The 55,444-nt window shown below is 35.6% G+C and carries 64 protein-coding genes, 2 pseudogenes and 1 riboswitch (1 of these 67 only partly in view); of the genes and pseudogenes, 52 read left to right on the top strand and 14 right to left on the bottom strand.

Features of this window, described 5'->3' with window-relative positions; translation table 11 throughout:
* The 7 genes from Q2T46_RS03940 to Q2T46_RS03910 form a co-directional block, all read left to right on the top strand.
* Positions 1–588, top strand: partial view of an ABC transporter permease gene (locus tag Q2T46_RS03940; RefSeq protein ID WP_303264172.1) — the 3' portion only. The gene continues 225 nt to the left of window position 1, outside the view; the window shows 588 of its 813 coding nt (coding positions 226–813); its start codon lies off the left edge, out of view; its stop codon occupies positions 586–588.
* A gap of 190 nt (positions 589–778) precedes the next feature.
* Positions 779–997, top strand: coding sequence for a hypothetical protein (locus Q2T46_RS03935; protein ID WP_303264173.1), 219 nt, complete (start codon positions 779–781; stop codon positions 995–997).
* 56 nt (positions 998–1,053) lie between these two features.
* Positions 1,054–2,739: an SWIM zinc finger domain-containing protein gene (locus Q2T46_RS03930; RefSeq protein ID WP_303264174.1), complete on the top strand. Its 1,686-nt coding sequence runs from the start codon at positions 1,054–1,056 to the stop codon at positions 2,737–2,739.
* Positions 2,740–2,986: 247 nt separating this feature from the next.
* Complete coding sequence (locus tag Q2T46_RS03925; RefSeq protein WP_303264175.1) at positions 2,987–3,241, top strand: type II toxin-antitoxin system prevent-host-death family antitoxin; 255 nt, start codon at positions 2,987–2,989, stop codon at positions 3,239–3,241.
* Complete coding sequence (locus tag Q2T46_RS03920; RefSeq protein WP_303264176.1) at positions 3,234–3,566, top strand: type II toxin-antitoxin system RelE/ParE family toxin; 333 nt, start codon at positions 3,234–3,236, stop codon at positions 3,564–3,566. Before Q2T46_RS03925 ends, Q2T46_RS03920 begins: the two co-directional genes overlap by 8 nt.
* A gap of 17 nt (positions 3,567–3,583) precedes the next feature.
* Complete coding sequence (locus tag Q2T46_RS03915; protein ID WP_303264177.1) at positions 3,584–3,727, top strand: DUF1413 domain-containing protein; 144 nt, start codon at positions 3,584–3,586, stop codon at positions 3,725–3,727.
* 71 nt (positions 3,728–3,798) lie between these two features.
* Positions 3,799–4,635, top strand: a complete 837-nt coding sequence (locus tag Q2T46_RS03910) for a hypothetical protein (RefSeq protein ID WP_303264178.1) — start codon at positions 3,799–3,801, stop codon at positions 4,633–4,635.
* 469 nt (positions 4,636–5,104) lie between these two features.
* Here Q2T46_RS03910 and Q2T46_RS03905 read toward each other — a convergent pair.
* A pseudogene (locus tag Q2T46_RS03905) lies at positions 5,105–5,321 on the bottom strand (IS30 family transposase); the annotation flags it as partial.
* Positions 5,322–5,472: 151 nt separating this feature from the next.
* Between Q2T46_RS03905 and Q2T46_RS03900 the strand changes: the two are divergent.
* On the top strand, positions 5,473–6,513 hold the full coding sequence (locus tag Q2T46_RS03900) for a D-alanine--D-alanine ligase (RefSeq protein WP_303264179.1): 1,041 nt from the start codon (positions 5,473–5,475) through the stop codon (positions 6,511–6,513).
* A gap of 124 nt (positions 6,514–6,637) precedes the next feature.
* Positions 6,638–7,537, top strand: coding sequence for a DUF1848 domain-containing protein (locus tag Q2T46_RS03895; RefSeq protein ID WP_303264180.1), 900 nt, complete (start codon positions 6,638–6,640; stop codon positions 7,535–7,537).
* Between the two features lie 23 nt (positions 7,538–7,560).
* Here Q2T46_RS03895 and Q2T46_RS03890 read toward each other — a convergent pair whose 3' ends face one another.
* On the bottom strand, positions 7,561–8,526 hold the full coding sequence (locus tag Q2T46_RS03890) for a small ribosomal subunit Rsm22 family protein (RefSeq protein WP_303264181.1): 966 nt from the start codon (positions 8,524–8,526) through the stop codon (positions 7,561–7,563).
* A 122-nt stretch (positions 8,527–8,648) separates the two neighbouring features.
* Between Q2T46_RS03890 and Q2T46_RS03885 the strand changes: the two genes are divergently transcribed.
* The 3 genes from Q2T46_RS03885 to Q2T46_RS03875 are packed head-to-tail and all read left to right on the top strand — an operon-like array spanning position 8,649 to position 12,480.
* Positions 8,649–10,988 carry a helicase C-terminal domain-containing protein gene (locus tag Q2T46_RS03885; RefSeq protein WP_303264182.1) on the top strand — a complete coding sequence of 780 codons (2,340 nt, stop codon included), beginning with the start codon at positions 8,649–8,651 and terminating at the stop codon, positions 10,986–10,988.
* Entirely contained in the window at positions 10,988–11,668 is a 681-nt protein-coding gene (locus Q2T46_RS03880; protein WP_303264183.1) for a 4'-phosphopantetheinyl transferase superfamily protein, read from the top strand. Before Q2T46_RS03885 ends, Q2T46_RS03880 begins: the two co-directional genes overlap by 1 nt.
* A gap of 38 nt (positions 11,669–11,706) precedes the next feature.
* Entirely contained in the window at positions 11,707–12,480 is a 774-nt protein-coding gene (locus Q2T46_RS03875) for an alpha/beta hydrolase (RefSeq protein ID WP_303264184.1), read from the top strand.
* 26 nt (positions 12,481–12,506) lie between these two features.
* On the opposite strand, the gene pepT is transcribed toward Q2T46_RS03875, so the two are convergent.
* From pepT to Q2T46_RS03860, 3 genes are all read right to left on the bottom strand, one after another.
* Complete coding sequence (gene pepT, locus Q2T46_RS03870; protein WP_303264185.1) at positions 12,507–13,742, bottom strand: peptidase T; 1,236 nt, start codon at positions 13,740–13,742, stop codon at positions 12,507–12,509.
* A 93-nt stretch (positions 13,743–13,835) separates the two neighbouring features.
* A complete protein-coding gene (rpsD, locus tag Q2T46_RS03865; protein ID WP_303264186.1) occupies positions 13,836–14,432 on the bottom strand; it encodes a 30S ribosomal protein S4 in 597 nt (198 codons plus the stop codon).
* Between the two features lie 152 nt (positions 14,433–14,584).
* Positions 14,585–15,082, bottom strand: a complete 498-nt coding sequence (locus Q2T46_RS03860; protein WP_015311177.1) for a nitroreductase family protein — start codon at positions 15,080–15,082, stop codon at positions 14,585–14,587.
* A 104-nt stretch (positions 15,083–15,186) separates the two neighbouring features.
* On the opposite strand from Q2T46_RS03860, the gene Q2T46_RS03855 reads away from it, so the two are divergent.
* The 10 genes from Q2T46_RS03855 (at position 15,187) to Q2T46_RS03810 (ending at position 23,575) form a co-directional block, all read left to right on the top strand.
* Positions 15,187–15,705 (top strand): HD domain-containing protein, encoded by a 519-nt coding sequence (locus Q2T46_RS03855; protein WP_399388071.1) that lies wholly within the window; start codon positions 15,187–15,189, stop codon positions 15,703–15,705.
* 64 nt (positions 15,706–15,769) lie between these two features.
* Positions 15,770–17,125: a glucose-6-phosphate isomerase gene (locus Q2T46_RS03850; RefSeq protein ID WP_303264187.1), complete on the top strand. Its 1,356-nt coding sequence runs from the start codon at positions 15,770–15,772 to the stop codon at positions 17,123–17,125.
* A gap of 110 nt (positions 17,126–17,235) precedes the next feature.
* Positions 17,236–18,039 (top strand): sugar phosphate isomerase/epimerase, encoded by an 804-nt coding sequence (locus Q2T46_RS03845; protein ID WP_303264188.1) that lies wholly within the window; start codon positions 17,236–17,238, stop codon positions 18,037–18,039.
* A gap of 58 nt (positions 18,040–18,097) precedes the next feature.
* Complete coding sequence (gene rsxC, locus Q2T46_RS03840) at positions 18,098–19,423, top strand: electron transport complex subunit RsxC (protein ID WP_303264189.1); 1,326 nt, start codon at positions 18,098–18,100, stop codon at positions 19,421–19,423.
* 63 nt (positions 19,424–19,486) lie between these two features.
* Positions 19,487–20,431, top strand: coding sequence for an RnfABCDGE type electron transport complex subunit D (locus Q2T46_RS03835; protein ID WP_303264190.1), 945 nt, complete (start codon positions 19,487–19,489; stop codon positions 20,429–20,431).
* The gene (locus Q2T46_RS03830; protein ID WP_303264191.1) at positions 20,424–21,041 is read left to right on the top strand and encodes an RnfABCDGE type electron transport complex subunit G; all 618 of its coding nucleotides are present in this window, start codon (positions 20,424–20,426) and stop codon (positions 21,039–21,041) included. Before Q2T46_RS03835 ends, Q2T46_RS03830 begins: the two co-directional genes overlap by 8 nt.
* 10 nt (positions 21,042–21,051) lie before the next feature.
* Complete coding sequence (rsxE, locus tag Q2T46_RS03825) at positions 21,052–21,726, top strand: electron transport complex subunit RsxE (protein ID WP_303264192.1); 675 nt, start codon at positions 21,052–21,054, stop codon at positions 21,724–21,726.
* Positions 21,695–22,273 (top strand): electron transport complex subunit RsxA, encoded by a 579-nt coding sequence (gene rsxA / locus Q2T46_RS03820; protein ID WP_303264193.1) that lies wholly within the window; start codon positions 21,695–21,697, stop codon positions 22,271–22,273. Before rsxE ends, rsxA begins: the two co-directional genes overlap by 32 nt.
* Before the next feature lie 13 nt (positions 22,274–22,286).
* The gene (locus tag Q2T46_RS03815) at positions 22,287–23,126 is read left to right on the top strand and encodes an RnfABCDGE type electron transport complex subunit B (RefSeq protein ID WP_303264194.1); all 840 of its coding nucleotides are present in this window, start codon (positions 22,287–22,289) and stop codon (positions 23,124–23,126) included.
* Positions 23,127–23,161: 35 nt separating this feature from the next.
* A complete protein-coding gene (locus Q2T46_RS03810; protein ID WP_311062337.1) occupies positions 23,162–23,575 on the top strand; it encodes a SoxR reducing system RseC family protein in 414 nt (137 codons plus the stop codon).
* 186 nt (positions 23,576–23,761) lie between these two features.
* Here Q2T46_RS03810 and Q2T46_RS03805 read toward each other — a convergent pair whose 3' ends face one another.
* Positions 23,762–24,691: a DUF362 domain-containing protein gene (locus tag Q2T46_RS03805; RefSeq protein ID WP_303264196.1), complete on the bottom strand. Its 930-nt coding sequence runs from the start codon at positions 24,689–24,691 to the stop codon at positions 23,762–23,764.
* Between the two features lie 155 nt (positions 24,692–24,846).
* Positions 24,847–24,941: riboswitch (SAM riboswitch) on the top strand.
* A gap of 58 nt (positions 24,942–24,999) precedes the next feature.
* Here Q2T46_RS03805 and Q2T46_RS03800 point away from each other — a divergent pair.
* Together Q2T46_RS03800 and Q2T46_RS03795 are read left to right on the top strand one after the other, a co-directional pair.
* Positions 25,000–25,899 (top strand): methylenetetrahydrofolate reductase, encoded by a 900-nt coding sequence (locus Q2T46_RS03800; RefSeq protein ID WP_303264197.1) that lies wholly within the window; start codon positions 25,000–25,002, stop codon positions 25,897–25,899.
* 22 nt (positions 25,900–25,921) lie between these two features.
* Positions 25,922–28,327, top strand: coding sequence for a homocysteine S-methyltransferase family protein (locus tag Q2T46_RS03795; RefSeq protein ID WP_311062336.1), 2,406 nt, complete (start codon positions 25,922–25,924; stop codon positions 28,325–28,327).
* A gap of 21 nt (positions 28,328–28,348) precedes the next feature.
* Here Q2T46_RS03795 and Q2T46_RS03790 read toward each other — a convergent pair whose 3' ends face one another.
* The 3 genes from Q2T46_RS03790 to Q2T46_RS03780 are packed head-to-tail and all read right to left on the bottom strand — an operon-like array spanning position 28,349 to position 29,378.
* Positions 28,349–28,921, bottom strand: a complete 573-nt coding sequence (locus tag Q2T46_RS03790; RefSeq protein WP_303264199.1) for a manganese catalase family protein — start codon at positions 28,919–28,921, stop codon at positions 28,349–28,351.
* Positions 28,922–28,932: 11 nt separating this feature from the next.
* Positions 28,933–29,193, bottom strand: coding sequence for a spore coat protein CotJB (locus tag Q2T46_RS03785; protein WP_303264200.1), 261 nt, complete (start codon positions 29,191–29,193; stop codon positions 28,933–28,935).
* Between the two features lie 2 nt (positions 29,194–29,195).
* Complete coding sequence (locus Q2T46_RS03780) at positions 29,196–29,378, bottom strand: spore coat associated protein CotJA (protein WP_303264201.1); 183 nt, start codon at positions 29,376–29,378, stop codon at positions 29,196–29,198.
* Positions 29,379–29,700: 322 nt separating this feature from the next.
* On the opposite strand from Q2T46_RS03780, the gene Q2T46_RS03775 reads away from it, so the two are divergent.
* From Q2T46_RS03775 to Q2T46_RS03765, 3 genes are all read left to right on the top strand, one after another.
* On the top strand, positions 29,701–29,883 hold the full coding sequence (locus tag Q2T46_RS03775) for a type II toxin-antitoxin system HicA family toxin (protein ID WP_209452616.1): 183 nt from the start codon (positions 29,701–29,703) through the stop codon (positions 29,881–29,883).
* Positions 29,884–29,941: 58 nt separating this feature from the next.
* Positions 29,942–30,358: a type II toxin-antitoxin system HicB family antitoxin gene (locus Q2T46_RS03770; protein ID WP_209452617.1), complete on the top strand. Its 417-nt coding sequence runs from the start codon at positions 29,942–29,944 to the stop codon at positions 30,356–30,358.
* A 426-nt stretch (positions 30,359–30,784) separates the two neighbouring features.
* Positions 30,785–30,982, top strand: a complete 198-nt coding sequence (locus tag Q2T46_RS03765) for a type II toxin-antitoxin system HicA family toxin (protein ID WP_303264202.1) — start codon at positions 30,785–30,787, stop codon at positions 30,980–30,982.
* 175 nt (positions 30,983–31,157) lie between these two features.
* On the opposite strand, the gene Q2T46_RS03760 is transcribed toward Q2T46_RS03765, so the two are convergent.
* Positions 31,158–32,396, bottom strand: a complete 1,239-nt coding sequence (locus tag Q2T46_RS03760) for an IS110 family transposase (protein WP_174664688.1) — start codon at positions 32,394–32,396, stop codon at positions 31,158–31,160.
* A gap of 505 nt (positions 32,397–32,901) precedes the next feature.
* Between Q2T46_RS03760 and Q2T46_RS03755 the strand changes: the two genes are divergently transcribed.
* The 9 genes from Q2T46_RS03755 to Q2T46_RS03715 all read left to right on the top strand — a co-directional run bounded on the left by Q2T46_RS03755 (position 32,902) and on the right by Q2T46_RS03715 (position 39,961).
* Entirely contained in the window at positions 32,902–33,312 is a 411-nt protein-coding gene (locus Q2T46_RS03755) for a type II toxin-antitoxin system HicB family antitoxin (RefSeq protein WP_303264203.1), read from the top strand.
* A 244-nt stretch (positions 33,313–33,556) separates the two neighbouring features.
* Positions 33,557–34,909, top strand: coding sequence for a 23S rRNA (uracil(1939)-C(5))-methyltransferase RlmD (rlmD, locus tag Q2T46_RS03750; RefSeq protein ID WP_303264204.1), 1,353 nt, complete (start codon positions 33,557–33,559; stop codon positions 34,907–34,909).
* Between the two features lie 384 nt (positions 34,910–35,293).
* Positions 35,294–35,971: a MerR family transcriptional regulator gene (locus tag Q2T46_RS03745; RefSeq protein ID WP_303264205.1), complete on the top strand. Its 678-nt coding sequence runs from the start codon at positions 35,294–35,296 to the stop codon at positions 35,969–35,971.
* Positions 35,972–36,005: 34 nt separating this feature from the next.
* Positions 36,006–36,191, top strand: coding sequence for a 4-oxalocrotonate tautomerase DmpI (gene dmpI / locus Q2T46_RS03740; protein WP_303264206.1), 186 nt, complete (start codon positions 36,006–36,008; stop codon positions 36,189–36,191).
* A gap of 175 nt (positions 36,192–36,366) precedes the next feature.
* The gene (locus Q2T46_RS03735) at positions 36,367–36,903 is read left to right on the top strand and encodes a flavodoxin family protein (RefSeq protein WP_303264207.1); all 537 of its coding nucleotides are present in this window, start codon (positions 36,367–36,369) and stop codon (positions 36,901–36,903) included.
* Between the two features lie 186 nt (positions 36,904–37,089).
* Positions 37,090–38,262 (top strand): iron-containing alcohol dehydrogenase, encoded by a 1,173-nt coding sequence (locus tag Q2T46_RS03730; RefSeq protein ID WP_303264208.1) that lies wholly within the window; start codon positions 37,090–37,092, stop codon positions 38,260–38,262.
* A 13-nt stretch (positions 38,263–38,275) separates the two neighbouring features.
* On the top strand, positions 38,276–39,127 hold the full coding sequence (locus Q2T46_RS03725) for an aldo/keto reductase (protein ID WP_303264209.1): 852 nt from the start codon (positions 38,276–38,278) through the stop codon (positions 39,125–39,127).
* 71 nt (positions 39,128–39,198) lie between these two features.
* Positions 39,199–39,519 (top strand): carboxymuconolactone decarboxylase family protein, encoded by a 321-nt coding sequence (locus Q2T46_RS03720; RefSeq protein ID WP_099252561.1) that lies wholly within the window; start codon positions 39,199–39,201, stop codon positions 39,517–39,519.
* Positions 39,520–39,550: 31 nt separating this feature from the next.
* On the top strand, positions 39,551–39,961 hold the full coding sequence (locus Q2T46_RS03715; RefSeq protein ID WP_041587539.1) for a cupin domain-containing protein: 411 nt from the start codon (positions 39,551–39,553) through the stop codon (positions 39,959–39,961).
* 128 nt (positions 39,962–40,089) lie between these two features.
* Here Q2T46_RS03715 and Q2T46_RS03710 read toward each other — a convergent pair whose 3' ends face one another.
* The 3 genes from Q2T46_RS03710 to Q2T46_RS03700 all read right to left on the bottom strand — a co-directional run bounded on the left by Q2T46_RS03710 (position 40,090) and on the right by Q2T46_RS03700 (position 42,409).
* On the bottom strand, positions 40,090–40,500 hold the full coding sequence (locus Q2T46_RS03710) for a PIN domain-containing protein (RefSeq protein ID WP_303264211.1): 411 nt from the start codon (positions 40,498–40,500) through the stop codon (positions 40,090–40,092).
* Positions 40,484–40,711, bottom strand: coding sequence for a type II toxin-antitoxin system Phd/YefM family antitoxin (locus tag Q2T46_RS03705; RefSeq protein ID WP_013297379.1), 228 nt, complete (start codon positions 40,709–40,711; stop codon positions 40,484–40,486). Before Q2T46_RS03705 ends, Q2T46_RS03710 begins: the two co-directional genes overlap by 17 nt.
* A 213-nt stretch (positions 40,712–40,924) precedes the next feature.
* Entirely contained in the window at positions 40,925–42,409 is a 1,485-nt protein-coding gene (locus tag Q2T46_RS03700) for an ISLre2 family transposase (protein ID WP_303264212.1), read from the bottom strand.
* A gap of 378 nt (positions 42,410–42,787) precedes the next feature.
* Here Q2T46_RS03700 and Q2T46_RS03695 point away from each other — a divergent pair, with 378 nt between their 5' ends.
* The 16 genes and pseudogenes from Q2T46_RS03695 (at position 42,788) to Q2T46_RS15505 (ending at position 55,086) form a co-directional block, all read left to right on the top strand.
* Complete coding sequence (locus tag Q2T46_RS03695; RefSeq protein ID WP_094043168.1) at positions 42,788–43,339, top strand: flavodoxin; 552 nt, start codon at positions 42,788–42,790, stop codon at positions 43,337–43,339.
* A gap of 1 nt (position 43,340) precedes the next feature.
* Entirely contained in the window at positions 43,341–44,303 is a 963-nt protein-coding gene (locus Q2T46_RS03690) for an aldo/keto reductase (RefSeq protein WP_303265816.1), read from the top strand.
* A 40-nt stretch (positions 44,304–44,343) separates the two neighbouring features.
* The gene (locus Q2T46_RS03685; RefSeq protein WP_303264213.1) at positions 44,344–45,189 is read left to right on the top strand and encodes an aldo/keto reductase; all 846 of its coding nucleotides are present in this window, start codon (positions 44,344–44,346) and stop codon (positions 45,187–45,189) included.
* A gap of 23 nt (positions 45,190–45,212) precedes the next feature.
* A complete protein-coding gene (locus Q2T46_RS03680) occupies positions 45,213–46,241 on the top strand; it encodes an aldo/keto reductase (protein ID WP_303264214.1) in 1,029 nt (342 codons plus the stop codon).
* 344 nt (positions 46,242–46,585) lie between these two features.
* Positions 46,586–47,230 (top strand): annotated as a pseudogene (locus tag Q2T46_RS15515) (alpha/beta hydrolase); the annotation flags it as partial.
* A gap of 354 nt (positions 47,231–47,584) precedes the next feature.
* Positions 47,585–48,562, top strand: a complete 978-nt coding sequence (locus Q2T46_RS15510; protein ID WP_399388532.1) for an alpha/beta hydrolase — start codon at positions 47,585–47,587, stop codon at positions 48,560–48,562.
* Positions 48,563–48,753: 191 nt separating this feature from the next.
* Positions 48,754–49,086 (top strand): nuclear transport factor 2 family protein, encoded by a 333-nt coding sequence (locus tag Q2T46_RS03670; protein WP_303264216.1) that lies wholly within the window; start codon positions 48,754–48,756, stop codon positions 49,084–49,086.
* A gap of 293 nt (positions 49,087–49,379) precedes the next feature.
* Entirely contained in the window at positions 49,380–49,997 is a 618-nt protein-coding gene (locus tag Q2T46_RS03665) for a flavodoxin family protein (RefSeq protein ID WP_303264217.1), read from the top strand.
* A 106-nt stretch (positions 49,998–50,103) separates the two neighbouring features.
* The gene (locus Q2T46_RS03660; protein ID WP_303264218.1) at positions 50,104–51,252 is read left to right on the top strand and encodes an iron-containing alcohol dehydrogenase; all 1,149 of its coding nucleotides are present in this window, start codon (positions 50,104–50,106) and stop codon (positions 51,250–51,252) included.
* A 230-nt stretch (positions 51,253–51,482) separates the two neighbouring features.
* Complete coding sequence (locus tag Q2T46_RS03655; protein WP_209452630.1) at positions 51,483–52,601, top strand: aldo/keto reductase; 1,119 nt, start codon at positions 51,483–51,485, stop codon at positions 52,599–52,601.
* Between the two features lie 18 nt (positions 52,602–52,619).
* The gene (locus Q2T46_RS03650; protein WP_209452700.1) at positions 52,620–52,901 is read left to right on the top strand and encodes a dihydrofolate reductase family protein; all 282 of its coding nucleotides are present in this window, start codon (positions 52,620–52,622) and stop codon (positions 52,899–52,901) included.
* 13 nt (positions 52,902–52,914) lie between these two features.
* On the top strand, positions 52,915–53,055 hold the full coding sequence (locus tag Q2T46_RS03645) for a hypothetical protein (protein WP_209452631.1): 141 nt from the start codon (positions 52,915–52,917) through the stop codon (positions 53,053–53,055).
* 29 nt (positions 53,056–53,084) lie between these two features.
* Positions 53,085–53,570 carry a flavodoxin gene (locus Q2T46_RS03640; RefSeq protein ID WP_209452701.1) on the top strand — a complete coding sequence of 162 codons (486 nt, stop codon included), beginning with the start codon at positions 53,085–53,087 and terminating at the stop codon, positions 53,568–53,570.
* A 318-nt stretch (positions 53,571–53,888) separates the two neighbouring features.
* Positions 53,889–54,275, top strand: a complete 387-nt coding sequence (locus Q2T46_RS03635) for a MerR family transcriptional regulator (RefSeq protein ID WP_209452632.1) — start codon at positions 53,889–53,891, stop codon at positions 54,273–54,275.
* Positions 54,276–54,297: 22 nt separating this feature from the next.
* Positions 54,298–54,549, top strand: a complete 252-nt coding sequence (locus tag Q2T46_RS03630) for a DUF6429 family protein (protein ID WP_209452633.1) — start codon at positions 54,298–54,300, stop codon at positions 54,547–54,549.
* Positions 54,550–54,690: 141 nt separating this feature from the next.
* Positions 54,691–55,086: a DUF6930 domain-containing protein gene (locus tag Q2T46_RS15505; protein WP_399388046.1), complete on the top strand. Its 396-nt coding sequence runs from the start codon at positions 54,691–54,693 to the stop codon at positions 55,084–55,086.
* On the opposite strand, the gene Q2T46_RS03625 is transcribed toward Q2T46_RS15505, so the two are convergent.
* Positions 54,977–55,372, bottom strand: a complete 396-nt coding sequence (locus tag Q2T46_RS03625) for a pyridoxamine 5'-phosphate oxidase family protein (RefSeq protein WP_303264219.1) — start codon at positions 55,370–55,372, stop codon at positions 54,977–54,979. The genes Q2T46_RS15505 and Q2T46_RS03625 overlap by 110 nt on opposite strands.
* Between the last annotated feature and the right edge of the window lie 72 nt (positions 55,373–55,444).

The following is a 55,444-nucleotide window of genomic DNA, read 5'->3' as shown; positions in this document are numbered from 1 at the left end:
CCGATTATCATTCCGGGAGTTTTAATTCAGACTTGTATCACATTTTCCGGCAATGCAGGAACGCAACTGCGGGAGGACATTGATAAAAGCATATTCAACCGTTTTAAATCTATGCCAATCGCAAGGATATCGCCGCTTGCGGGTGTACTGACTGCCGATCTCTTGCGCTATGCCATAGCTTGTGCGGTTGTATTTATAGTCGGCGCAATTATCGGATACAGACCGGGGTTTTTGAAAGTTATAGCTTCCATCGAGTTTATGATGTTTGTAGGTTGGTGTTTAAGTTGGCTGTTTGCGTTTGTGGCTTTGACGGCAAAATCCGTATCTTCTGCATCAATGTACGCAATGCTCATTATGTTTCCGCTGACGTTTCTGTCAAATGCCTTTGTTCCAACAGAAACTATGCCCAAAGTAGTTCGCTACTTCGCCGAACATATCAATCCTGTATCCAAAGCAATAACGGCTGTGCGAGAGATATTGGGAAATGGAACAATTGGCACGGACTTTTGGATTGCACTAATAGGTACTCTTGCAATCTTAATAGTGTCTATACCGCTTACACTGTGGGCATATAACAGGAACACGTAAGGCTTTTTGCGAGAGCAAAATAGGAAGTGGAATAATTTCAATAAAAATACAAATAATGTAATGCGCTGAAATAGTTCTGTTGGGAACATCGAATATGATTAAATAGAAATGTTATTTGTATAATATTGCTTATAGATTGCATTATGCAATACGATCTCATATAATATTCTATAAAAGAAGGCATTTAAAAATGAAAAGGACAGCGAATATATTTGTTCGCGTTGAACCTGAAAATCGCGAAATTCCTTTTGATATGAAACTTTCGCAAAACAAACATTTGTCGTACGAAGAACTAGGTGAAGAGTGGTTTAATGCAGAAATCGAGAGAGGCATGACAGATTTAAAAAGCGGAAATGCTATTCCTGCGGAAAAGGTTTCAGACAGGATGAGTAAGGATTATGGACTATGATCGTATGAAAGCTTAAAATCAAAGTTACCATTTTAAAAAGAAAGCGAGGATCTTAGGTGAATATAAATAATTTTGAAAATCATATCGACAAAACTATTTTAAATAGAGGATATGATTACTATATTAATGGCAATATAATTGAAGTCTACAAATGTGGAGATAACGAGTATGTATTTCAAGTACAAGGAAATGATGATTATGAGGTAGTAGTTAAGATAGATAACGATGGAGAAATTATTTATTCAGAATGTAATTGCCCCTATGATTTTGGACCAATATGTAAACATCAAGTGGCGGCATATTTTAAGCTATTTGAGATAATAAATAGCAAAAACAATATAATACATATGAAGGAAGATGTGATAAATCAGTCTTCAATTAGAGAAGTACTAAATAATCTTTCTAAGGAAGAATTGATTAAAATAATAATGGATATAACCGAAAATGATGATGCTTTAAAAAACAGTCTAATTGTGAGGTATTCAAAAGGTAGCTACGAACAAGAACTTGAAAAATGCAAAAAGCTTATTGATTCCATTGTGAAAAAATATACAGGCAGAGAAGGCTTTATATCGTATAGAGAAACTTATGGCTTTGTAAATGATATGGAAGACATATTGCGAAAATCAAGGAATACCGATGATATATTATTAGCTTTGGATATTGCATTTCTTCTGCTTAACGAGTCTATAAAAGCTTTTCAATATGCTGATGATTCCAATGGTGAGATAGGCTTCCTCATATATGAAACTATAGACTTAATAGGAGATATAGTAACAGATGGCAGTTATTTAGATGATGATTTAAAAGAGGAGATATTTAATAAATTGCTTGAGCAAAGTGACAACGAAATTTTCGACGAATGGGATGATTATAAAATTGATCTTCTTAGACTATGTCTTGAATTTGCAGATGTCGAAAAGCTAAGGAATGAGCTTATAACGAAAATAAAGTCTATTGTTACCATGAATTCAGGTGATGAGTATAAAAGATACAGCAATGAGAAGATGTTGCAAATATTATTTGAAATAATTGATACTTATGGTACTGATGAAGAAGCTTTAGAATTTATAGAAAAAAACCTAAATTATACATCATTTAGAGAGCTACTTATAAGTAAGTTCATGAAAGAAAGAAATTTTAATAAAGTTATAGAATTAGCTTTAGAAGGAGAAAAGAAAGATAAGCAATATGCAGGATTGGCATTGAAATGGAAGAAAATAAGATATGAAGCCTATAAAAAACTTTCTCTAAAAGAAGAACAGAAAAAATTAGCCAAAGAACTTCTTTTTGAAGGCAATTTTGAATATTACAATGAACTTAAAGAATTAATCACAGGTGATAAGACAGAATTTTACAACAACTTAAAACAAGAATTAAAAAAGTATGAGGGATGGCATAGCAATAATATTTATTTTAAGCTTATAGTGGAAGAAAAAGATCTTAATGAGATAATGGAGTTTGTCAAAGAGAATCCAAGTATCATAGAAGGATATGCTGAAATGTTGCAAGAAAAGTTTAAGGATGAGGTAATTGAGGTATATAAGAAGCATATAAAGACGGTTGCAAGCTCCTCATCCAATAGGAAAGAGTATAAAAAAGTCTGTGAAGTTGTTAAAAAGTATAAAAAGATAGCAGGCAATAAAAACATGGAGGAAATAGTTGATGAGCTAATTGCTTTGTACAAAAATAAGCCAGCCTTTGTAGATGAACTAAATAAAATCAAAAAAATTAAAAAATAATGGGGGAATCACTTTGATAATTATTTATCTACTCACATATGCATTTATCATTTTCTTTTTTTCCATTGAAAGATATTATAGGGCTTTCCTTTCTCGTGGCAATATTGCTATTAATAATTACACCATTATTCAACTATTATAAAATTGGTATAATGATACCAGAAAACTAAACTTTCCATTATTGCTGTTGTATTTTACGAAGAATATTGCTATAATAATAACAGCAAAAGGAGAAAGGAGATTTATTATGCCTAACATTAAGCCGATTTCCGATTTAAGGAATTACAATGAAGTGTTGCGCAGCATAGAGGAAGGTTCACCGGTTTTTTTAACAAAAAATGGCCGTGGACGCTATGTGGTTATGGATATGCGGGAATATGAAAAAATGCAGGCAAAATTAAAATTGCTTACTGAACTTGCTAAAGGTGAAAAAGCGGGACAGGAAAATGGATGGCTAACCATTGATAAACTAGAAGCATCCCTGGAGGTAACGGATGGTTAATCTTAAAATCTCGCCCAAAGCGCAAAAGGATATGCTGGAGATAAAAGAATACATCTTCGAGGAATTAGGTAATCCTACAGCAGCAACAAATGTGCTGGCCAAAATCACCAAACGATTCAGAGATCTTATGGAATTCCCGTTGATTGGAGCACCATTGTCTTCTGTTATTAAAATTGAGACAAGCTATCGTTACCTTACGTGTGGGCAATATACAGCTTTTTACCGTTATGAAAATGATACTGTATATGTGGACAGAGTGCTATATGGTAGACGAGATTTTATGCGAATCCTCTTTGGGGATGTTGCAAAGGAAGAAGACAACTGATTATCAAATATAAAACTATGATATGGAACAGAACACCTAGACAAAATCGGCTTATGTTTGTAACTTTATTTTTAAACTGTGTAAATAAGGTGGAGGGTAAAATAAAAGCGATTGAAAAAATACTATCTAATCAGCCGAGGTATAAAAAGATCGATCTTTGATGCTAGATGAAATGGTTTTTTATAAATTTTTATAATGAACATCAAATTTATACATGAGAGGCGGTGATTAAATGCTTAGTATAGAGGAGTATATTGCTCGTAGGAAAAAAGAAGATAAGCTCAATGAATTTGACATTGATGCACGTACTCAAAATATTAAAAACTTTGTGGATTATGTATTTGAATATTTTAATAACTACCTGAATATTACTGAAGCTGAAGAAAAAACAGTACTGCATAATGAGAAGTTGGAGAAGTATCGTAAGCAGTTTTGGGATTATGAGCCTGAAGTTAGAGAATGGATTGTCAGAGTATATAGTGAGTATGGTAAGCAAATGCATAGACACATTAAAAATATTTTGAAAGAAAATGAGCTTTTCTACTTGTATGATACAGATAGCGAATTTAGGAGTGTTTCATACGATTGTTATTCAAAGCTTATCAAAAGGCTCCCTTTTCTTAAGGATCAGACAGAAATGCTTTTTCTTTTTATTAAAGACTATCACAGGGTAGAAAGCCAGCAGATGTTTAATTTCGGAATACCAACTATATCTGATGAGATAAATGATTGGATTGATGAAACTTGGGCGAAACATCAGGTAAATCTTCTTGCTTTCGCTTTTGATTGGATAAACAGATTTTATAAGAATGAAGATCTATGGCCTTCAACTCATAGAAAGAAGAGTCAATATAGCTGGAGAAAATATGATTATGATTACAAGCAGAAAAGTAATCTTTTTAATCTTGACTCACTGTATAGAAAAATGCCAAAAAAATCTTTTATAAAAGGAAGGAAGCAGGAATTTGAAATTCTGTTTATGTATTATTGGATTCATGATATGGAAGGCGAAGATGAATATTGGCAGGAATATTTAAAGGCAGTCTTGCCAGCATTAAAAAAGGAATAGAAATAATCATATGCTTCATTGAACTATTGTTTTCGGAGAACATTTATTAAGAATTAATGATGAGATAGCTGAAAAAATTTATTTATTCAATGAGATGAAAAACTTGCAACACTTGATGAATTATTTAGGAATTTGTTTATCGAGATGTCTTTAATGAAAATAAATTTATATATTTCTTTGAAACAAAGAATTTCCAAAATGAGTCTCAAAACCATTGATATGTTCCAGAGAATGCAAGGATATAAAAATCGCTAATGATATAATAGAGTCCTATCGAGGCATGTAGAGTGTTGCTGTCTGTTGCAAAAGGGGCAATAGCTTTCCATGAGATCCAATAAAATGGAGGTTAACATGGGTTATGAAGAAAGAATAATAGCATTTATTGATATTGGGTTTCAAAAATCTTGTGAATAATGAGTTTAAATGTGAGGATATAGGTGCAATCTTAAAACTTCCTTATCTTTTACGACATGAATATAAACTCATAACGTGTCTTACGCTCTGCTTATGTTATTAGACTTTTTATCAATTACTTTATCAATCTCCCAGTAACCAAAAATTTCACGTTCTTCAACTTCTTTAGGTTTATCATCAATACTTTTGCCTGCAATACGTTTATTTTCATGAATATGTTTTTTTGGTTTTAAGCGTAGTTTTAAAGGTAAATCAATATTTTTAACAGCTAACCTTGCTTCTCGCTTCAATTGCAATGTCAGGAAGAATAGAAAGAAAAATGGAATTAGGTGAAAAATTGAGTAATATAATTAAGTTGTGTATAATTAATGTAATAGATAGTTATTAATTAGTACAAAAATGAATTTTATGGGAGTGTTAAGAATGAAAATTGTCGTACTGGCAGGAGGATTAAGCCCGGAAAGAGATGTATCACTATCGTCCGGTTGTTTAATTGCAAATGCTTTACTGGAAAATGGTCATAAAGTATTGCTTTTGGATTTATACAAAGGATTGAATTTTGATAATGACTTTGATGAATTGTTTTTAAACAGCGAAATAAAAAGATATCAATACAGTGTTCCGAAGCATGAACCTGATTTGGATAAATTGATGCTCGAAGCCGATAACGGGAAAGCACTTATAGGGAAAAATGTAATCAAGATTTGTAGGTCTGCCGATGTGGTATTTCTTGCTTTGCATGGCTCCATTGGTGAAAACGGACAATTGCAAGCCGTATTTGATTCCTTTGGAATTTGTTACACAGGAACGGGCTATATTGGAAGTCTACTGGCGATGGACAAGGCTTTATCAAAAGAATTGATGCGTTTTAATAAATTGCCCACGCCCGATTGGAAAATATTTGATCTAAGAAAAGATTATGTCGATTATATTTTGGATGGCATAGGCCTTCCATGCGTAATAAAACCTTGTAGTTGCGGATCCAGTATTGGCGTATCTATTGTAAAAAACGAAAACGAGTTAAGCAAGGCAATTGAATATGCGAAAAAGTATGAAAACCGCTTGTTGATAGAGAAAGTGATTGAAGGACGTGAGTTTTCTGTTGGAATTTTGAATGGAAAGGCTCTGCCTGTTATTGAAATCATCCCTAATATTGGTTTTTATGATTACAAGAATAAATACCAGCCTGGCTTAACAAAAGAAATATGCCCAGCTCAAATTTCACAAAGATTAACTCAAAAACTTCAAGATCAAGCTTTAAAAGTACATGAAATCTTGCGACTTGGAGATTATTCAAGAATCGATTTTATAGTGGATGATAAGGACAATGTATATTGTCTTGAAGCAAACACATTGCCGGGCATGACACCAACAAGTTTATTGCCGCAGGAGGCTAATGCAATAGGACTATCATATAACGAGTTATGTGAAAAGATAGTATCACTTGCTTTACGTAGAAATTAAGCATTTAAAATTGCAAGTGCCAGCATGAAAATGACTTTTAGATGTGATTTGAATAAGACGAAGGCATATATTACCCAAAATATATAATTTGCTATCTTAGCTATACAAAAAGGAAGATTAATATATGATAATAAGTGCAAGCAGAAGAACGGACATACCTGCATTTTATAGTGATTGGTTTTACAATAGAATTAAAGAGGGCTATGTCTTGGTTAGGAATCCTTTTAATTTACATCATGTAAGCAAGGTGCCTTTATCTTTGGAAGTAGTTGATTGCTTTGTGTTTTGGACTAAGAATCCAGAAAGAATGATTAAAAATCTTCACATCATTGATGGTTATCCATTCTACTTTCAATTTACGTTAAATCCATACAATGCTGAAATTGAGGTAAATGTGCCAAGAAAATCAAAAATCATAGATACATTCAAAAGATTGTCTGATAAGATAGGACCGATGCGCGTCATCTGGAGATACGATCCTATTATTATAACAAATAATATCCATGAGGGATATCATTATAAATATTTTGAATTATTAGCATCAAAACTTCATGATTATACATCTAAATGTATCATAAGCTTTGTGGATTTTTATCTTAAAGCACAGAGAAATTTAAAAAAGATAGGTGCTTATGATATAAACGATAAAGATAAAATAAGAATTGCAACGAGGCTTGGAGAAATTGCAAAAGTGTATTCTCTCAAAATAGAGATATGTGCGGAAAACATCGATTTATCTGAGTTTGGCATTGAACATTCGAAATGCATTGATCCAGATTTAATCGAAAGCCTTTCAGGTAGAAAACTTAAAGTAGAAAAAGATAAAAATCAAAGAAAAGCTTGTGGGTGTGCCGCCAGTGTGGATATTGGAGCTTATAATACATGTACTCATGGTTGCCTCTACTGCTATGCAAATTACAGTAGCAATGTTGTCAATGACAATATGGCTAGGTATGATGTCAATTCTCCCTTATTGTGCAGCAGTATAACAGGTGAGGATGTAATAGATGAAAGAAACAGTTAGCTATTTTACATCAAGCCCAAAATTCACTCAAAAACAGAACCCCATCTCATATTTCTGGCTTTCTTATAAATATCTCCATCGCTTTTTTTGATTGTGACTTTCTTGATGCCATCCTTTGTACACAAATCCAATATTATGTGGCCTTTTCTTATCTGGGGGTGCCTTATGATTCTGCTCTTTATCGTTTTGCAAGGATTTTTTGATACATAAATGTATGAGAATTTTTCATCTTCATACGGAAGTTCACCGTTTTTGACTTTTCTGTGCAAGCTTGTTCGCTGTATGCGGGATGAAAAGTGGCACCAATCATTATCTTTTATGGGACATTCTTTGTCATGCGGACACGGTGCGATTACATGCGCACCAAGCGATATCAGAGTTTCCCGGGCTCTTTTTATTCTAGAAAAGCCGATTTTAGTTCCTGGCTCTATAATGATCAGTATATCGTTAGCAATTTCCCACAGTTTTTTTATTATTTTACTCTGTACATCTTCATTTAGCTCACCAATGGAATACGATGCAATGACGATATCGTGTCTGTGAGCGTCAAATGATCTATTTAAATCTATTTTTAGCCACTTTGCGTTTTTGATAGAATCATAATTTGAATTAGATGATAACTTTTTGCCGATATTTATCATGTTTTTGTCTTTTTCCAGAAGCGTTATTTGATCAATATCCTGCCATATAGCAGTTGCCGCCCACATGGCTGTCCCAGGGCCTGCCCCTACATCTAAAAGAGATTTTGGGCGAAAATCATTATATACTTCTTTTATATGATTTAAAACAGTGTATATTGCACCATACGTGGCAGGCATCCTGTATACGACATAAGCGATTGTTTCATCATATCCGCTTAAAAATTTATCAGAATAGTTTTTATCACGGTATCGCTTAGAAATATCCGAAACTAAAGCTGTTAATTTATTTATAGGTATAGCTTCTGTTTCGTTTTCTATGGCAGTGATAAGTTCTAATGGTAGTTCCATTTACATAAACAATCCTTTCTATTAGTGTTCAATTTATATTATACCATCAAACATAATTTTATGTTATAATTCAACTCAAGAACCGTTCTTGGTTGGATGGACTTTATGAAAGGCTGGATGTAATGATTAAAGAGAAGATAAAAGTTTCAGTTAGAGACTTGGTAGAGTTTATATTGCGCAGTGGTGATTTAAACAGTGAGTTTGTCGGAAACGGCAATAGAAGAGCGTTAGAAGGGGCAAGGATTCATAGAAAGATACAGAAATCGAAAAATGAAAATTATACGAAAGAAGTCTCATTAAAGTACGAAGCAGAGTACGATGATTTTATCCTTGCTGTTGAAGGCCGTGCGGATGGCATCATTGTTCAAAACGGCAATGTTACGATAGATGAGATAAAGACTACAAATGCTCAACTAAATGACATTGATGATAATTACAATCCGCTACATTTGGCACAGGCAAAATGCTATGCTTATATATACTCTATTCAGAACGATTTGAATGCTATAAATATTCAACTAACGTATTATCAGATTGATAATGATGAGATTAAATATTTAAGGTACACGTATTCTATAGATGAGCTAAAAGCATTTTTTGAAGATCTTCTAAAAAAGTTTTACAACTGGGCAATGATATCATACCTTTGGATAAAGGAAAGAAATAGCTCCATAGAGAAGATAGATTTTCCTTATAAAAATTACAGGAAAGGGCAAAGGAAGCTAGCCGTAGCTGTCTACAGGACAATTGAAAGAGAGAAAAAACTCTTTGTACAAGCACCTACCGGAATAGGTAAAACTATATCTGTTATTTTTCCAGCGATAAAGGCTATGAGGGAAGGGATGACGTCAAAAATATTTTACCTGACGGCTAAAACAATTGCAGGTACCGTTGCAGATGAGACGTTTAAGATGCTAAGGGATAAAGGGTTAAGAATTAAGACGCTTGTTATCACTGCAAAAGAGAAGATATGTTTAAATGAAAAGACCGAATGCACCCCTGAGTCATGTCCATACGCAAAAGGCCATTATGATAGGATAAATGATGCTATAATGGATATGATTTTAAATGAAGATGATTTTAATAGGGCAAAAATTGAGGAGTATGCAAAAAAACATACAGTATGTCCATTTGAGTTTTCACTAGACTTATCTTTATGGTCGGATGTTGTAATCTGCGATTACAATTATGTTTTTGACCCAAATGTCGCTCTAAAAAGATTTTTTCAAGATAAGAGCGATTTTACGATCCTTGTGGATGAAGCCCACAACCTTGTAGACAGGTCAAGGGAGATGTTTTCTGCGGAGCTTTTTAAAAAAGAGTTTTTATCATTAAAAAAGTCGATGAAAGGGCAAAGCAGCAAAATAGAGAAGGTATTATCAAAGATTAATTCTATTTTTCTTAAAATGAAAAAACAGTGGGGTGAAAATAATTTTTTTGTGGCGAAAGATGAACAAGTTGATTTAGATGGTTATTTAAGGCAGTTCATAGGTGAAGCTGAATCGTACCTTGTAAATAATAAAAAATCATCCGAATGCGATGAGCTTATAGATTTGTATTTTAAATCATTATCTTATTTAAAAATTTCTGATATGTATGATTCGTCATATATGACGTACGTAGAAAAAGATGGTGATGATGTAAAAATTAAGCTATTCTGCTTGGATCCGTCTAAATTATTAAGTCAAACGCTTCAGAAAGTTAGAGGGACAATATTTTTCTCTGCCACACTTCTTCCGATTACATACTATAAGTCTCTATTAGGAGGGAACGATGAAGATTACGCAATTTGCTTAGATTCACCTTTTGACACTAAAAACAGGATGATTCTTATTGCAGATGATGTATCTACAAAGTACAAAGATAGGGAAAATACGCGAGAAAAAGTAGCAGAGTATATTGATGCAGTTGTGGGGAAAATGCCAGGTAATTATATTGTGTATTTTCCATCATATGAGTATATGAACATGATATATGAGATTTATAAAGATCGAGGAATGAACATGATAATCAAGCAGGAGAGCAGTATGAGTGAGGATGACAAAGAGAGCTTTTTAAAGATGTTTGAAGATGAGAAAAAGGGAATCATAGCCTTTTGCGTGCTGGGAGGTATCTTTTCAGAAGGCATTGATCTGAAGAATGATAGATTAATCGGCGCTATAATTGTAGGTGTGGGTCTTCCTCAAATATGTCTTGAAAGAGATATAATAAAAGACTACTTCGAAAAAAAGTATGGACTTGGATATGAGTTTGCTTACCTTTATCCTGGCTTTAATAAAGTGATGCAATCAGCAGGACGTGTTATTAGAACTGAGACTGATAGAGGTGTTATTTTGCTTATAGATGAAAGATTTTTGCATAGGAACTATATAAAATTATTTCCTAAAGAATGGTTTCCGTATACTAAAGTCAATAAAGATAATATAGAAGCATATCTTGATAACTTTTGGGGGAATTTATAATGGTGAAAGTGTATGCTACAAAAATCACGAGAAATGTAGACAATCGAGAATATAACAGATTATTAGAGGTAGTGTCAGAAGAAAAGAGATGCAGGGTTAAAAAGATTAGGAAGCATGATGATGCACTGAGGACTCTTTTGGCAGAGGCAATGTTGCGAGTCATTTTAGTAAAAGAATTTGGGCTTAAAAACAGCAATATCGTATTTTATAAGAATGAGTTTGGGAAACCTTTTTTAGAAGGCAAAAATATATTTTTTAGTATATCACATTCAGGAGAGTGGGCATCTATAGCTGTAGATTGTGATAATTTAGGCGTTGACATAGAGAAGATAAGAGATATCAATTTAAATGTGGCAAAGCGTTTCTTTTCGATGGAAGAGTATAATGATATGATGAAAAAGGATGATAAAATAGACTACTTTTTTACTCTTTGGACACTAAAAGAAAGCTATGTCAAGGCACTAGGCAAGGGACTTTATGTTCCATTAAAATCATTTACTGTAAAATTAGAAAAAGAAATTAAGCTTTTTGGAGAAAATAAAAATAAGTTTTATTTTAAGCAGTTTAATATAGATGCTGGATATAAATTGGCAGTTTGTGCTCAGAATAATATGTTTCAAAATAGTGTTAATGTTATTAAAATAGATGATTTATTGAATGATATTTTTAATTTTTTATGAAATATGGTATAATTTAGAAAAAAGATGAAGGTGATATTATGCAAAAAGCTGTTGAATTAACTTATGGATCTAAGACATTGAGGGGTATGATGCATGTTCCAGATGGCACAAATGGCAAAGTTCCTATGGTAGCTGTATTTCATGGATTTACAGGCAATAAAGTTGAGTCACATTTTATTTTTGTAAAGTTGTCGAGAGAGTTGGAGAAAGCAGGCATAGGCAGTGTCAGATTCGACTTCTATGGATCTGGTGAAAGTGATGGCAATTTTATCGATATGACATTTAGCGGTGAAGTAGAAGATGCAAGACATATCTTAGAATTCGTAAAAGACAATCCTCAAACAGATGTCAATAATATTGGCATATTAGGTCTTAGCATGGGTGGGGCTATAGCTGCCATAATCGCAAATGAATACAAAGACATTGTTAAGTCATTAGTTCTGTGGGCACCTGCTTTCAATATGAGAGACATAGTAGAACTTCAGTCACAAAGTGAAGCGGGAAATTTACTTAATGAACATGGATTTGTTGATATTGGAGGCCTTGCGCTTGGAAAGGAATTTGTATTTGATATAACTGGAATTGATATATTTGAATTAGCAAAAGGATATGACAAAGATGTACTCATAATTCATGGCACAAAAGATGAAGCTGTGCCATACACAGTATCTGAAGAAATTTTAAAGACAGTTTACAAAGAAAATGGCCGTAGAATATCGATAGATGGTTCGGATCATACGTTTAACAGGCTTGATTGGCAAAGAAAGGCCATAGATGAATCTGTCTCTTTCTTGAAAGAAAAGCTTAAATAAAGTAAAGGGCCCAATAGTGGGCCTTTTTAAGATTTACTTTTTTCTGCTACTATCTTTACTATATTCAATATAACTTCAACAGCTTTTTCCATTGCAAAAGTAGGTATATATTCATATTTACCGTGAAAATTATGGCCTCCTGTAAATATGTTAGGCGTTGAAAGTCCCATGTACGATAACCTTGCTCCATCAGTGCCGCCGCGGATAGGAGACACATCTGGTTTTACGCCTGCTTTCTCTATAGCTTTTAGTGCAATTTCAACTATGCTCATGTCTTTTTCAATGATTTCTCTCATATTGTAATATTGGTCTTTTAAATCTATTTCTACTGTGCCTTCGCCGTATTTTTCATTTAATTTGTTTATCAAATTTAACAAGTAATTTTTGCGATTTTCAAAGTTTTCTTTGTCAAAATCCCTTATTATGTAGTACATGTGTGTTTCTTCTACATTACCATTAAAATTATTTATGTGATAAAATCCCTCATATCCTTCTGTATTTTCCGGTGTTTCTTCCAGCGGCAACATTGAAGCAAGCTCTACTCCTATTAAAACAGAGTTTTTCATTTTGCCTTTTGCTGTTCCAGGATGTACATTTCGGCCGTGTATTATTATTTTTGCAGATGCTGCATTGAAGTTTTCATATTCCAATTCACCCAATTTTCCACCATCGATTGTATAAGCAAAATCAGCCCCGAATTTTTTTACGTCAAATTTGTCTGCACCGCGTCCGATTTCTTCGTCTGGCGTAAAACACACTTTTATCGTTCCATGTTTTATCTCTGGATGTGACATAATGTATTCGCAGGCAGTGACAATCTCAGCGATTCCAGCCTTATCATCGGCACCCAGCAGTGTTGTACCATCTGTTGTGATCAGTGTTTTTCCTATGTAGTCTTTTAATTCTGGAAAATCACTTGGTGACAAAACGATATTCTTATCCTTGTTTAATATTATGTCTTTGCCATCGTAGTTTTCGATTATCTGCGGATTTACATTTTTTCCAGACATATCAGGGCTTGTGTCCATGTGTGATATAAAGCCTACTACTGGTATTTTCCTATCAACATTAGATGGTATTGTAGCCATTACATATCCATTTTCATCGACGGATACGTCTGTAAGCCCTATAGCTTTTAATTCGGAGGCCAAGTCTTTGGCAAAAGCCATTTGCCCATTTGTACTAGGGCATTTTGAAGAGTTTTCATTTGATGTTGTTTCATACTTTACGTATTTTAAAAATCTATGAGCGACGTTTTGCAATATACCCCTTCTTTCTTAAAATTTTCTAAAATTATTTTATCACTTATAAGAAAAATTTAAAAGAAATAAAGCCTGGGTTACCGTTACCAGGCTTTAGTAAAATTCTACTAATAAATGGTCGTCAATTTCTACAGGAATTTCGCTTCTTCTTGGCAATTTAATTAATTTGCCTTCCATTTTATCCACATCGACATTGATATATGGTGGAATATCATTTGTGCCGATGCTTTGTTTTATAAGGGGCATATTTCTACTTTTTTCTTTAACGGAGACGACATCTCCGACATTTACCTCATAAGATGGGATATTTACTTTTTTGCCATTTACTAAAATATGGCCATGCGAAACGAGCTGACGTGCAGAGTATATTGTAGGAGCAAAGCCCATCCTGTATACAATATTGTCAAGGCGCCTTTCAAGAAGTGAGAGAAGTTTTTCGCTTGTCGGTTCCTTGCTTTTTAGTGCTTTTTCAAAATACCTTCTATACTGTCTTTCCCTAACGTTGTAGATTGATTTGAGCTTTTGTTTTTCAAGAAGTCTTCTACCGTATTCAGAAAGCTTTTTGCCTCTAGTTAGCCCATGCTGTCCAGGAGCGTACGGCCGCTTTAACGAAGGACACTTTGGGCTACCGCATAGGGGATGTCCTACAATTCTGCACATTCTATGCTTTGGTGCTACTGTTCTTGCCAACTGCTCACCTCCATTTTATAATGATAATCATTATCAATTAACCACATCCAAATTATATAGTATGAAATAAAATTTATCAAGTATTTTTCTTAAGTATATTTTTATCAAAGAACTAAAAAATATACAAAAACCCGGCATTAAGCCGAGTTTTTTTAAAATTTTTCCCAGTGCAGTACGTCGCTTAAAGATTTTTTATTTCTTGGAGACGGATTTTGAGTACTGTAGCCTAAAGCAATAATTGAGATCATTCTAAGGTTTGATGGAACATTTAAATATTCATTTATGTCTTTTTCATATGTCCGATCATACCCTGCTACCCAGCATGAAGAGATGCCGTATGCTTTTGCTGCAAGTATGATATTTTCAGTTGCTGCTGCACCATCTTCCAGATGGTGGATGTTTTCTTTTTCACAGTATACAACTACACATGCTGCAGCATCTTTAATAAATTTGCCGTATGTAGCCTTTTCAGAAATATACTTAAGAGCTTCCTTGTCGGTTACAACAACGAAATGCCAAGGTTGAACATTGTTTGCAGACGGAGCAAGCCTTCCGCAGTCAATAATATCTTCCAGTATATTTTTTGGAATTGGTTTATCTTCAAAAGATCTTACAGCCCTTCTTTGTTTTAATACTTCTAATGCATCCATATAAAACACCTCCATCTATTATTATAACCATTAAAAAAACAATTTCAAAATTTGGTTAAATATTTATTGACGGAAAAATATCCATATGTAAAAATATTATTAAGATGAAAGGGGGAGATGATTTTGTGTCAAGGTTAAAATATATCATGGGACTTAAAGACTATTTCGGTACTGACTTAAAAAGAATTAACCATGCATTAAAAGTGCTTAGCTATGCTGACAGAATAGTGGATGGCGAAAATATTACTGATGAAAAAATCAAAAAGATCGTGTATGTTACCGCAATTTTGCATGACATCGGCATCAAAAAAGCTGAAGAAAAATATGGTAGCTCATCCGGAAGATATCAGGAAATAGAGGGGCCAGCCATTGCAAAAGAGATTATGCAGAAAAACAATGAGGAGGAGGATATAATAGAAAGAGTATGCTATATTATAGGTGGTCATCATACACCATCTAAAAATGATGGACTTGATTTTCAGATAATATGGGAATCTGATCTTCTGGTAAATATAGAAGAGGATGGATTGTATAGAGATAGAGAAAAGGTCAGCAATATTGTAGAAAAGAATTTTAAGACAAAGACAGGCAAAAACATTGCAGTTGACTTGTTTCTAAGTTAAAGCTTGATAATATAATTTATATAGTATAAAATATGAGATGTAAAATAAGATTGGAGGTTTACATATGACAAATGTATTAAATTTTGATTATTCAAATGCGTTGAATTTTGTTAATGAACATGAAATAGCATATCTTGAGAAACAGGCACAATTATCACTTGATATGGTGGTAAATAAGACAGCTCAGGGAAGCGATTTCCTTGGTTGGGTTGATTTGCCGCGGGATTATGACAAGGAAGAATTTGCTCGAATCAAAAAAGCTGCAGAGAAAATAAAATCAGATTCAGATGCGCTTGTGGTTATCGGAATTGGTGGTTCGTACTTAGGTGCAAGGGCAGCTATTGAGATGCTTACACACTCGTTTTACAATATTTTGCCACAATCAGTTAGAAAGGCGCCAGAAATATATTTTGCAGGAAACAGTATAAGCTCTACATACCTTCAAGATTTATTAGAAGTTCTAGACGGCAAAGATGTATCTATAAACGTCATATCAAAGTCTGGCACTACTACAGAACCGGCTATAGCATTTCGAGTCTTCAGAGATTTTCTAGAAAAGAAATATGGAAAAGAAGAAGCAAAATCAAGGATATATGTTACAACAGATAGAAAAAAAGGTGCTCTTAAAAGACTGGCGGATGAAGAAGGCTATGAGACATTTGTGATTCCTGATGATGTAGGTGGCAGATATTCCGTTCTAACGGCAGTAGGACTCCTCCCTATAGCGGCTGCAGGCATCGACATTGATGAAATGATGAAAGGGGCATATGATGCATCATTAGTTTTCAAAAAACCTGATATAAAAGACAATTTAAGCATGCAGTATGCTGTACTTAGAAATGCGCTTTATAGGAAGGGTAAATCTGTTGAAATTTTAGTAAACTATGAGCCGAGGCTTCACTATTTTTCCGAATGGTGGAAACAGCTTTTTGGGGAAAGTGAAGGCAAGGACCATAAAGGAATATATCCTGCATCAGTAGATTTTTCGACGGATCTTCATTCCATGGGACAATTTATACAAGACGGAAGCAGGATAATGTTTGAGACGGTTATAAATGTAGAAAAACCGCTAAAAGAAATAACGATAAACGAAGACAAGGACAATGTAGATGGACTTAATTTCCTGGCTGGAAATACGATAGATTTTGTCAATAAGAAAGCTTTTCAAGGCACGGTACTTGCTCACAATGATGGCGGTGTGCCAAATCTAATAGTGAATGTTCCAGAGATATCTGCATACAACTTTGGATATCTGGTTTACTTCTTTGAGATGGCTTGCGGCATAAGCGGATACTTAAATGGAGTAAATCCGTTTGACCAACCTGGAGTAGAAGCCTACAAGAAAAATATGTTTGCGCTTTTAGGCAAACCTGGTTATGAGAAAGAAAAAGAAGAATTGGAAAAAAGGCTTAAAAGGTGACAAAAAGGATATGTCTATAAGGCATATCCTTTAAATTTTATGTTTTTCTGATAAAAAATTTTTTATATAATATTAAGTAGTTATTGTTAAGATTTTAGGATGGTGATCAAATGGAAGTTGGCATATCGACAGCTTGCTTTTATCCGGATTATCTAACAGAAGAAACTATTCCAATCATTGGCAATATGGGCGTTAAAAAAGTTGAAGTTTTTTTAGAATCCTACAGCGAATATGATGAAGACTTTTGCAAAGAGCTGAAAGATAACCTTAACAAATATGAAATCGAGGTTAATTCTATACATGCCATAGGGATGCAGTTTGAACCGCAGCTTTTCTCAGCAACATCGAGGCAAAGGAAGGATGCATCAAAGATGCTCATTAAAGTCTTAAAAGCTGCTAAGATACTAGGTTCAAAGATCTATGTTTTTCATGGACCGGCACTTAAAAAAGATGCACTTCCTAATATAGATTTTGAGAAAATCGCAAAATATACCGATTATATAGCTGATACATCAGGAGAATATGGAGTTAAATTTTCTTGGGAAAATGTTTATTGGTGCTGGTTTTCGTATCCTGAATTTGCCACATCTATAAGACAAGTCACAAACAGCAAAAACATATATTTTACGTTAGACATAAAACAGGCAATGAAAAGCAAGAAAGATCCCTTTGACTATCTTAAAACTATGGGAAAGCAGCTTACAAATGTCCATTTGTGCGATTACGATTTAAGCGGTGAATTGCACTTGCCTGGTAGAGGGAATTTTGATTTTAGAAGACTGTATAAAGAGTTAAAAAATATCGATTACAGAGGATCGCTTATAATGGAGGTGTACAGAAACAATTATAAAGATATGAGAGAAATAGCTGAAAGCATTGAGTATCTCAAAAGTATCTTTGAAAAATATAAATAATACCAGAGGCAAAAATCTTAATGAAGCAATTTAATTATTTTAAAAAGAGGTGTAAACATTGAAAACAAGGGAATATACATTTTTCGGTGGAATACATCCGAGATCTTATAAAGAATTATCTAATAAATATCCCATCGAAGAATATTTGCCTAAGTCACAAGTTATCATACCTTTGCAACAGCATATAGGTGCTCCATGCACACCATTGGTTAAAGTAAATGACTACGTTAAAGTCGGGCAAAAAATCGGTGAAGCGAATGGATTTGTTTCTGCTCCAGTACATTCTAGTGTATCGGGAAAGGTAGTTGCCATAGAAGATAGACCATCATCAAGCGGTAAGCTGGTAAAATCTATTGTTATTGAGTCAGATGGCGAATTTAATTATGATGACAATATTAAGCCAAATGAAGATATAAATAATTTAAAACCAGAAGAAATAAGATATATTGTAAGGGAAGCAGGTATAGTCGGTATGGGTGGTGCCACATTCCCAACTATGGTAAAGCTAAATCCACCTTCAGATAAAAAAATAGACATTGTAATTTTAAATGGTGCTGAATGTGAACCCTATTTGACGGCCGATCACCGTCTTATGCTGGAGAAACCTGTTGATATTGTACATGGGCTTTTAGCAATAATGAAAGCATTAGGGGCATCAAAAGGATATGTTGGGATAGAAGATAACAAACAAGATGCCATAAAGGAAATAAGAAAGGCCTGCAAAGAATATGCGGGTGTGGAGGTCGCCGTATTAAAGACAAAATACCCGAAAGGTTCAGAAAAACACATTATAAAAGCAATAACGGGAAGAGAAGTTCCTTCAGGTAAAATACCGGCAGATGTAGGTGTTGTTGTTGACAATGTAGGAACAGCTTTTGCTATTGCAGAGGCTATAAAATACGGCAAACCACTTATAGAACGTGTTGTCACTGTAACTGGCGAAGGAATCATGACACCAAAAAATCTTCGTGTCAAGATTGGTACACCATTTAGGGAGCTAATAGAATGTTGTGGTGGATTCAAAGGCATTCCAGGAAAAGTGATATCTGGCGGACCAATGATGGGGATTGCACAGTATTCTATTGATGTGCCAGTTATTAAAGGTACTTCGGGAATCCTAGTATTACCGGAAGACAGGATAGCTTTAAAAAATCCCAAACCGTGTATTAAATGTGCAAGGTGTGTAGATGCATGCCCAATGAACTTATTACCACTCTTTATAAGTGCATACTCGCTAAAAAATGATTTTGACAAATGTGAAGAATATCATGCACTTGACTGTATAGAATGTGGAAGTTGTTCTTATGTATGCCCATCCAAAAGGCCGCTGGTTGAATCGATCAGATTGGCAAAGCGTGAGATTCTAAGAAAGCGAAGGAAGTGATTGTGGTTGGAAGTTGATATCAGAATAAGCTAAACTTTATAGAATTTTGTAGGGGGTTATAGAATGGAAGACAAATTATATGTCACATCATCACCTCATTTCAGGTCAGAAGATAGTGTTGAAAGGATAATGCTTGATGTTGTAATAGCTTTAATGCCGGCACTTATAGCAGGTATCGTAATTTTTGGTATTCGTGCGTTATTTATAACGGTATTATGTGTTGCTTTTTCAGTTGCCACAGAAGCAATCATTCAAATATTGACGCATAAAGAGGTAACGATAAATGATTTTAGTGCTGTTGTTACAGGGATACTATTGGCATTTAATCTTCCTGTATCAATACCTTGGTGGATTGCAGCGATAGGCTCTATATTTGCTATAGCAATAGTTAAGCAAGTGTTTGGCGGATTGGGACATAATTTCATGAATCCAGCGTTAGCTGCAAGAGCGTTTTTACTTGCATCATGGCCAGTACCTATGAGCCACTTTACTATTGATGGAATAGCCAGTGCTACACCGCTTGCCATAATTAAAGGTACTGAAGCATCAGGTGAGCTGCCATCTCTTTTCAATATGTTTATAGGCTTAAAAGGTGGTACAATTGGAGAAGTATCAATTTTTGCTTTATTGATTGGTGCAGTATATCTGCTTATAAGGAAGGTAATAACACTTAGAATACCTTTAAGCTATATTCTGACAGTTGCAGTTTTAACATGGGTGCTTGGTAAAAATGGCTTATTTACTGGTGATCCGTTATACCATATAATGGCAGGTGGACTTATTCTTGGTGCATTTTTTATGGCGACTGACTACGTAACATCACCAGTTACGCCTAAAGGCCAGATAATTTTTGGAATTGGATGTGGTATTTTTACTTCAATCATAAGGCTGTATGGTGGATATCCTGAAGGCGTATCTTACTCTATACTTCTAATGAATATAGCTACACCTATCATAGACAAATATACAGCGCCGAAAGTATTCGGGGAGGTAAAAATTAATGAATAGTAAAAATGATATTTTAAAGACAGGTATTATTCTTTTGGTTATTACGGGTATAGCTGCGATAGTGTTAGGTTTTTTCAACTTCATTACTGAAAGACCTATTGCAAAGCAGCTTGAAAACACAAATATGGAAGCAATGAAAGCTGTACTTCCTGCAGAACAATATACAAAACTTGATTTAAGTAAGTACAAATTTAATTTTGATACATCAGGTGACTCAAAATTAACACCAGATTCAAAACTTATTGAAGAAGTAAACGAGGGGAAATCCAGTGGCAATGTCGTTGGATATGTAATAAAAGTTGCACCACAAGGATTTGGTGGTCCTATTGAAGAAATGATAGGAATAGATAAAGATGGCAAAATAACAGGAATAAAAATAGTAAATCAATCGGAGACACCTGGACTTGGTGCAAAATCGGAAGATCCAAACTGGAATAAACAGTATAAAGACAAAAAAGCAGATAAAAATTTGACAGTTGTAAAGACAACTCCAAGTCAGGACAATCAGATTCAAGCGATAACTGGTGCTACAATCACATCAAGAGCTGTTACAAAAGGTGTAAATACAGCCATAGAAGCATACAAAGTTATTGCTGGGTCAAATAAGTGAGGTGTTTTCTATGAGTATATTTAACACATTTAAAAATGGCATATGGAAAGAAAATCCTATATTTATCCAGGTTATTGGCATGTGTCCTACGCTTGCAGTGACAACTGCAGCCGTAAATGGCATAGCCATGGGAATAGCAGCTACATTTGTCCTTTTCTTTTCAAATATATTAATATCTTCATTGAGAAAAGTTACACCAGATAAGATTAGGATCCCGATTTTTATCGTAGTGATAGCTACTTTTACAACTATAATAGGAATGCTTATTAAAGCATTTTCTCCTGATCTTGACAAAGCCCTTGGAATATATATACCCCTTATCGTTGTAAACTGCATGATAATGGCAAGAGCTGAAGCATTTGCATATAAGAATACTGTTTTGCAGTCTGCTGCAGATGGACTTGGTATGGGTTTGGGATTTACATTAGCACTGTTTATATTGGGGTCCATAAGAGAGATAATAGGGAATGGTTCGATACTTGGAATATCACTGTTTGGACCAAATTATCAACCTGCTTTGATATTCATCATGCCTCCAGGAGCATTTATAACATTAGGTCTTCTTCTTGGATTCTTTAGATTAATGGAAGGCGTTCAAAAAAAGAGAAGAGAGAAGGCAATAAAAAAGAAGGCATTGTTGGGAGGTGCATCACATGCTGACAGAGCTTATACTTATACTGATTAGTTCTATACTTGTAAATAACTTCGTATTAGTAAGATTTTTAGGTGAATGTCCTTTTCTCGGTGTTTCAAAAAATGTTGAGACAGCACTTGGGATGGGTATAGCTGTTACATTTGTCATGACAATAGCATCTGCCTTTGCATATATAGTATATAATATGATACTTGTGCCATTAGGCTTATCTTACCTTGAGACAATAGCATTTATACTTGTAATAGCTTCACTGGTACAATTTGTAGAAATGGTAATAAAAAAATCAAGTCCAGCTTTGCATCAAGCGTTAGGCATATATTTACCGCTTATAACGACAAACTGTGCAGTTTTAGGTGTTGCACTTTTAAATGTTCAAGAAAGTTATAACTTCATTGAGGCAGTTGTGAACGGATTTGGTTCTGCTGTAGGATTTACGCTTGCGATTGTTTTATATGCTGGGATAAGGGAAAGGCTAGAACTTGCACCAATTTCAAAAGTGCTGGAAGGATTTCCGATAGCGCTTATTGGTGCCGGCTTAATGTCAATAGCTTTTCTCGGTTTTCAAGGTTTAATATAAAGGAGTGCTTTGAATGAGTGAAATATTGCCATATTTGATATTGCCATTAGCAAGTCTTGGAGGAATGGGCCTAGTATTTGGTATAGTTTTAGCATATGCATCTAAAAAATTTGAAGTCGAGGTTGATCAAAAAGAAGTCGAAGTTAGAAATGCTCTTCCGGGAGCCAATTGTGGTGCATGTGGATATCCAGGTTGTGACGGATTCGCACATGCAGTATCAACAGGTAATGTACCAATAGACGGATGTAAAGTGGGAGGAACATCTGTTGCTCAAAAAGTTGGGGCTATTCTTGGCGTCAAAACAGATGTTAGTAATAAAAGGATGGTAGCATTTGTTAAATGCAATGGTACAAGGAAAAATGCATCAGAAAAATATAAATATTTTGGCATAGATGATTGTAGGTCAGCAGTGCAGTACCAAGAGGGATCAAAAGATTGCCGTTTTGGATGTCTTGGCCTTGGAACTTGTGAAAAATTATGTCCATTTGACGCTATACATGTAAACGGTGATGGAATTGCTGTTGTTGATGAGGATAAATGCACTGGCTGCGGAATTTGCGTAGATGCATGTCCAAAAAATATAATAGAGCTAGTTGATGCGGAAAGTAAGACTAGAGTCATATGTTCTAATACTTATAAAGGTAAAGATGTAAGGCCAGTGTGTACAGTTGGATGTATAGGATGCAAAGCGTGCGAAAGAGCATGTAATTATGATGCTATACATGTTATAAACGATCTGGCGAAAATAGATTATGAAAAATGTACATCATGCATGGCTTGTGTTGAAAAATGTCCTACCGACTCTATATATCCATTTAAGTCTAGTTTAATTGCAAATAAGACAAATGTATAATATTGAATAAGAATTTCTTTAAATGAGGTGTTATGATGGTTGAAAAAGGATGCGTTGCCAATATAAAAGATGGAAAAGCAAAAGTTGAGCTATTAAGAAATGATATGTGCGGGAAATGCCATGCATGTGATATGGGAAGCAATAACAGAATGATGGTTGAAGTTGATGCAATTGATGAATTAAAAGTTGGTGATAATGTTTTATTAGAAATTAAAGAAACTTCAATGTTAAAGGCTACTATGATAATGTATGGCATACCGCTTTTATTTTTCTTTGTAGGTGTGTTTGTTGGTTATGCCATAGCAAATATATTTGGAATAGATAAATTTTCCCAAATGATAGAAGCTATATCGGGACTATTATTTACGGCTATATCATTTATAGGCATTAAATACTATAGTAAAAAGGTAATAAATAAAGAATACAAACCTGTCATTAAAAAAATATAAAATGCGTATGATTCCACTGCAAAACTAATTATTATCTAGTTTTATGCAATTCCAAAATTTGCCTAAATTATTATATTATGAAATATTAAAAATGTTTTATCTAATAATAGATAAAGAAGACTTTTGCAGTGGAATCTCATAATATATTTAATAATTAAAACCTTTTATTTGTGCAACTTAACATTTTTATGATTTGCCAGGCACCATTTGTTTGATTCCGTTAGAATCCAGTGCAATGCCGTAACCGTATGCTAAAGTTGAAAAATTTAATTCAGCCTGTTGCAATGGTATTCCTTTAATTGTGACATTTTTTAATTCGCCTGTTCCTACACCTCTTTTGGCACATTGAAATAGATAATTTACCCCTTGAGGCATGAATCCAAACATTCTGGCACCTACCGTATCAGTTGCTACAGGATCAGTTCCTGCTATTATCATGTTTGCATTGATAGGCTTTCCTTCAGATGGGCCTGTGCCTATCATCGCTTCTTGTCCACTTAAAATCGTAAGATCTATAGAGATTTTTTCTGCCATTGCTCTTATGAAGTTGTGTAGATCATCATGTATCCCTAGGTTTTTTTTGGGAAATCCGTGTATTTCTGCAGGAGGCCAGCTTAAGGCTATGTTTTTTATTCCAAGGGATACAGTCGCTTCCTCGTGTATTTTCATTTGAGTGAATGAAATCAAAACATCCATCTTTTCATAAAGCTCATTTACTTTTGTAGATTTAACAAGGCAATCGTCCAGCAAAAGCTCTACATAAGGTCCATAATTTAAATCCACGAACTCTACGCCTTCTTCTGATATGACTTTATCAATGCCATTATCTGACATGACTTTTGGCGTAGGATCACCGCCAGAACCGGCAGCGATTACTATTCTTCCGGGATTTTTTGATTTTATATACCTGATTAATGCCCTTAATGTATTTGGACCGACTATTGTACCGCTTTGTGGCGGTTTGCTTTTGACAAAATTAGGTGTAATCACAACTGTATTGCCTGCATCTATTAAATTTTGAAGTGGAAGTAAATTTAATGCGTTGTTTAGGTTTTCTATTTCATCAGGTCCTGATGTGATGGAAACTACAGGTTCGACTATTTTTCTGTATCTCATAAAATCACCTCATATATATCTTTTCACATTTAAAAAAAAATAAAAGCTAATTATTACATAAACGGTTCTAAGGAATTTTAATGATTCAACAAATATTTCATTGACATTTAACCATCTGGATTGTATTATATAATTTAACAAATTAATATAATAAACTCTTATCAAGAGTAGCGGAGGGACTGGCCCTATGAAGCTCGGCAACCGGATATCACGGTGCCAATTCCAGCAGCATATCGCTGAAAGATGGGAGCACATTTATCTCTTCTTTTGGCGAAGAGATTTTTTTATTTTTATCAGGAGGGGTTATATTGTTAAATTCAAAAAATTTATGTCAAAAGCTCAATAACCGTGAATTTGTTGTTACTGTTGAGATGTCAACGCCAAAAGGAGCTGATATTTCAAATTCTATTGAAGAAGCAAGAAAATTATATGGGATAGTGGATGCTTTAAATATAACAGACTGTCCTATGGCAAACATGAGGATGAGTCCGATTGCGCTTGCACATCTTCTACAAAATCATCTAAATATAGAAACTATATTCCATCTTACTTGTAGGGATAGGAATCTTATAGGTCTTCAAGCAGAACTTTTAGGGGCATATGCTCTTGGAGTAAGAAATATTCTTGCATTGACAGGAGATGACCCTAAACGTGGAGACGTACCTGAAGCAACTGGTGTATACGATGTGGATTCTATAGGGTTAATTAAGATTGCAAAGTCGCTAAACAACGGTTTTGACTACAGTGGAAACAAACTGGAGTCATCCACAAGCTTTTGTATAGGTACTACAGCAAATCCAAATGATTTAAGCAAAGAATCAATAGAAAAATTAAAGATAAAAATAGAAAATGGGGCATCGTTTATACAGACGCAACCTGTTTATGATGAAAAAATTTTATATAGATTCCTTGATGCAATAAGCAAGTTTGGCATACCTGTTTTAGTAGGTGTTTTACCGCTTAAAAGTTATAAAATGGCTGTCAATTTAAATGCAAAGGTACCAGGCATTGAAATACCTGACTACATCCTCGAAAGATTAAAAAACAACGGAAAAGGCGAAGGACTTAAAATTACAGTAGAGCTTATAAATAAGATAAAAAATCTGGTAAATGGTGTTCATATTATGCCACTTGGGCGGACTGACATGGTCGTCGATATTGTCAACAGTGTAAAAAATATTAAGACAGATATTAAAGAAGTTTTGTAATCACTGTAAGGAGATGTATCAATTGGATATTTTTAAGAATTTAAAGAATGGTGTGATTGTGTTTGATGGAGCAATGGGCACTATGCTTCAAATGAAAGGGCTTAAAACAGGAGAGTGTCCAGAGTACTATAACATTACACACCCAGATATCGTATATGAAATTCATAAATCGTACATTGATGCCGGTGCTGATGTCATCGAAACAAATACATTTGGCGCCAATAGAATAAAATTAAAATCATACAATCTATCAGATAAATTACTTGAAATAGTCAAAAGTGCGGTACATATAGCAAGAAAAGCAGCTGGCAATAAAACGGTTGCCCTTTCGATGGGACCTATAGGGGAACTGATGGAGCCTTTTGGCAAGCTTACATTTGATGAAGCGTATAATGCCTTTTCTGAAGTGGCTGTAGAAGGGGAAAAGGCAGGGGCAGATGTGGCGCTAATAGAGACAATGTCAGACATTTTAGAAGCAAAGGCAGCTATTCTCGCAGTTAAAGAGAATACAAATTTAAAAGTAATATGCACTATGACGTTTCAAGAAGATGGTAGGACACTGATGGGTACAGATCCTGTTACAACCGTTGTGAGTCTTCAAGGATTGGGACTTGACGCTATTGGTGTCAATTGTTCTACAGGGCCTGATATGATGGCTGATATAGTGAAGAAGATGTCGGAAGTTGCGCGAATACCTATTTTGGCGCAGCCCAATGCCGGTATGCCGCATTTAAAGGATGGTAAGACGTTCTACAATGTATCGCCGGAGCAGTTTGCACATCAGTCAAAAAAACTTTTAGAGTGTGGTGCATCTATTGTAGGTGGCTGCTGCGGGACCACTCCGGAATTTATTAAGCTTTTGAAAGCTGAAGTACATGGTGCAGAGAAAAAGTCTGCAATGAAAGAATACACTGCAGTTTCATCAAATACAAAAACTGTTTTTATAGGTGGTAATAATCCAATATGTGTAATTGGAGAAAGGATAAATCCAACAGGTAAAAAGAAATTAAGCGCTGCTATTAAAGATGGGAATTTAAACATTCTTTTTGATGAAGCAAGCTCACAGGAAAATTTAGGCGCCAATGTACTTGATATAAATATTGGTGTACCAGGGATAGATGAAGAGAAGCTGATGCCTTATGTGGTCTCACAGATTCAAAATATTGTCAATCTGCCACTGCAGATAGACAGTAGCAATGTCAAAGCAATAGAAAAAGCAGTAAGGATAGTAAGAGGAAAACCAATTATAAATTCTGTAAGCGCAAAAGAAAAAAGCTTAAAAGAAGTATTGCCAATCGTTAAAAAGTATGGTACTAGCGTTATAGGACTTACAATAAGCGACGAAGGGCTTCCTAGAAATGCGGAGGAAAGGCTTAAAAATGCTGAAAAGATTGTAAAAACTGCATTAGATTATGGAATACCAAAAGAAGATATCATAATTGATTGTATAGCTCTTACTGTGTCGTCTGAACAGACGGCGGCGATTGAAACTTTAAAGGCAATTAAACTTGTAAAAAGTGAGCTTGGTGTAAGCACGATTATAGGACTTAGCAACATATCCTATGGTTTACCTGAACGTTATCTTATAAATACTGCATTTCTTGCTATGGCAGCATCATACGGCCTTGATGCAGTAATAGTAAATCCAAACGATAAAATTACGATGGATATATTAAATGCATCAATGGTTTTGACATCTAGAGATTTAAGATGTGAAAGATATATACAAACATATAAAAAAGATGACAAAATCGGCAATATACCAAATGTAACAATTGAAGATAAATTAAAAAAAGATGCAAGCCAAATTCTTTATAAAAACATACTGGAAGGCAAAAAAGCAGACATAGATAGATTAGTGCTGGAGATACTTAGTGAAGGAGTAGAGCCATTAAGCATAGTAGATAATACGATAATACCTGCATTGAATGATGTAGGGGATAGGTATGACAAAGGAATATATTTTTTGCCACAGCTTTTAAATTCTGCTGAAGTTGTTGAAAGCGCTTTTAAAGTATTAAAAGAAAAGATGCCTAAAGGCATGGGTTCAAAAGGGAAAATAATACTTGCAACAGTAGAAGGCGACATACACGACATAGGAAAAAATATAGTCAAAGTTCTTCTCGAAAATTATGGGTACGAGGTAATAGATCTTGGGAAAGACGTGAAACCATCTACTATAGTTGACGAGCTGAAGCGGACAAAAGCACCGCTTGTAGGGCTTAGTGCCTTAATGACAACTACCCTTAATAACATGGAAAAGACGATTAAAATATTAAGGAAGGAACATGATGTAAAAATCATGGTTGGTGGTGCTGTGCTTACTGAAGACTATGCGATGAAAATCGGCGCAGACTACTATGGTGCAAATGCGCAAGAAGCTGTAAGGATAGCTGATAAAGTGTTTAATGAATTAAACAAAGAGTAAAAGCCGGTGGTTCCGGCTTTTTTAAAATATTTTTTTGCAATTTAGATGTTCTCTTACCTTATCTAAAGTTTCACCAAATCTTTGGAAGTGCACAATTTCCCTTTCTCTTAAAAATCTCAACGTATCTTTTACACAAGGGTCATCTGTAAGATTTATAAGGTGCTCATACGTTGCTCTTGCTTTTTCCTCGGCTGCCATGTCTTCATGTAGATCTGCGATTACATCACCTTTTGCTTGAATGTATGCCGCAGTCCAAAGCATACCTGTTGTATCGCTGTAGAAAAGTGCCCTGTCGTGCTCTGTGTACTGTTCTCCAAGACCTTCTCTTTTAAGCTCTTCAACCGGGACGCCTTTTAAAAGTTTGAACACCATTGTAGCAATTATTTCCAGATGTGCAAATTCTTCGGTAGATATGTCTGTCAATGTTCCCTTTGCTTGACCAGTCGGCATTGTATATCTTTGCGTTTGATACCTAAGTGCTGCAGCTAATTCGCCATCAGGTCCTCCATACTGTGCTATTAAAAATTTAGCCATTTTGATATCTGGCTTACATACATTTGCAGGATATTCTAATTTTTTTTCATACACCCACATAGTATCACTCCTTAATACTGGATTTCCCAAGGCCATGGGTCGTCTACCCATCTAAATCTATTGCACTGTACAGGTGTTTCGCCGAAAGACATCAGTGGACCGTAAAGCTGCTCATATTGTGCTTTTAATGATTTTGACTGTTGGCTATAATAGTTGTAATCTTTTAATGCTTTTTGATCTTCAGGATGTGTGTCAAGGTAAAGATTTAAGTCTATACACGCAAAGTCTATTTCCATTATTTTTTTAATCAATGCCACTTGATTTGCATCCATTATTAATACCCCCTCATCCTCTCTTCGATATACGGTTTATCCAACTCTGGAAATATTGTACCCCTCATAAGGCCTTGTTCAGGCGGATATGCTGATATATATTTCTGCATTGGTATATATGCTTCGGCTAAGCTTTTTTGTCCTGCGTCAAAGTTTTGTATATAAAATCCGTTATACTCATACATATCTATGACCCCCATTTAAAGTTTTCAATATATAATATTCATAAATATATATTTGTGTGATAACATGCGTATGTAGATTGTTTTGACTTTTCTATGTAATAGCACAATCCTTGCAAAGATACTTACCAATGGTACTTAAAGAAACTAAGGAAAGATATTCATTAGTACTAATACCTATTGAACCGCTGTATACCGAACGGTACGTACGGTGGTGTGAGAGGACGTTAAATAAAATAATTATTCAGCTCCTATTCGAATGATTTTTATCTATTGACACGTGTAATATACACGTGTTATGATATAATTATCAGGAGGAAGGGAAATGAAACCCAAGGAATTAATAAAAATGCTTCAGAAGGAAGGATGGATAGTAAAAAATCAGAGAGGTTCTCATGTACATATGATACATCCTTCAAAGCCAGGCAAAATTCAAATTCCATATCACAACAAAGACTTAAAGCCTAAAACATTGAATTCAATCCTAAAGCAAGCAGGGTTAAAATAAAAGATCCTGCTTGCATAAAAGGTTAATATAAAATAAAAATATAAGAGGAGGTTTTGTTATGGATAGATATATTTTTCCGGCTGTATTTGAGTCTGACGGAAACGGTGGTTATACTGTAACTTTTCCCGATTTGCCAGGATGCATAACCGAAGGTGATACACTTGATGAAGCATTGTATATGGCTAAGGATGCTTTAGAGCTTTATATATATAATTTGGAAGAAGATAATGAAATAATTCCAGATCCAACAGCACCAGAAAAAATAAAAGTTCCTGAAGGTGCTTTTGTAAATCTTATTGAGGTTTACATGCCTCCTGTTCGTGATGAAATGGCCAATAAAAGTGTCAATAAAACAGTAACAATTCCGCGATGGTTAAATGAGGCAGCGGAAAAGGCAAATATAAACTTTTCGCAAGTACTTCAATATGCACTAAAAGAACAATTAAAAATAACAGATAGATATAAAGCACTCTAAAATGGGTGCTTTATTTTTTATTCTGCTCAAAATTAATCACTGATAATATATTATTATCTACTTTTTGTAGATATGTCAGTCAATGTACATTACATCCACATAGTATTACTTCGTTTAATGTTTTTAATATATAATGTTCATAAAAATATATTTGTGTGATAACATGCGTATATGTAGATTGTTTTGACTTTTCTATGTAATAGCCCAATCCTTGCAAAGATACTTATCAATGGCACTTAAAGAAACTAAGGAAAGATATTCATTAGTACTAATACATATTGAACCGCTGTATACCGAACGGTACGTAGGGTGGTGTGAGAGGACGCTGAATAAAATAATTATTCAGCTCCTATTCGAATGCTTTTTATAAAATCTATTGACACGTATTGAATACGTATTATAATATTAATTAAGGGAGGGTAATATATGAAAAGTTATTCGTCCCGGGAGATACTCAAAATACTTCAGCAAGATGGTTGGTACATAGTAAAAATTAATGGAAGTCATCATCAACTTAAACATCCAGTAAAACAAGGAAAAGTAACTGTGCCACATCCTAAAAAGGATATTCCTTTTAAAACTGCAAAAAGTATTTTGGAACAGGCAGGACTTAAGCTCGAGTGAGTTCTGCCTCCCTCCCTGAAACAAGCAAAAAAGTATTTCGGTAATATGTCAAGGGATGATTGAAAAAAATTAAAAAAATTTTTTAAAAAAACAGCTAAAAAAGAGCATAGCAAAGCTAACCATTACTAAAAACAGCAATGGGAATATATGTTAATTATGGAAATAGTATATTATGTTAGTATTTACAATCATCTCCTTTCATTGCTGGTGGTTTATAAAGTTTTTCTTCGCGCAGCAGAGCAAAGACTAACCTTACAGCTTTGCGTGCCGTTAAAACTAAAGCACGTTTGTGTTTATGAGTTTTACTTTCATTAAATTTGCGAGCATAGTATTGTGAAAACTCAGGACAATATTTCCTAAGTTGGTCGGCTGCTTGAATAAAGTAATATCTGAGATATTCATTACCAGTGCGTTTTAAATAAGTGTCCTCCGCTTTAAAATCCGCAGACTGGTATTCTGACCAATATATGCCGGAAAACTTTGCAAGGGCATTATCATTATCAAACCTTGATATTCCGCCTATCTCAGATATTAGGCCAGCTGCTATAGTTGGACCAATGCCATTTACTGAAGTAAGACAAAGAAATTGATTCTTAAATCCTTTGACTTCATTGGCAATGGTCTTTTCAGAAGCTTTCTTCTGCTTTTCAAGATACTGTATATTATCAAGACAAGACTTGATAACAAAATTCAAAGAATCATTTACATTAGCGTTGATTCTATAAGATTTGCGTACAGCATCTTGGAGTAATTTAGCCGTAGCATTAGGGTCATTAAAATGGTCTCTGCCTTTATCAACTAAAAAGGCAATAAGATCTTCAAGCGGTCGAGCCGCAATATCATCAAGAGTTAAAAACTCATTAAATATTTCAGTAGCAGCCGCACCAAAATTATTACTAAAAACTTTAATCTGACATAAGCCACTAAATTTAAGAAACAGATTACTTAGGAAATAATTTTTCTCCCTGACAATACTATCAACAATGTGAAAGCGATGGCGGGTAAGCCTTTGGAGAGCAAGATATCTAAAATCTACAGGACAAGATTTAGGAAGCCTTCCAAACCTTAATTTTTCAGCAATAACAAAAGCATCAACCCAGTCATTCTTAGGCAAATCGCCAAGAGACTTTTTAAAAGCCTTGACAGTATTAGCATTAAAAGTAGTTACAGAAGGATTAAAAGGCTTCAAGGAAGCATGGTCAGCTAAATAATACTGAATATGCCAACCATAGACTGAAGTAGATTCTAGACCAATAAAAACCTTCTGAACGTTGTATTTATTACAACAATCCAAGATATGAGACACTAAAATATTGCAACCAGAAGGATTATTATCTACAGAAAAACGAGAGCAAGCATCATTACCGTCTTGGTCTAGAATATGAACCTTGACATCATCCAAGCTTATATCCATGCCTACGAAAAGTTTATTCAAGGCTATAGCACCTCCTTTCAAAGGTAATGGTGTAGATTGAAAGTTAATTTGAGATAACCTAGCGACCAGATTATGTAGCAACCTCGCAATTAGCTATTAGTATATAAACCTGAATCCTCTGCTGCCAGGGGTTTATATACGACAAAGCAGATTTCGCGTGAGAAAAGGCAAATCTGGTGTAGGGACCATACTTTAAAGAGCGGAAAAACCGCATGGAGGACAAAAGCCTGTCCCATATTAACTTTACAGTATAATAATGCTACAAGTTATCTCAAAAGTAAACATAAAGGCCGTAAAATAAAAGATGTGGCGGCCTGTGCCATGTACTTAATTTGATATTTTAGATACATGGCAATAGATGTGATTTCAAAATAATGTTTTAAAGAAAAAGAGGTAATTTCCAATTATCAATGTGCTTTATTAAATTTTAAGATGTGAGACAAATTTATTGTCTACAAAAATAATTATACGAGGAGGTATTTAGATGAAAGAAACATATATATATCCTGCTATATTTGATTATGCATCTGACGGCATTTCTGTCAGTTTTCCAGATTTACCTGGCTGTTTTACATGTGGAGACAATGATGAAGAAGCTATAAAAAATGCAAAAGAAGCGATGGCACTTCATATTGCAGGCATGGAAGATGATGGAGATGTTATACCAGAACCAACTCCTATTTCGAAGGTAAAATTAGAAGATAATCAAATTGTTGTTCCAATAGAAGTATGGATGCCATACTATAGAAGTGGTATTAAAACTGTTTATGTAAAGAAAACACTGACAATACCATCATGGCTTAACAGTGTGGCCGAAAGAAGTAAAATAAACTTTTCACAGGTACTTCAAGAAGCTCTTAAAGAAAAATTGGGGATTAGAGAATATAAGCAATAAGCACTCTTCGCTGAGTGCTCTATTTTTTTAAAATTAATCACTGATAATATATTATTATCTATTTTTTGTAGATATGTCAGTCAATGTACATTACATCCACATAGTATTACTTCATTTAATGTTTTCAATATATAATGTTCATAAATATATATTTGTGTGATAATATGCCTCATCGAAAATATTTTGACGTATTTACACATGTATGGTATATATATTGTATATCAAAGTTTAGGGGAAATGAGACATGAAGAAAAACGAAGAAATAATAGTTAATATAGATGATATGAATTTAGAAGGTTACGGGTTATCATATTTAGATGACAGTATTATTAAAGTAAGAGGTGCCATTAAGGGGCAGAAGGTAAAGGTGAAAATAAAGAAGATAAAAGGCGAAAAAATTGAAGCAGACGTTGTAAAGGTATTAGAGAGATCGCCTATGGAGTCTGATGATGTATGTAATCATTTTGGAAAATGTGGCGGCTGTGCATATCTAAATATAAATTATGAAGATCAATTGAAAATAAAAGAAGATTATGTAAAAAAACTCCTTGATGAAGCAGGAATAAAAGATTTTGAATTTCTCGGCATTGTCGGAAGTCCTGATGTTTTTTCGTATAGAAACAAAATGGAGTACACGTTTGGAAAAGATGACAATGGCATAATGCAGTTGGGACTTCATGTAAAAGGCAGGTATTATGATATTATAACGACGGAAGACTGCAGGATTGTTGACAGCGATTTTATTGCATGTTTAAAAAATGTTTTGGAGTATGCGAAACAGCACAGCTTGCCACACCATAATATAAAGACACACGAAGGCTATCTGAGACACTTAGTCATTAGAAAAGCGGCAAATACAGGTGAAATTCTCATAAATATCGTTACAACTTCCCAGATAAAACACGATTTTAGTAAACTGGTAAATGAGCTTAGAAACATAAAATTAAATGGCAAACTTGTCGGCATATTGCATACTGTAAATGATAGCTATTCTGATGCGGTTAAGTGCGAAAAACTTACAGTTTTGTACGGTAGAGACTATATAATGGAAGAAATACTCGGACTTAAATTTAAGATAAGCGCATTTTCATTTTTCCAAACTAATTCAAAAGGCGCTGAGAAACTCTATAGCATAGCAAGGGAATTTGCAGGTGAAATATCTAATAAAGTTTTATTTGACTTGTATTGCGGTACTGGGACTATAGGAATAATAATGGCACCATTGGCTAAAAAAGTCATAGGCATAGAACTTGTCGAAGAAGCCGTTGATGCTGCACGAGAAAATGCGCGATTAAATGGGCTTGGCAATATACATTTTATAGCTGGTGATGTTGCACAAAGAATAAGGGAGATAGACGAAAAGCCAGATGTGGTTGTATTAGATCCTCCGAGACCGGGAGTAAATCCAAAAGCTGTAATGGACATCATAAAGTTAAACCCAGAAAAGATAATTTACGTATCCTGCAATCCTGTATCACTTGTAAGGGATTTAAAGATGCTTACTGAAAGGCAGTACAAAGTGGAAAAGGTAAAATGCGTTGACATGTTCCCTCACACATACCATGTGGAGACGGTGGTGTTGATAGAGAGGAAATAGCAGTATTTCAAGGGGTTAGAGCAATCTAGCCTCTTTTTTATGTGTGTTTTATGTTTCCGTAGATTAAGGATTTATCCTAGGGGTTCACAATTACGCAAATATATACTGAAACGCAAAATTAGAATGTGATTTTGTGTTTTTGTTAATAGATAAAATTTGGTTCCTTAAGATATAAATACATTGTCTAATTGTATGACTCAATCAAAGAGAATTAGAAACTGTATTTAGGATTAAAACTATTGCCTTAAATTTTTTTAAAATAAAGTATTGACCTGAAGTAAACTTAAAGGTTTATAATTATTTAACATCAGAGAAAAAGTAATAAAAGTCCTTGAAATAAATAAAGACTTTCCTAGTAGTATTATTATTTAGGATGTACTACAGATGACAATTAAAGAAGTATCAGAAAAAACAGGAATATCAATAGATAATCTACGCTATTATGAAAGAAGAGGTCTTATTCCACCAGTTCCCAGAACGGAGTCTGGCATACGAAATTATGATGAAATGTCAATTCAATGGATTGAGTTTGTCATGAGGTTTAAAAAAGCAGGAGTTTCATTGGGGACTATACGTGAATATATCCAGCTTGCAATAAAAGGTGAATCAACCAAGGATGCTAGACGAGATTTGTTGATTAAAACAAAAGCTGGTATAGAAGAAAAAATGCGCGAAATGCAGGAAACATTGGATATTATAAATTATAAGATTGACACTTATGATCAGAAGTGTGGCCCTATTACAAATGAATTAATAGCGTCATGGAAAGTAACACCGCTGTATTATTTCGGAATGTCAACACAGATAAAAGCAGTTATCGATCGCTTTCATGCCAATAACGCAAAGTTGGCAGGCAATAAAAAAGCAATGTTTTTAGCAACATCTTATGGTGCAGATGATTGGACAATGGAGGCATTTGAGAAAAATTATGAATCCATACTTCGTTTTATGAATTGGGATGATGCAGGAAAGTTATTTGCTACAGGATGTCCAGTAAGGGAAGTGATTGAACAGACTAATTTTCCAAATAAGGCATATGAATTAGGAAAGTCTATACAATAAATAAAAATTAATAGTAAAAGAAGGAGGAAAAGGTATGCCAGTAATTACTTTAGAAGCAGGAAAGTTAAATAAAGAACAGAAAAGCCAGATGGTAAAAGAATTTACTGCAACAGCATCAAAGATTATGAATGTACCAGAACAAGCATTTATTGTGTTAATAAAAGAAAATCAGCAAGAAAACATAGGGGTTGGCGGACAGCTCCTGTCAGAAAAAAAGTAGTTTATCATATACATGCTCATTGTAAAGAGTAGGCCTTCGGTTCCGTTTGCCGAAGGTCAAAAAATATAATGGCATAAATAGGATTTTTTGCTTGATACAAATAAAACGCTATTCTTCTGGTTATTGTTTTTTGAAACTTTATTATCACAATACATTAAAAAAGGAGAGATAAAACATGAAAATTTTAGTTATTGAAGGAAGTCCACATAAACATGGTTCTTCAAATCTGCTTGCAGAACGTTTTATTGATGGAGCAAGAGACGCAGGACATATGGTGACGGTATTTGATGCGGCACATGCGAATTTGCATCCATGTCTGGGATGTGACGTCTGCGGCATGGCTGGAGTGTGTATTCAGAAAGACGATATGGAATCGTTGAAAGATAACATTAGACATTCAGATATGATCGTATTTGTTACACCATTGTATTACTTTGGTTTTTCGGCGCAGATAAAAATGGTAATAGATCGTTTCTACAGCTTCAACGGAGAATTAACATCTAAAGGACTGAAAACAGCGCTGATTGCAGCAGCATGGAATAGCGATAATGAAACAATGGAATTTTTAAAAAACCATTATTTGAAATTGTGTAATTATCTAAACTTCAAAAATCAGGGTATGATTTTAGGAGTGGGTTGTGGTTCCCCTTCCATGACAGAGAGGACAAAATATCCGCAAAAAGCCTACGACTTTGGAAGATCACTAAAATGACATTGCACTCTTTTTTGGTTTAAAGGATAAAACAAAAAATAATTAACATAAATATGAATATAAATCATTACAGAATAATTTTTAAAAACATCTTGACTTAGAGTTAACTCAAAGGATTATCATAATATTAACACTTACAGGTGTATGTGTAAATTTACTAGATCAAAGAATACTGGAGGAATGAAAATGAGTTTTAATATGTATGTGCCGACAAGATTTATTTTTGGTTGCGGAAGACTTAGCGAACTGCACGAGCAAAAACTTCCCGGCAAAAAAGCAATGGTAGTAATCTCGAATGGAAAATCTTCTAGAGAAAATGGTTCCCTTGACCGTACCTTAAAGGAGCTTTCCAAAGCTGGTGTAGAAAGTGTTGTGTTTGATAAGGTTCAGGCAAATCCGCTTAAGTCTACTGTTATGGCGGGGGCTAAGACAGCAAGGGATAACGGATGTGACTTTATAGTTGCCCTTGGTGGCGGCAGCGTAATGGACGCTTCCAAAGCAATGGCGGCAATGGCAACAAACGACGGCGACATTTGGGACTATATCAACGGCGGTACTGGCAAAGGCAAAGCGCTGACAAATGATCCGCTTCCTGTAGTTTGCATTACAACAACCGCAGGAACTGGTTCAGAAGCGGACCAATGGGGTGTCATCACAAATGACGAAACCAATGAAAAAATCGGTTTCGGCGGTGATGACCGTTTGTTCCCGGTGATTTCTATTATTGATCCCGAATTAATGAAGACAGTTCCACCTAAATTTACTGCTTATCAAGGTTTTGATACTCTTTTTCATGCTACAGAAAGCTATATTTCCAAATTTGCAAACCTGATGAGTGATATGTATGCCTTGACATCAATCGAAAACACAGCAAAATATCTTCCACGAGCGGTGAAAGATGGCGGAGATATGGAAGCGAGAGAACGCATGGCTTTTGCCAATACCCTTTCCGGCATAGTTATGACTATCAGTGTAACTACCGCAGAGCATTCCATTGAGCATGCTATGAGTGCATATCATCAGGATTTGCCTCATGGTGCAGGGCTTATCATGATTTCAAAGGCATTCTATGAATTCTTTATTGAAAAGCATGCTTGTGACGAGAGATTTATTACTATGGCAAAGGCAATGGGAATCAAAGATGCTAATAGGGCAGAGGATTTCATTACCGCGTTGGTGGATTTGCAAAAGGCATGTGGAGTGGCAGATCTCAAAATGAGCGACTATGGCATCACACCGGATGAATTTGATAAAATCGCTACAAATGCCCGTGAAACCATGGGCGGATTGTTCGCAGCCAATCCTTGTGAAATGACACATGAAGATGTCGTTGAGGTTCTTAAGAAATCATATAGATAGGAGGATTTTTATCATGGATTATGTGACTTTAAATAATGGAATAAGAATGCCAATGGAAGGTTTCGGCGTGTTTCAGATAGAAGACGCCAAGGTTTGTGAACAGGCTGTTTTAGATGCGTTGGACGCAGGCTATCGTTTAATTGATACTGCATCTGCTTACTTTAATGAGGAGGCCGTTGGAGCAGCAATCAGAAAGAGTGGTATTCCACGAGAAGAATTGTTTATTACTACCAAATTGTGGATTCAGGACGCCGGTTATGAAAAAGCAAAAAAAGCATTTCAAACTTCTTTGGATAAGCTGGGGCTTGAATATCTGGATTTATATTTGATTCATCAGCCATTCAATGATTATTATGGTTCTTGGAGAGCGATGGAAGAACTTTATGAAGAGGGGAAAATTCGGGCTATTGGTGTGAGTAATTTTTATCCTGATCGTCTGGTTGATTTATGCGTTAATGCAAGGATTATCCCTGCAGTCAATCAAGTGGAAATACACCCATTTTTCCAGCAGGATGAGGCGCTTAAAATCATGAAAGAATTTGGCGTGCAGCCGCAGGCATGGGGCCCTTTGGCTGAGGGTAAGCATGGTATTTTTACAAACGAAATACTGACCAGCATCGCAAGCAAATATGATAAAACTGTTGCCCAGGTTGTTCTTCGTTGGAATGTTCAGCGCGGAGTAGTTGTTATTCCTAAGTCAACACGGAAGGAACGTATTGAAGAAAATCTTAACATCTGGGATTTCGCACTCAGTGATGAAGATATGGCTAATATTGCAAAGCTGGATCTTGGTCACAGCGAAATTATCGATCATTTTTCACCTGAGACGGTAAAGTGGCTGAATGGATGGAAAATTCACGAATAATGCTCGGTAGCGTCCTCAATATATTCTAGATTGGAGGATGTCACCATGAAAGGAGTAAGATTAGTAAGATGATGAAAAAACAAACGGCAGGCAGAGATGCCCTGGGATCATTTGCCCCAAAATTTGCTGAATTAAACGATGACATTCTTTTTGGAGAGGTTTGGTCTAGAGAAGACAAATTGTCATTAAGAGATCGAAGTATTGTTACTGTAACAGCTCTTATTGCAAAAGGAATTTTTGACAATTCCCTAAAATATCACATCACTAATGCAAAAAAAAATGGTGTTAGTGCTGAAGAAATGGCAGAAATAATCACGCATTTAGCATTCTATGTAGGATGGCCTAATGCATGGGCAGCATTTTCGTTGGCAAAAGAGATATATGCTGAATAATCAAAAAAATGAGAATGGAGTGAATTTTATTATGGATAGAAATGAATTAGAAAAGATATCTGATTTTCCATTAGGTGAGGAAAATGTAGCATTTGCACAATATTTTACTGGAAAGAGCTATTTAAGCCTCTTAAATGATAAAGAAGTAAATATTCATAATGTTACGTTCGAACCTGGATGCAGAAACAATTGGCATATACATCATGGCTGTGGTCAGATACTGATCTGTGTTGGTGGGCATGGCTTATATCAAGAAGCTGGGAAAGATGCACGACTATTAAAAAGCGGCGATGTAGTATATATACCACCAGAGATTAAGCATTGGCACGGCGCCGTCAAGGATGAAGGGTTTGCACATCTATCATTAACAGTTCCGACGGAAGGAGCAAACACTGAATGGTGTGAACCGGTTACCGATGAAGAATATAACAAACTACTTTGAAATTTTTAAATAAAGTGTTTGTTTCTGAATGCATTAAATGCAGACTATGATTGGAATCGACGAATAGTTGTTTGTGATCCTAAATGTTGGGAATGAAAAGCCATCCGGTAAGCTAGATGGCTGAAGTCTTATATGCTTTTCAGAAAGTCGCTGGGTAATACAGCTCTGACTGGCGAGTTGACGAAGTCCTTAATGTTCCGGGTAATGATGCATTCCATTTTCCTGCGCTTGGCGCATGCGGCAAGCAAGGCATCCTCATAATCTTCAATGGGCAGCTCAAGCGCCTTCTTGCAGTCGGAGCCAGTGACGTCAAGGATGTTGAAGATTTTTATGATTTTATATATTTCCTGCTTGCACCGCTTCTTGTCGTGCAGATATTTGTGTAGAAGGTAATAGATATCCGTAATGGAGCTTGCGGTTATATGCACGTTGATTTTTTCCTCGGCGGCCATAATAAACAATTTTTGCGCGTCTTCAGCGAAAGGCGAGCGGGAAAGCATGGCGTCCAGCATGACGTTGGTATCAATTAATACGTTCATGACGGCTCAAGCGCTCCTCTCTCGCCTGCTCCAAAGAAGCATCGGCAGGCAGTATACCAAACAAGGATTTTGCCATTTCAACTTTGTCCTGTTTTGTGTTTGTAAGCTTGGCAATGGCTTTGCCGTTTTTTGTAATATATATGTCCTCTTTGGAGGCAAGGGCGAGATACTTTCCAATATTGTTCTTAAATTCGGTTGCTGTTATTTGCATAGTGATACCTCCTTGTACAAAATTCATTATTTCAATTTCCTAATATTATTATACAAAAATAAGATTAAAATTATCAACAATAATCGAACAATTGTTTGTGTCAAGTAGTTGTTGGCAAATTTTTTTCTTCAAATTTTATCCGTATAATGTTTAATGTGTTGTGAATTTTCGTGCAATTATTTTTACTCCATTCTTATCTTCATATTCCGCCTTTTATATGACTTTTAATTCACTTAAACATTTGTATCTGAGTATTTCTCTTATTGTTTTTCTGCCGTTTGTCATTGCACAACCTTCAAACGGCATATCGCCTCTTTGCATATGATATGTTTTTGCTTTTTTCTGCTTTTTGTTTACATCCGCTGCTGATAATTTTATTTCTTCTTTTATCTCTGCTAATTTTTCTTCTGATATTATAACATTAAAGTATGTTTCTACAACACTATTAAGTTTTCCGCTTGTCTTTAAGGCTAGTATCTTTGCTAAATTGTTCGCACCTTTTTCTGTCCAACTCATTTTTCCCGCATTCATTCTGCGCGCCAATGTGTCAAATATATTGTTTTCCATTGTTCCTAAATGTTTGTATTCTATCCCTTCTGGGGCTTCTGGTATTTTTATTTCTTCTCTCTTTTGGTATGGTTTTATCCCTTCCTTATTGGCTACTAAATAGTTATATAGTTTTTCTAATTTCTTCATTTGCTTTTCATCATCTTTTTGCTCTATCATTAATTTCGCTATGTATTCTAGACTTTCTTCTGCTTTCCCTTCATCTAGCATTTTCATCAATTTGCGGGCATCTTTTTTGTTCTCTATATTCCTTATTACTGCTTGGCTTTTATGAAATGGATCTAATTGAAAATATACTCCTTCTTCTCCTAAACTTTCTTTAATCCAACTTGCTCCATCTCCATTTATTATCTTTATTTCTATTTCGTCTATGTTGTATTCTTTTGCTATCGTTGCATCTACTAATTCTTTAAATTCTTTGCTGCTTGCAAATCCTGCACATGCTATTTTATTATGTGTTATATATTCATTACTTCCCGGGCTTCTTTTTACCCATCCGTCGTATGCTACTGCTAATTTTATTTCTTTTTTTCCCCTGCTTTTTTTGCCTTTTGGTCTGTCTTTGCCTTGCATTGATAACCATAATCCATCCATTTCTTGAAATAATATTTTTGTTTCTTTTTCTCCTCTTAATTTGTTTTCTTTGAATAGTTTTATATCTTGTTTTTCTAATTCTGCTATTTTTTCTCCAACCTTTTGTATTATATTCCATGCAGTTGTATGGCTTATGCTTTGATTTGTTAATGATTCTATATTTTTCGCTGCTTCTCTATATGACATTTCTGTTACATTTTCTACAACTTTTTCAATAAGATTTGTTGATATATGCCCTATTGTATCCATTTTTAAATACTCATCTAAAAGATAAACATATTCCTTTTTCCCTTCACTATTTATATGTTCATAAATTCTTTTATCAAATTCAACAGTGCCCATAATTGTTTTTATGTTTGTATGCTTTTTACCTTTACATCTATATTCTTTTTTGTCCCTTTTTTCTAGTAACATATCATCTATCTTCATGAGGATTTGAGCCATTATTTTACAAGCTTCTTCGCAAACTAATTTGTAAATTTCCGCTTCTAAATCCTTGAAATTTATTTCATTTTCGTTTAAACTTATATCTAGCATGTAATCACCTCTATAACGCTTTTTTTGTTTTTTCTATTTAAACATTATAGCGGATGATTCATGCGAAAGGAAGGTATTTTTTGGATACCTTCCTTTTTCTATTTTTTACCGCCTACTAAAATTATACACTAAGCGAACAATTTTATTTTTACAATCGTACAGTATATGTGATCAAAATTTCATTGGATATGTTTCCTACAATGAGTGTGGGGCATGCGCAAAAAACTGGGTATATAACATATCATAAAAATTATTTTTTTATGATAACTCAAAGAATATTTGTTGAAAACCTCTTGACTTAGAGTTAACTCAAAGGCTTATCATGGTATTAATACATAATTATACCCTTAAAGTATTGATTTAAAGAGGTGAGTAGAAATGAATAAATTTAATGACAAAAAAATTTTAATAGCCTATTTTTCAAGAGAAGGAGGCAATTATGTCAGTGGTCGCATTGTGAATTTGTCGGTTGGAAATACGGAAGTTGTAGCTAAAATGATTCAGAAAATAACCGGCGGTGAACTGTTCCGCATTAACACGGTAAAAAAATATCCTGATGATTATACAGAAGCTACAAAAGTTGCTCAGCAAGAATTACGTGATAATGCAAGACCTGAGCTTTCAGAATATCTTGATAATATTGACGACTATGAAATTATCATATTATGCTATCCCAATTGGTGGGGAACTATGCCTATGCCTGTATTTACTTTTCTTGAGAAATATGACTTTACCGAAAAAACCATTCTTCCGGTCTGTACACATGAAGGAAGTGGTTTGGGACACAGCGAAAGCGATATAAGAAAGACTTGTCCAAATGCAAGGCTTGAAAAAGGGCTTGCTATAAAAGGTAGCAATGTACATTCAGCTCAGCCTGAGATTGAGAAATGGCTGCAAAAATTCATAAATAATTTTGAGGAGGAAAAGTAAAATGGAATATTCAAAACTAGGAAATTCTGATATTCTTGTTTCTCGTATTTGCGTAGGTTGCATGAGCTTTGGTGACACGTCAAGTAATTTTCATGCATGGACACTAAACGCTGAAGATAGTGAAGCAATAATCAAACATGCTCTTGATCTTGGTATAAATTTTTTTGACACTGCAAATGTATATTCTGGCGGTACCAGTGAAGAATATCTTGGCCGTGCGATAAAGAACAATATAGCTCGTGATAAAGTAGTTATAGCTACTAAAGTTTATTTTAACGAAGGCAAACTTTCAAAAAAGGCGATACTTCGTGAGATCGATGGCTCACTAAAACGGTTGGGTACAGATTACGTTGATCTTTACATTATTCATCGATTCGATTATGACACACCGATAGAGGAAACGATGGAAGCACTTGACAGTCTTGTAAAGGCAGGAAAGGTGAGAGCTCTCGGCGCTTCAGCAATGTATGGCTACCAGTTTTACAATATGCAGCTTGCTGCCGAGAAGAACGGTTGGACAAAGTTTGTTTCAATGCAGAATCACTACAATCTGCTTTACCGTGAGGATGAGCGGGAACTTATTCCGATTTGCAAGCAAATGAATGTTGCACTTACCCCATACAGCCCACTTGCTGCTGGAAGGCTTTCACGTCTTGAATGGAAGGCAGATACGAAACGAAGCCAGACAGATAAAATTGCAGTTTCAAAGTACGATAGTACCCAAGAGACAGACTATGGAATAGTACTTCGCGTAAATGAACTTGCCAAGAAGTATGGTGTTACAATGACGCAGATTTCTCTTGCATGGCATTTTGCTAAGGGAGTTACAGCGCCAATTATCGGTGTAACAAAGGCAAAGTATTTAGACGACGCTGTAGGGGCTCTCAATGTAAAACTTACGGATGATGACATTGCCTACCTTGAGGAACTGTATGTTCCACACAAAATAGTCGGTGCGCTTTAATTCTCGATTTTAAATTAATGTATGTGAAAGGAGCATTTGTATGCAAAAAGTAGTTTTAAATAATGGTGTAGAAATGCCGATCTTAGGATTTGGCGTTTATCAAATAAATGATGCTAATGAGTGTGAACGTTGTGTTTTGGATGCAATTGAAGCAGGGTATCGTCTTATTGATACTGCTGCATCATACGGCAATGAAGAAGCTGTAGGAAAAGCAATAAAAAAGAGTGGTGTTCCGAGAGAAGAACTTTTCATTACTACAAAACTTTGGGTTCAGGATGCTGGTTATGAAAAAACCAAAAAAGCTTTTGAAAAATCGCTTAAAAATCTTCAGCTTGATTATCTTGACCTTTATTTGATTCATCAACCGTTTGGCGATGTCTATGGCTCATGGCGTGCTATGGAGGAGCTGTGCCGTGAGGGGAAAGTCAGAGCAATTGGAGTAAGCAACTTTTACCCAGACAGGCTTGTTGATTTAATCCTCAATAATGAAATACTTCCTGTGGTAAATCAAGTAGAAACGCATCCATTCTGCCAGCAAATTGACAGTCAAAAAATAATGAAAGAATACAAAGTACAAATAGAATCATGGGGTCCTTTTGCCGAGGGCAGAAACAACATGTTTCAAAATGAAGTGCTGGTATCGCTGGCCCAAAAGCACGGTAGATCGGTTGCTCAAATTATATTGCGTTGGCTTGTACAAAGGGGAGTTGTTGCAATTCCAAAATCAGTGCGTAAGGAAAGGATTATTGAAAATTTCAACATATTTGATTTTGAACTTTCTGCAGAAGATATGGATAAAATTGCAGCATTGGATAAGAAAGAAAGTGCATTCTTTTCACACAGGGACCCCGAAGTCGTAAAATGGATTTGTTCATTAAAGAGATAATTAATGGTATTGGAGGTCTACGTATGAGAAAAAGATTTTTAGGTAAAAGTGGACTGGAAGTTTCCACTGTCGGATTAGGATGCATGGGATTATCTCATGCTTATGGAGCGCCAATCGAGAAAAATGAAGCCATCCGTCTGATCCAGCAGGCGGTGGAGATGGGTTATACATTCTTTGATACAGCCGAGATTTATGGAACACCGGATAACCCGCACCACAATGAAATGCTGGTGGGAGAAGCACTGAAACCTTACCGGGATCAGGTGGTTATCGCAACAAAATTCGGTATCCGGTTTGATACTAACAGTCGTGAAGTACCTTATCCCATTATCCCGGATTCCCGCCCTGAGTGCATCCGCGCTTCGGTGGAGGGTTCTTTGAAACGGCTCAAGATCGATTGCATTGACCTGTATTACCAGCACCGAATCGACCCAAAAATTCCCGCCGAAGAAGTGGCCGGCGTGATGTCCGACTTAATCCGCGAGGGCAAGATCAAGCATTGGGGAATTTCGGAGGCCAATGAGGAATATCTTCGCCGCGCTCACGCAGTATGTCCGGTGACGGCGGTACAAAACCGGTATTCCATGATGGCCCGGCACTACGAGCTTTTGTTCCCTGTATTGGAGGAACTGGGGGTTGGATTTGTTGCTTTCTCTCCGTTGGCAAACGGGTTCCTAAGCGGTAAATATGGAAAAGGAATTGAATTTGATAAGAAATATGATTATCGCAGCAAAATGCCGCAGTTTACCGATGAAGCTATTGACAAAAATCAGGAACTGCTGGAACTGTTAAACCGGATGGCAGAAAAAAAAGATGCTACACCCGCCCAGATTGCTTTGGCGTGGATGTTATGCAAAAAGCCGTGGATTGTTCCGATTCCCGGCACCCGCAAGGTGGAACGACTGAAAGAAAACGCAATCGCTGCTGATATAGAACTGACAGACGCAGAGGTTAGGGCTTTGGATGACGCGTTGGATACCATTCCCATGTCTGAGGTATTCGGAGGTACCCGACTCAATGGAAATAGTGAGAACATGAGTAAAAGGAAATAATACAAAAAGCTGATATTGACTGCCAGCTTCAGCAAAGATGGGAATTCTGCCATGTTTTGCGATACATGTTATTGAGGTTTCTATAATGAAATTAAATTTCCTAATAGGCTTATTGTGTTTTTCACTTTCTTTTTTTAAAGGTTGTGCTGACAAAGGTGCTATTGTCGATACCTCATTTAAAAATCAGCAATACGGTGCATGACATCGCAAACCATTCGAAAAAAAGTGCATTCTTTTCACACAGGGACCCTGAAGTCGTAAAATGGATTTGTTCATTAAAGAGATAAGCTATTAACTGGTACAGCTGAAAGGATCTTTAAAAGAGCCCTTTCAACTGTATATTAATGAAGGAAGGAGAGAAAATGAGAAAAATCGTAATTACAGGGTTGGTTATGCTCATGGTGTTACTGCTTGCTGCCTGCAGCATTACAAAAAAATCTTTGGGTGAAGTGGCAACGGAAAATACGGTAATAACAAAAACACAAGATAAAAATGCCCAGAAAACAAAGCAGAATGTCATGATTCCGAAAGTGATCGAAAAAATTCCTGATGGGTATTTTAAAGCATCAGAGCAGCCAGGAACATTAACGAATTTATATTACGAAACATATGAATCCTTTTCTTATGATAAAAAATCAAGACCACTTAAAAAACATGCGGTTGTATATCTCCCCTATGGCTATAGTAAGAATCAAAAATATGATGTGTTCTATCTGATGCATGGCGGTTGGGGCGATGAAACCACGATGCTCGGAACCCCGGCTAAACCATCCTCCTTTAAAAACGTCATTGACAATGCAATTGCTGCAGGCGAGATTAAACCGCTGATCATAGTATGTCCGACTTATAACAACACAAACGAGAATGGATTGGATTCCGCCAGCTTTTCTCTGGCAATGCAGCTGACGAGGAACTATCATAACGAGTTATTAAATGATTTGATTCCTGCAGTGGAAGGAACGTACAGCACCTATGCTGCCAGTACATCTGCAGAAGATCTGATTGCTTCCCGTGATCACCGTGGATTCGGCGGGTTTTCCATGGGATCGGTCGCAACTTGGCGGACATTCCAATACGGACTTGATTACTTCCACTATTTCCTGCCGATGAGCTGTGGGACAACTCTGGATGACAAAGAGATTTTTGCTGCAGCTGAAGGACATGATCCGAATGATTATTTCGTCTTTGTGATGACAGGAACTAATGACTTTGCGTACAGCTACGATAAAGCCAGAACGGATCTTATGAGAACGTCCCCTTATTTCATCGATGTCGATGATAGAGCTGATGGTAATTTTGCGTTTCGTGTCAAAAATGGATATTCACATGACGGAACCGCTGCGATGGAATACACCTATAACGGGATGAAAGCATTCTGGAGCGGTGAGGAGGAGACACAGGAGAAGCAGAAAGGGGTTCAGTCAGTCTTGGGAAATGATCAATCCTATAAAGCTTTCACTGCAGATACAAGAATTGAAGATGTGATTAAGGATCCAGCTTTCGGAAATTTTGGAAGGCTTCTCTTTCCGATAGATAATAGGTACTACAGTGGGGATACTCTTGGAAAACTTTACCTGACATGGTATAGCAACATTAACCCGAATAAAACAGTGGAAATCGTTAATTACTTGAAAAAACGTGCCAAATCAGGAGATACAATTTTCTATGACATTTATTCTGATGAAGAAAAAGCGCAAGACCCTACCAAAGAGGATACAGGGCTGTTCTTTTTCCGCGGCAATAAAGGCGCAAAAACAGCAATTATCAATGCAGGCGGGGGATTTGTATATGTTGGTGCGATGCAGGACAGTTTTCCACATGCTCTTGAACTCAGCAAAAAGGGGTATAACGCATTTGCCTTAATTTATCGTCCAGGTGCGCAGACTGCCTGTGAGGACCTCGCAAGGGCAATTGCTTTCCTGTATGAGAACGCCGATGAACTCGGAATAGACATGAAAGACTATTCTCTATGGGGCGGATCTGCCGGAGCACGTATGGCAGCATGGCTTGGAAGTTACGGCACTGAGAGCTTTGGAGAAAAGAGATATCCGCGTCCTGCGGCTGTCATTATGCAGTATACTGGTTTGTCGGAAGTAACGGGAAAGGAACCCCCGACATTTGCATGCGTGGGAACGAATGACGGAATTGCATCTTACAAAACGATGGAAGACAGAATCAACAGGATTAAGGCAAATGGAACCGATGCGGAAATAGAGGTCTTTCAGGGACTTTCACATGGATTTGGGCTTGGGGAAGGAACAGTCGCAGAAGGCTGGATAAATGATGCTATAAAATTTTGGGAAAAACATATGACAGAATAAGAAGTATACGCTTATGAAAAAATTGGGATGGTATCTATATCCATGCACATCATCGAATATACATACAAATCCCTTGATTTTGAGTTACTTTTACGCGTTAAATTTCACCAATATAATAATTTGCAAAGGAGATAGATAGTTATGAACAACGAAAAATTTGAACAAGAATTAATTTCTCTTTCTAATGAAAAATGGCACTGGATGTCAGAAGTAAAGTAGATTCCTTGAACTCCCTCTTCCATGAAAAAGCTGTCTTTGTTCATATGGGCGCAACCATGTCCAAGGAAGAGGAACTCGATGTCATTCGAAGCGGCAGAATTCATTACAAAGATGTGGACATTCAAGAAGTATCAGTACCGTTTATTGGAGAGACAACAGCGATCCTTTTGAGTAAAATTCGTTTAGTAGCCGTCGTTGGCGGTAATGAGGTTACCAATCCTTTTGTTGTCACAGAAGTGTATGTGAAACAAAACGATACTTGGATGTTAGCCTCACTCTCATTTACAAGATTGATTACTCCTTAAGAAAGTGGGCGTTACAATAAAACCCCATGCGCTGGAAAAAGGGCCACATGGTTTTGGATATCGTGGGGGATGGGTTCTCGCTATAGATCGCTTTCTTACAGTAGTATTTGATAAATAAAAATGGAGTAATTATAAAACGAAACTAAAAATATTGACAATAAATCATAAAGTTTCTTATTTTATAAATCAATAAAGACTGATAAAGAAAAAAAGATATTGATCGCTTATTTTTCATGCACGGTAAATACAAAGGCTATAGCGAAAAAGATTAATTGGGATTAGGAGGAAATAATGTGAAAGTATTATTAATTAATGGAAGTCCAAACAATAAAGGATGTACATATACGGCTTTGAGTGAAGTAGCAAAAACTTTGACAGAGCAAGGAATTGAAACAGAAATTGTCCATGTGGGGAATAAGGACATCAGAGGATGTATCGGATGCCGCAGATGCAAAACTGTAGGCAAATGCGTTTTTAATGATATTGTAAATGAAACAGCGCCTAAGTTTGAGCAAGCGGATGGCATTGTAATTGGATCGCCTGTATATTATGCCTCGGCAAATGGAACACTTATATCTTTTTTAGACCGTCTTTTTTATAGTGTGCCGTTTGATAAAACCATGAAGGTAGGAGCAGCGGTTGTATCGGCAAGGAGAGGTGGATGCTCAGCAACTTTTGATGAAATCAATAAATATTTTACAATTTCAGGCATGCCAATTGCTTCAAGTCAATATTGGAACAGTGTTCATGGATATACGCCAGATGATGTTCGAAAAGACGAAGAAGGACTACAAACAATGCGCACACTAGGAAAAAATATGGCTTTTTTAATCAAGAGCATTGCATTAGGGAAAGAAAAGTTTGGATTGCCAGAAAAAGAGCAGCGGATTGCTACCAATTTTATTCGATGAAAAAATTTAAAAGAGAAATGAATGTGATCGCGGTGTAAGAATATATAAATGGACAAAAGTGAGTTTAGCATTTAATAGGAAGATTAAATGATGGAGGTTATTATCGATGGAAAATTTTGTTTTTGAGTATGCAACAAAGGTTTATTTTGGCAAAGGTGCTGCAAAAGAATATCTGGCAAAGGCACTTTCAGCTTACGGAAGAAATGTCATGCTTGTCTATGGTGGCGGTTCTATTAAGAAAAACGGCATTTATGAAGAACTGATAGGCATTCTGAAAGATGCTGGAAAAACTGTGACAGAATTCTCCGGCATCATGCCGAATCCAACTTACACAAAGGTGCAGGAGGGTGCTGCACTGGCAAAAAAAGAAAAGATTGATTTCATTCTGGCTGTTGGAGGTGGCTCGGTCATTGACTGCTGTAAGATTATCGCAGCACAGGCAATGATAGACGATGACTTATGGGAAATGGAGATAGAGCGACACCAGCTTCCCTCCGTCCAGCCGATTCCTATGGGAGCGATTGTTACTGCCTCCGGTACCGGTGCAGAAATGAATGGCGGTGCAGTAATTACCAACCAAGAAAAGAAAATCAAAACAGGACTGTTTTCCGCTCCACCACGCTTTGCAATCCTCGACCCGGAATATACCAAGTCCGTGCCACCTATGCAGGTGTTTTCTGGCGCTTTTGATACGCTGAGCCATGCCATGGAAACCTACTTTGGACGCTCTGACAGGGACAATGTGTCCGACGATGTGGCATTGGCGATTATGCGGAATACGGTAGTCAATATGCGTCGTCTGCTTATAGACATCAATGATATGCAAGCACGTGGCAATCTGATGTGGGATTCTGCTATGGCGGAAAACGGTATTCTCAAGGTGGGTCGTCTTACAGATTTTCAGGTTCATCAGATTGAGCATCAGCTTGGAGCTTTTACCGATTGTAACCATGGTCAAGGGCTGGCTGTTATTCACCCTGCCTACTATCGCCATATCGTGAAAGATGCGGAGGAAAAATTTACCCGGTTTGCAAAGATCGTGTTTAATGTTGATAATGCTAAGGCAGGTATTGACGCTTTGGCCGACTTTATCAGGGAGTGCGGATTGCCAACAAAAATGGGGCAATTGAAATCTAAAGTGGAGATTACACCGGATGTGCTGCGCAAAGTAGCCGATACTTGCAATATCATAAAATGCAATCCACGTGAACTGAGTCGGGATGAAATTTATGAAATTTTGATGGAATGCTTGTGATGAATGAATTTTATGTCAGCAGAGCGAATGTTCATCTTTAGTATGATAATGTTTTTTTAAAACCTAAAAATACTTGTCCTAATCAGAAACAATGGAGGCATTTGACAGTCTTGTCAAGGCAGGAAAAGTGAGAGCTCTTGGCACTTCAGCAATGTACGGCTACCAGTCAAGCTTTAAAAATAATTGAAGATATATTTGAAGCCTTAAAAAAGAGGAGGGAATAACATATTATGAAAAAATTAGGCTTTGGATTGATGCGTCTGCCACTATTAGACAATAACGATCAGGCAAGCATCAATATGGAAGAAATGAAACATATGGTAGATACTTTTATTGAGAATGGATTTACTTATTTTGATACAGCATATATGTACCATAATTTCAAAAGTGAAATAGCAGCCAGAGAGGCGCTTGTAAAAAGGCACTCTCGTGACAGTTTTACTTTGACAACAAAAATGCCGACAATGTTTCTAAAAACAAAACAAGATATGGAGCGTATTTTTAATGAACAGCTTGAAAAATGCGGCGTTGAGTATTTTGATTATTATTTGCTTCATAATCTTGGAGTATCTCATTATGAGGTAGCACAGAAGCTTGACAGTTTTGAATTTATTCAAAATAAGAAAAAAGAAGGAAGAATCCGAAAAATCGGCTTTTCATATCATGATAATGCTGATTTGCTTGATAAAATATTAACTGAACATCCCGAGGTTGATGTGGTACAGCTTCAAATTAATTATTTGGATTGGGATAACGAAAGCATCCAATCTCGAAAATGTTATGAGGTAGCAAGAAAACATAATAAAGACATCATTGTAATGGAACCTGTAAAAGGAGGTACACTTGCGAATATACCAGAAAAAGCTGAAAAGCTGTTTAAAGATTACGCTCCAAATATGTCAGTTGCTTCTTGGGCAATACGCTTTGCTGCAAGTCATGACGGCATCATGGTTGTGCTGAGTGGTATGAGCAATATAAAGCAGCTTCTTGACAATATCAGCTATATGTATGATTTTAGACCTATGACAGAAGAAGAATTTGGAATTGTTAAAAAGGCTGTTGATATAATCAATGACTCCATTGCCATACCATGTACTGCCTGTGGTTATTGCGTTGATGGATGCCCTAAGAATATTCCTATTCCAAAGTATTTTGCTTTGTATAATGCAGAAAAACAAGCTATGAATACAGCCTTTTCAATACAAGGTGTATATTACAACAATTATGCGAAAACCTACGGGAAGGCTTCTGAATGCATTAAATGTAGACAATGCGAAAGACAGTGTCCGCAGCATCTGCCTATTTCAGATTTGCTCAAAGATGTTGCAAAAACATTTGAAAGTGTCTAATTTGCCGGCAAAAGCGAGCTGAACCTTCCCCTTGCCGTCCAAAAGCTCAAAAAACTATTCGGCATTCAAACACTGCTGCTGGAGGGAGGAGGCATTGCTAACGGGTCATTTTTGCAGGAGGATCTGATCGATGAAATTAGCCTTGTGGTAGTGCCTGCAGCCGAATGCAATGAAAGTGAAATCCCTCTTTTTAAAACAGGGAAATATGATGCCAAAACCACTTCGGCAAAATCTTTTAAGTTAAAAGAAGCAAAAAGACTAAGCGATAATGGCCTTTGGCTGGTCTATTCAAAAAATTAAAAAGAAAATTAATATGTACAATTTTGTAGAAATCGGCATTGATGACACAAACTTTAAAGTAATGGCGGAAAAAGCCTGCAGAGGCGATGTGTTACAAGGATTTAAGCATTTGACACCAAAAGATGTAGAGAACATCTTCAGGATGTGCCTGTAAAAACAGAACAAGATAGGAGGAAAACAACAATGGACAAAAAAGCTTTGGTAGCTTATTTTTCCTGTACTGGTACAACAAAAAGAGTGGCGGAAATTCTCGCTGATGTGGTTGGAGCTGACCTATATGAAATCAAGCCGGAGGTGCCATATACCGACGCAGACCTTAATTGGATGGACAAGAAAAGCCGTAGTTCGGTGGAAATGAAGGATCCGTCGTCACGGCCTGCCATTGCGGGCAAAGTTTCTAACATGATGGCATATGAAGTTATTTTTGTTGGATTTCCCATATGGTGGTATACGGCACCAAACATTATAAATACCTTTTTGGAAAGCTATGATTTTTCAGGAAAGACCATCATACTATTTGCCACTTCTGGAGGAAGCGGTTTTGGGAAAACGGTGGAAAAACTTAAAGGCAGTGTTTCACCAGATGCAAAAATTAAGGAAGGTAGGATTTTAAATGGCAAGCCGTCCAGAGTAGAGCTTGCTTCATGGATTAAAGATCTTGGCTTGTAAATAAAATAAAAAAATGACTTTGCTACTTGATAACATTTATAAATAGTTAGATTGTTATCAAAAACTTTTGTATGCAGGGTTTTTCTGTGATTCACCATTTAACGAAGATGTTTAGATGTCTTTGTTGATATAAAGAATAACCCTGTTTTTTTATATATTGACGAATAAAAATTATTTAATTATTTCATGAATGATGTATATTGTATGATGTCCAATATTATAAAAATATGAAATAGATAAAAGATTTTTTATGTTTTTATAGACTGACTTTAAACATTATAATATGCTATAATATTGAATATCAGGAGGTGAAAGTCCATGACGATTACAGAAGTAAGTGAAAAATTTAATATATCACAAGATACGCTCCGTTATTATGAACGAATCGGATTAATTCCTCGTGTGAACCGCAATAAAAGCGGAAACAGGGATTATACAGAAGAAGACTGTAAGTGGGTTGAATTTATTAAATGTATGCGAAATGCAGGTCTTTCAATTGAGGTATTAATTGAATATATTGCGCTGGTTGAGCAAGGTGATGAAACTATTGAGACTAGAAAAGAACTCTTAATTGAGCAACGTAATCATCTAATAAAAAAAATAGAAGATATGAATAAAACCTTAGAGCGTCTGAATTATAAAATTGAAGTGTATGAGAGATTGTTGGTTGAGAAAGAAAAAGAGTTAAAAAAGTCAGAAAATTAATAAAAAGGAGATGTTCACTTTTATGAACAATGACTTACGTGAGAAAATAAAAGAGTTAACATTGATTTTACTGTACTTAACATCGTGGGAAGAGGAATTATTAGATATAAAATACCGCAGAAGCTGGAAAGGATATGACTTTGGCATATTAGATGAGCTTGCTGATGATGACTTAATTAGTAGTGGACATAGATCAAAATCTGTTGCTATTACTGATGCAGGAATAAATAAAGCTAAAGTGCTGCTTAAAAAGTACGAAATAGAAGTTAATTAAAAATAAAATTATGAAGGAGCATGAGTTATAAAAGAAATGAAGCTACTTTAGATGAATGGAAAGAATTATATGATATTGCTCTTAAAATAAAAGAGCTAAAGCCATGAGCCTGACTATCCACAGCTTGTTTTACAGGATGAATTGCTCATAGAAAGGATTAATCGGCAGGAAGCCAATAAAAGTAAAATAGAAGTCGATATAGCTTATTTGACTGGTGCTATAAGAGATAAAAAATATGATGTTCCTGTTATGGAGAGATTATATGTTTTAGCAGAAAACACATCAGGACTTATAATAGATCAAGATTTTGTTTTTCCAGACGATAACGAGATGGAAGTCATATTTGGTATGACGGTTAATTATATTTTGGTACACCAATATGCCAGAACCCTGTTTTTTTGTATTGAGATAAAATGTACTTATGATTTTATATTTTTACAGTTTTTACAGGACCATTCATACAATAAAATGTTGCTTCTGCTTCGTCTGCGTAGAAGATTTCAAATATTGAGTCCTCCTCGTTGTACAAATTTCTAAGGGATGGCATGGTATCTAGTGCTGCTTTTTTCGATTCACGGCTTGTTATGAATACAGCTTTACCTTTTAAACGTAACCATTCACCAGTTTTCGATGCAACACTTATTTCGAATTTTGGGTTTGCTTTTAACTGTTTGTAGACGTCCTTTTGGTTATTGGTGCAGAAGCATAGCTTGCCTTCATATTCCATTGCAAAGCCAAATGGTCGTACCTTAGGTGTGTCGCCATCAACGGTTGCAATATAGAATGTTGGATTATCTTTCAGAAATTGTAAAACCTCTTCCATTTCATTTACCCCTTTCAATTTATTTTATAATTACGATATTATTATAACTCTAATGACACGTTAAAACAATAA

The sequence above is a fragment of the Thermoanaerobacterium sp. CMT5567-10 genome, assembly GCF_030534315.2.
Classification (GTDB): domain Bacteria; phylum Bacillota; class Thermoanaerobacteria; order Thermoanaerobacterales; family Thermoanaerobacteraceae; genus Thermoanaerobacterium.
This window is presented reverse-complemented; position numbering and strand designations above follow the sequence as displayed.

Coding starts and splice junctions, on each gene's coding strand:
- Q2T46_RS03935 (WP_303264173.1), top strand. CDS start 779: ATGAAAAGGACAGCGAATATATTTGTTCGCGTTGAACCTGAAAATCGC.
- Q2T46_RS03925 (WP_303264175.1), top strand. CDS start 2,987: ATGCCTAACATTAAGCCGATTTCCGATTTAAGGAATTACAATGAAGTG.
- Q2T46_RS03920 (WP_303264176.1), top strand. CDS start 3,234: ATGGTTAATCTTAAAATCTCGCCCAAAGCGCAAAAGGATATGCTGGAG.
- Q2T46_RS03915 (WP_303264177.1), top strand. CDS start 3,584: ATGATATGGAACAGAACACCTAGACAAAATCGGCTTATGTTTGTAACT.
- Q2T46_RS03910 (WP_303264178.1), top strand. CDS start 3,799: ATGCTTAGTATAGAGGAGTATATTGCTCGTAGGAAAAAAGAAGATAAG.
- Q2T46_RS03900 (WP_303264179.1), top strand. CDS start 5,473: ATGAAAATTGTCGTACTGGCAGGAGGATTAAGCCCGGAAAGAGATGTA.
- Q2T46_RS03895 (WP_303264180.1), top strand. CDS start 6,638: ATGATAATAAGTGCAAGCAGAAGAACGGACATACCTGCATTTTATAGT.
- Q2T46_RS03890 (WP_303264181.1), bottom strand. CDS start 8,526: ATGGAACTACCATTAGAACTTATCACTGCCATAGAAAACGAAACAGAA.
- Q2T46_RS03885 (WP_303264182.1), top strand. CDS start 8,649: ATGATTAAAGAGAAGATAAAAGTTTCAGTTAGAGACTTGGTAGAGTTT.
- Q2T46_RS03880 (WP_303264183.1), top strand. CDS start 10,988: ATGGTGAAAGTGTATGCTACAAAAATCACGAGAAATGTAGACAATCGA.
- Q2T46_RS03875 (WP_303264184.1), top strand. CDS start 11,707: ATGCAAAAAGCTGTTGAATTAACTTATGGATCTAAGACATTGAGGGGT.
- Q2T46_RS03860 (WP_015311177.1), bottom strand. CDS start 15,082: ATGGATGCATTAGAAGTATTAAAACAAAGAAGGGCTGTAAGATCTTTT.
- Q2T46_RS03855 (WP_399388071.1), top strand. CDS start 15,187: ATGAAAGGGGGAGATGATTTTGTGTCAAGGTTAAAATATATCATGGGA.
- Q2T46_RS03850 (WP_303264187.1), top strand. CDS start 15,770: ATGACAAATGTATTAAATTTTGATTATTCAAATGCGTTGAATTTTGTT.
- Q2T46_RS03845 (WP_303264188.1), top strand. CDS start 17,236: ATGGAAGTTGGCATATCGACAGCTTGCTTTTATCCGGATTATCTAACA.
- Q2T46_RS03835 (WP_303264190.1), top strand. CDS start 19,487: ATGGAAGACAAATTATATGTCACATCATCACCTCATTTCAGGTCAGAA.
- Q2T46_RS03830 (WP_303264191.1), top strand. CDS start 20,424: ATGAATAGTAAAAATGATATTTTAAAGACAGGTATTATTCTTTTGGTT.
- rsxE (WP_303264192.1), top strand. CDS start 21,052: ATGAGTATATTTAACACATTTAAAAATGGCATATGGAAAGAAAATCCT.
- rsxA (WP_303264193.1), top strand. CDS start 21,695: ATGCTGACAGAGCTTATACTTATACTGATTAGTTCTATACTTGTAAAT.
- Q2T46_RS03815 (WP_303264194.1), top strand. CDS start 22,287: ATGAGTGAAATATTGCCATATTTGATATTGCCATTAGCAAGTCTTGGA.
- Q2T46_RS03810 (WP_311062337.1), top strand. CDS start 23,162: ATGGTTGAAAAAGGATGCGTTGCCAATATAAAAGATGGAAAAGCAAAA.
- Q2T46_RS03805 (WP_303264196.1), bottom strand. CDS start 24,691: ATGAGATACAGAAAAATAGTCGAACCTGTAGTTTCCATCACATCAGGA.
- Q2T46_RS03790 (WP_303264199.1), bottom strand. CDS start 28,921: ATGTGGGTGTATGAAAAAAAATTAGAATATCCTGCAAATGTATGTAAG.
- Q2T46_RS03785 (WP_303264200.1), bottom strand. CDS start 29,193: ATGGATGCAAATCAAGTGGCATTGATTAAAAAAATAATGGAAATAGAC.
- Q2T46_RS03780 (WP_303264201.1), bottom strand. CDS start 29,378: ATGTATGAGTATAACGGATTTTATATACAAAACTTTGACGCAGGACAA.
- Q2T46_RS03775 (WP_209452616.1), top strand. CDS start 29,701: ATGAAACCCAAGGAATTAATAAAAATGCTTCAGAAGGAAGGATGGATA.
- Q2T46_RS03770 (WP_209452617.1), top strand. CDS start 29,942: ATGGATAGATATATTTTTCCGGCTGTATTTGAGTCTGACGGAAACGGT.
- Q2T46_RS03765 (WP_303264202.1), top strand. CDS start 30,785: ATGAAAAGTTATTCGTCCCGGGAGATACTCAAAATACTTCAGCAAGAT.
- Q2T46_RS03760 (WP_174664688.1), bottom strand. CDS start 32,396: ATGGATATAAGCTTGGATGATGTCAAGGTTCATATTCTAGACCAAGAC.
- Q2T46_RS03755 (WP_303264203.1), top strand. CDS start 32,902: ATGAAAGAAACATATATATATCCTGCTATATTTGATTATGCATCTGAC.
- rlmD (WP_303264204.1), top strand. CDS start 33,557: ATGAAGAAAAACGAAGAAATAATAGTTAATATAGATGATATGAATTTA.
- Q2T46_RS03745 (WP_303264205.1), top strand. CDS start 35,294: ATGACAATTAAAGAAGTATCAGAAAAAACAGGAATATCAATAGATAAT.
- dmpI (WP_303264206.1), top strand. CDS start 36,006: ATGCCAGTAATTACTTTAGAAGCAGGAAAGTTAAATAAAGAACAGAAA.
- Q2T46_RS03735 (WP_303264207.1), top strand. CDS start 36,367: ATGAAAATTTTAGTTATTGAAGGAAGTCCACATAAACATGGTTCTTCA.
- Q2T46_RS03730 (WP_303264208.1), top strand. CDS start 37,090: ATGAGTTTTAATATGTATGTGCCGACAAGATTTATTTTTGGTTGCGGA.
- Q2T46_RS03725 (WP_303264209.1), top strand. CDS start 38,276: ATGGATTATGTGACTTTAAATAATGGAATAAGAATGCCAATGGAAGGT.
- Q2T46_RS03720 (WP_099252561.1), top strand. CDS start 39,199: ATGAAAAAACAAACGGCAGGCAGAGATGCCCTGGGATCATTTGCCCCA.
- Q2T46_RS03715 (WP_041587539.1), top strand. CDS start 39,551: ATGGATAGAAATGAATTAGAAAAGATATCTGATTTTCCATTAGGTGAG.
- Q2T46_RS03710 (WP_303264211.1), bottom strand. CDS start 40,500: ATGAACGTATTAATTGATACCAACGTCATGCTGGACGCCATGCTTTCC.
- Q2T46_RS03705 (WP_013297379.1), bottom strand. CDS start 40,711: ATGCAAATAACAGCAACCGAATTTAAGAACAATATTGGAAAGTATCTC.
- Q2T46_RS03700 (WP_303264212.1), bottom strand. CDS start 42,409: ATGCTAGATATAAGTTTAAACGAAAATGAAATAAATTTCAAGGATTTA.
- Q2T46_RS03695 (WP_094043168.1), top strand. CDS start 42,788: ATGAATAAATTTAATGACAAAAAAATTTTAATAGCCTATTTTTCAAGA.
- Q2T46_RS03690 (WP_303265816.1), top strand. CDS start 43,341: ATGGAATATTCAAAACTAGGAAATTCTGATATTCTTGTTTCTCGTATT.
- Q2T46_RS03685 (WP_303264213.1), top strand. CDS start 44,344: ATGCAAAAAGTAGTTTTAAATAATGGTGTAGAAATGCCGATCTTAGGA.
- Q2T46_RS03680 (WP_303264214.1), top strand. CDS start 45,213: ATGAGAAAAAGATTTTTAGGTAAAAGTGGACTGGAAGTTTCCACTGTC.
- Q2T46_RS15510 (WP_399388532.1), top strand. CDS start 47,585: ATGGAATACACCTATAACGGGATGAAAGCATTCTGGAGCGGTGAGGAG.
- Q2T46_RS03670 (WP_303264216.1), top strand. CDS start 48,754: ATGGCACTGGATGTCAGAAGTAAAGTAGATTCCTTGAACTCCCTCTTC.
- Q2T46_RS03660 (WP_303264218.1), top strand. CDS start 50,104: ATGGAAAATTTTGTTTTTGAGTATGCAACAAAGGTTTATTTTGGCAAA.
- Q2T46_RS03655 (WP_209452630.1), top strand. CDS start 51,483: ATGAAAAAATTAGGCTTTGGATTGATGCGTCTGCCACTATTAGACAAT.
- Q2T46_RS03645 (WP_209452631.1), top strand. CDS start 52,915: ATGTACAATTTTGTAGAAATCGGCATTGATGACACAAACTTTAAAGTA.
- Q2T46_RS03640 (WP_209452701.1), top strand. CDS start 53,085: ATGGACAAAAAAGCTTTGGTAGCTTATTTTTCCTGTACTGGTACAACA.
- Q2T46_RS03635 (WP_209452632.1), top strand. CDS start 53,889: ATGACGATTACAGAAGTAAGTGAAAAATTTAATATATCACAAGATACG.
- Q2T46_RS03630 (WP_209452633.1), top strand. CDS start 54,298: ATGAACAATGACTTACGTGAGAAAATAAAAGAGTTAACATTGATTTTA.
- Q2T46_RS03625 (WP_303264219.1), bottom strand. CDS start 55,372: ATGGAAGAGGTTTTACAATTTCTGAAAGATAATCCAACATTCTATATT.